Consider the following 56,369-nt stretch of genomic DNA (forward strand, 5'->3'; position numbering starts at 1 on the left):
CCGCCGCATCATCGATGCAGGCGGCAACTGGCTGCGACGACTACCGATCACGGATGCCTTGCCGTTGATTCATCACCAAGCGTTGGCTGCCACTCAAGGAGTAAAAATATGAGGGGAAACCTCAGGGACAGACCACGGTTTCAGTGAAGAGGCGGAAATACGTGCTTGTCCCCTATTTCTTGTTTCTATTGCCCGAGTTCGAATCGCTGCTCATTTACTTCAGCACCCCACTGTTTGCCAGGCTGCTGAAGAGCCAGGCGAAAACCGAATTTCTCATACAGGTGCCTTGCCGCATCAAGACCCTCAAAAGTCCACAGATATGCCCGGTGGTACTTCCGCGTCTGACAGAACGCCATCGCCGAAGTAAGCAGCGTTGTCCCAACGCCTGTTCCTCGCATTTTGTCTGAAGCAACGAACCAGCGAAGATGCGCTCCTTCCTGCTCGGCGTGGGCGCCGTCGATGGCAATTGCCGCCTCAATGTTGCCGTCTAGCAGCGCCAGCCAAAGACCGTCGCGTTCGCCGTCATATTGTTCGCAGAACTCCGAAAGTTCGCGCGCCACCTTGGTTTCAAAGGGGAGGCCAAATCCGACGAGCTTGCTGTAATAGCGCGCGTGAAGTTCAACGATCCTTCCAATGGAACCCGGTATGTAGCCTTTGTGAATTGTCAGAGTCATGATGAAGCGCGAGAAGGGCCTGATTGCCAAGGTTAACGGACTCGGCACAGCGAAGGTCGGCTGCCCCGTGGAGTTGAACGAGGATAAACCAGCGGCGACAGGGAGCAAACCACGGGTTCAGGGGGGCGGAGCGGATGCCGGGTCGCTAGGGCGAAACGCCTGGCCGAACGACTCCCACGGTCAACCGGGAAAAACAGCCAAAATTGAAATCCGCTTCCCGGCAGCCAGCGCCGGGTTTCCATCCGGGCGACTTACTGTGCAGGCGCAGCTTCGGTCTTCTCGATTTCGGTCAGCGTCAGGTAGCCGTCCTTGGTGTTGACGACCTTGTAGATGGCGTCGGGTTTGGTTTGGGCTTTTTTGAGCACGGACTGCCATTCGAGTTCGGCCAGGCGCAGACCGTCGATCTTCTTGTGCAGCGTGGCGACGCTGTCGGCCAGCTCGGTCTTGAGGTCTTCATTGAATTGCTCGACCTTTTTGGCGGTGGGGTTCATGGCGATCAGGACGGTGTTGGCGAGCGTCAGCAAGAGGGCGACGCCGACGAGGATGACCGTCAGTTTTTCAAATGATCGTGCCTTGACGGGTTGCTCCTGGCTGTCTTTGGATTCTTTTTCGCTCATGGTCTCGTTCCCGGGTTGCTTGGTGTATCAGCTACTACGGCCGATGTGGGGGCGAACTTGAGCTTTTCGCGGCGGGGCGGGTTTTGACGGGTGCTACGGTCAACCGGAAAAAACGGCGAAATTTGATATTGTCGGGACGGCGATGGCGTCGAGGTCGACATCCCGCAAGTCCGCCAGCATCCGCCAGGCGCCGCTGAAGTCTTCGCCGGCGGTGTAGTCGTTGGGGGTGACGAGGCAGCGCAGGCCGGCGGCGCGGGCGGCACGCAGACCATTGGCGGAGTCTTCGATGGCCAGGCAATTTTCGGCTGGCAGGGCGAGGTGGTCGAGCACCCAGCGGTAGATGTCGGGGGCCGGCTTCTTGTTGGGCACGATGTCACCGGCGCCGATGACCTCGAACCAGCCCGGCGCATCGGGCCCGAGTGTGGCGTGGAGCAGGGCGGTGACGTTTTCCGGGGTGGTCGTCGTGGCTATGGCGAGGCGCAGGCCGCGCTGGCGGGCGTGCTGGATGAGCGCGGCGACGCCGGGGCGGAGCGGCAGGCTGCCGGAGTCGACGAGGCGCAGGTAGTGGCGCGTCTTGGCGGCGTGGAGGTCGCGGACGAGCACTTCGAATTCGGGCCGGGCGGCGAGGGTGGGCGCCTGGCCGGCGGCGTAGTGGCGGATGCGTTCCTTGCCGCCGGTGATGGCGAGCAGCTCGCCGTACAGGCTTTCATCCCAGTGCCAGTCCAGTCCGAGATCGGCGAAGGCGTGGTTGAAGGCGGGGCGGTGGCCGTCGCGCTCAGTGTCGGCCAGCGTGCCGTCGACGTCGAAGATCAGGGCGTGGAGTGGGTGCATGCGCAGCACGATAGCCGGGGTCGATTTGGGTATCCAGTCAGAATTTCTGAAGGTGGCGGTAAGCACCGCGTTAATAAGCTATAACTTACTCAGGCGATAAGAAAGTCTGACTGTTACTTAATTAAGAAGTCACTTATCTTAATTGCCAATGCGGTAACACAAGAATGATTGGAGACACCATGCAATTCGGCCGTACGACCCTCTCGAAGTTCGTTATTGAAAACACCCGTTCCAGCCACGGCGAACTTGGCGCGTTGCTCATCGACGTCGCCGCCGCCGTCAAGACCATCTCGGCGATGGTCGCCAAAGGCGCGCTGGCCGGGCACCACGGCGCACTGGAGAGTACCAATATCCAGGGCGAGGTGCAGAAGAAGCTTGATGTGCTGACCAACGAAGCCATCCTGCGTCACTGCGAGTGGGGCGGCCAGCTGGCCGGCATGGCTTCCGAGGAAATGGACGATCCCTATCCGATCCCGGCCGAATACCCGCGTGGCCGCTACCTGCTGGTTTTTGATCCGCTCGACGGCTCGTCGAACAGCGACGTCAATGTCTCGGTCGGCACCATTTTCTCCATTTTTGCCCGGTCGACCGCCGGCGATGCCGAACTCGGCGACTACCTGCGCCAAGGCAGCCAACAGGTCGCCGCCGGTTACGCCATCTACGGCCCATCGACGATGATGGTATTGACGCTCGGCAACGGCACCCACGGCTTCACGCTGGATCGCGAGAGTGGCAACTTCCTGCTGACCCACGCCAACATCCGCGTCCCGGAAGATACCCGCGAATTCGCCATCAATACCTCGAACGAGCGTTTCTGGGAGCCGCCGGTGCAGCGCTACGTCAGCGAGTGCAAGGCCGGCAAGACAGGGGTGCGTGGCGAGGATTTCAATACCCGCTGGATCGCTTCGATGGTCGCCGAAGTGCATCGCATCCTGATCCGCGGCGGCATTTTCATGTACCCGAAGGACAGCAAGGACCCGTCCAAGCCGGGCCGCCTGCGCCTGCTCTACGAAGCCAACCCGATGGCCATGCTCATCGAGCAGGCCGGCGGTGCGGCGAGCACCGGCCGCCAGCGCATCCTCGACGTGGCGCCGGACAGCCTGCACCAGCGCGTCCCGGTCATCCTCGGTTCGAAGAATGAGGTCGAGCGGCTGGAGCGCTACCACCAGGAATACGACACGGGGGCTGATCGGCCGTTTGTCTCGCCGCTGTTCTCGGATCGCTCGCTGTTCCGCGATCAGGCCTAGGCAACAGGTCAATTCGTCATCCCCGCGAAAGCGGGGATCCAGAAGGCTCAAGGAACTGGATTCCCGCCTGCGCGGGAATGACGATTCAGTCGCAGGGTAAAGAATTCACATCTGCAGGGAGAAACAAATGTCCGTCAAACACCCCATCATCGCCATCACCGGTTCTTCCGGCGCCGGCACCAGCACGGTGATGCAGAGCTTCCAGCACATCTTCCGCCGCGAATGCCTCAATGCCCAGATCGTCGAGGGCGATTCCTTCCATCGCTACGACCGAATGGCGATGCGCGCTGAAATGAAGGCGCAGGAAGAGGCCGGCAATCGTAACTTCAGCCATTTCGGGCCGGAAGCCAATCTTCTAGAAGAATTGCAGGACCTCTTCATCGCCTACGGCAAGGACGGTACCGGCAAGTTCCGCAAATACCTGCACGATGCTGGCGAGGCCGAGCCTTTCGGCCAGCAGCCGGGCACCTTCACGCCGTGGCAGGAGATCACCGCGGTCACCGACCTGATGTTCTACGAAGGCCTGCACGGCGCCTATGCCGATGACAAGATCGACATCGCCAAGCAGGTCGATCTGTGCGTTGGTGTCGTGCCGACCATCAACCTCGAATGGATCCAGAAGCTGCACCGCGACCAGAAAATGCGCGGCTATTCGCAGGAGGCGGTCACCGATACCATCCTGCGTCGCATGCCGGATTACGTCAGCCACCTTTGCCCGCAGTTCTCGCGCACGCACGTCAATTTTCAGCGCGTGCCTATCGTCGATACCTCCAACCCCTTCATCGCCCGCGACATCCCGACGGCCGACGAGAGCATGGTGGTGATCCGCTTCGCCAACCCGAAGGGCATCGACTTCCAGTACCTCATCAACATCCTGCACGGCGCCATGATGACCCGCCCGAACACGCTGGTCGTCCCCGGCGGCAAGATGGGCCTGGCCATGCAGATGATTTTCACGCCGATGGTTTTGCGGTTGATGGACCACAAGCGGCGGGCCTAGCCCCTGATTGTCGTTCCCGCGGAAGCGGGAACCCAGGAATGCAGGGAGCTGGATTCCCGCTTCCGCGGGAATGACCGATAGACGAATTTGGAGACAAACATGGATCGCAACCAGACCGAAACCACCTTCCGCCGCGAACTGGCCAACGCCGTCCGCTTCCTCGCCATCGACGCCGTCAATCAGGCCAAATCCGGTCACCCCGGCGCGCCGATGGGCATGGCCGACATCGCCGAAGTGCTCTGGCGCGACCATCTCAAGCACAATCCCGCCAACCCGCAGTGGGCCGACCGCGACCGCTTCGTGCTGTCCAACGGCCACGGCTCGATGCTGCTCTACGCGCTGCTCCACCTGACTGGCTACGACCTCAACATCGACGACCTCAAGAGCTTCCGCCAGTTCGGCAGCCGTACCGCCGGCCACCCGGAAGTCGGCCACACGCCCGGCGTCGAGACGACCACCGGCCCGCTCGGCCAGGGCCTGACCAACGCCGTCGGCATGGCGCTGGCCGAAAAGCTGCTGGCCCAACGCTACAACCGGCCGGGCTGCGAGATCGTCGATCACCGGACCTGGGTCTTCGTCGGCGACGGCTGCCTGATGGAAGGCATCAGCCACGAAGCCTGTTCGCTGGCCGGCGTCTGGGGGCTCGACAAACTGACCTGCTTCTACGACGACAACGGGATTTCCATCGACGGCCACGTCAAAGGCTGGTTCCGCGACGATACCCCGGCCCGCTTCCGCGCCTACGGCTGGCATGTCGTCGGGCCGATTGACGGCCATGACTCGGCAGCGCTCAGCGCGGCCATTGCCGAAGCCAAAACGGTCACCGGCCAGCCGACGCTGATCGTCTGCCGCACCCAGATCGGTTGGGGCTCGCCGAACAAGGCCGGTTCGCACGACGTCCATGGCGCGCCGCTCGGCGCCGACGAAACCGCGGCCACCCGCGCCGCCCTCGGCTGGCCGTACGGGCCGTTCGAAGTGCCGGACAGCCTGCGCGCCGCGTGGAATGCCCGGGCTTCCGGCGCCGCGGCCGAAACCAGCTGGCAGACCCGGTTCGCCGCCTACCGCGCCCAGTACCCCGAACTGGCCGCCGAGTTCGAGCGCACCCAATCCCACGGTCTACCGGAAAAATGGCCCGAAATTAAAAGCGAACTGCTCGCTGCGGCCGGCCGCAAGGAAGCGGCCACTGCCACCCGCAAGTCGTCGCAGAACTGCCTCGACCTGCTGGTCGACCGCGTGCCTGAATTGCTTGGCGGCTCGGCCGACCTGACCGGCTCCAACCTGACCGCCGGCAAAGGCAGCGTCGCCCTGCACGAGGCCGGCGAGCGGCAGGCCAACTACGTTTCCTACGGCGTCCGCGAATTCGGCATGACGGCGATCATGAACGGCATCGCCCTGCACGGCGGGCTGATTCCCTACGGCGGAACCTTCGCCGTGTTCTCCGACTACGCCCGCAACGCCATCCGGATGAGCGCGCTCATGAAACAGCGCGTCGTGCATGTCCTGACCCACGATTCGATCGGCCTCGGCGAGGACGGCCCGACCCACCAGCCGGTCGAGCACGCCAGCAGCCTGCGCATCATTCCCGGCCTCGACCTCTGGCGCCCCTGCGACGAGCTGGAAACAGCCATCGCCTGGGCCGAAGCGCTCGAGCGCCAAGACGGACCTTCCGCCCTCTTTTTGTCGCGTCAAAACCTGCCGCAATACGGCGGCGCGGCGAGCCGGGCGGAAGGTGCCAGCCGTGGCGGCTACGTGCTCTCCGAAGCCGACGGCCAGTTGCAGGCGGTGATCATCGCCACCGGCTCGGAAGTCGCCATCGCCATGCAGGCACAGGCCATTCTGAAAGCCGGCGGGGTTGCCGTGCGCGTCGTCTCGATGCCCTGTACGCGGCGCTTTGACCAGCAGACGTCGACGTGGAAAAAACTCGTGCTGCCGCCGGATGTTTGCCGCGTTGCCATCGAAGCCGGCCAGACCGATTTTTGGCACAAATACGTCGGCCTCGACGGTGACGTGCTCGGCATCGACGAATTCGGCGCCTCTGCCCCGGCCCCGGTGCTCTACGACCACTACGGCCTGACGGCGGACAACCTGGCGCAGACGGTCCTGCGCACCATCGTCAGCGCCGGGGGGAGCGATGGCGACTTCTGATGCCTGATCCGACGCCCGCCTAGCCCGGACAACCCCAATTCAAGCCGTCCCGAACGCCCGTTAACGCGGGCGTAACGGGCCGGCTCGCTCAAGAATTCTTAATCATCAGGAGACAACACCATGCCAATACGGGTGGCAATCAACGGCTTCGGCCGGATCGGGCGCATGGCCTTCCGGGCCATCGCCAAGGAAAAAGAGTTTGAAAACATCGAGGTGGTCGCCATCAACGACCTGCTCGAACCGGACTACCTCGCCTACATGCTCAAGTACGACTCGGTGCACGGCAATTTCGACGGCAAGATTTCGGTCGAGGGAAACCACCTCGTCGTCAATGGCAAAAAAATCCGCCTCAGCGCCGTCAAGGACGCCGCCGAGCTGAACTGGGGCGAGGTCAAGGCAGATATCGTGATCGAGGCGACCGGCCATTTTCTGACCCACGAAAGCTGCGAGAAACACCTGACGGCGGGCGCCAAAAAAGTTGTCCAGTCGGCCCCGGCCAAGGACGAGACGCCGATGTTCGTATTCGGCGTCAATCACCAGAAATATGCCGGCGAAACCATCGTCTCGGCAGCTTCCTGCACGACCAACTGCCTGGCCCCGGTGGCCAAGGTGCTGCACGACAACTTTGGCATCAAGCGCGGCCTGATGAGCACGGTGCACGCCGCGACGGCGACGCAAAAGACCGTCGATGGCCCGTCCAGCAAGGATTGGCGCGGCGGGCGCGGCATTCTTGAGAACATCATCCCGTCCACCACGGGTGCCGCCAAGGCCGTCGGCAAGGTCATCCCGGAACTCAAGAAGAAGCTGACCGGCATGGCCTTCCGCGTGCCGACTTCCGACGTCTCGGTGGTCGACCTGACCGTCGAGCTGGAAAAGCCGGCGACTTACGAAGAAATCTGCGCCGCGATGAAGGCCGCGTCGAGCAAGGGGCCGCTCAAGACCGTGCTTGGCTACACCGACGAAAAGGTGGTCTCGACCGATTTTCGCGGTTGCCCGAAGCCGTCGATCTTCGACGCCACAGCTGGCATCGCGCTCGACCCCACCTTCGTCAAGGTCGTTGCCTGGTACGACAACGAGTACGGCTACACCTGCAACATGCTGCGCTTCGTCCAGCACATCGCCCGGGAAGCGCCAACAAAATGATTCTGGCGTCGTTGCGCCGCCTTGCCGTACCAATCGTACTGTCTGCGGCGGCGCGCCTAGCCAGAACCGCTGCGCTTCATTTTGTTAACGCTTCCCAACAGAATTAAGGATCAACCATGGCCCTCATTTCCCTACGCCAACTACTCGACCACGCGGCCGAGCACAGCTACGGTCTACCCGCTTTCAACGTCAATAACATGGAGCAGATCCAGGCCATCATGCAGGCGGCCGAAGCCTGCGACAGCCCGGTCATCCTGCAGGCCTCGGCCGGGGCGCGCAAATACGCCGGCGAGCCCTTCCTGCGCAAGCTGGTCGAAGCCGCCATCGAGCAGTACCCGGACATCCCCGTCTGCCTGCACCAGGATCACGGCACTTCGCCGGCCGTCTGCCTGCAATCGATGCGCAGTGGCTTCTCCAGTGTGATGATGGACGGTTCGCTGGGCCCGGACGGCAAGACGCCGGCCCCCTACGCCTACAACGTCCTGGTGACCAGCAAGGTGGTCGAGATGGCCCACGCCATCGGCGTCTCGGTTGAGGGCGAACTGGGCTGCCTCGGTTCGCTGGAAACCGGCGAGGCGGGTGAGGAAGATGGCATCGGTGCGGCCGGCAAGCTCGACCACTCGCAAATGCTGACCGACCCCGAAGAAGCTGCCGACTTCGTCGCCAAAACCGGCGTCGACGCACTGGCCATCGCCATCGGCACCAGCCATGGCGCCTACAAATTCACCCGGCCGCCGACCGGCGAAATCCTCGCCATCGACCGCATCAAGGCCATCCACGCCCGCATCCCGAACACCCATCTGGTCATGCACGGCTCAAGCAGCGTGCCGCAGGAATGGCTGGCGGTCATCCGCCAGTACGGCGGCGCGATGAAGGAAACCTACGGCGTGCCGGTCGAGGAAATCGTCGAAGGCATCCGCCACGGCGTGCGCAAGGTCAATATCGACACCGATATCCGCCTCGCCATGACCGGCGCCATGCGGAAAGCAATGGCCGACAAGCCGGAAGAATTCGATCCGCGCGCCTTCCTCAAAGCGGCTGTGGTTGCCGCCCGCGACATCTGCAAATTGCGTTTCGACGCTTTTGGCTGCGCCGGTCAGGCCAGCCGTATCAAACCCGTGTCACTGGAGAAAATGGCTGCCGCCTACCGCTGACCAAACCGAGCATCACTCTGCTGTACCTTGCGTTTACGGCCCCGAAGTCTGGGGCCGTCTTTTTTCGGAGGCACCATGAGCCAACCTGATTTCGTCATCGCCCCAAGCATCCTCTCCGCCAATTTCGCCAAGCTCGGCGAAGAGGTCAGCAACGTCATCGCCTCGGGCGCCGACTGGATTCACTTCGACGTGATGGACAACCACTACGTCCCCAACCTGACCATCGGCCCGCTGGTCTGCCAGGCCATCCGGCCATGCACCACGGCGCCTATCGACGTGCACCTCATGGTCAAACCCGTCGACCGCATCATCCCCGACTTCGCCAAGGCCGGCGCCAACATCATCACCTTCCACCCGGAAGCTTCCGACCACGTCGACCGCAGCCTGGCGCTGATCCGCGATAGCGGCTGTCAGGGCGGCCTGGTCTTCAACCCGGCGACGCCGCTCGACTACATGGATTATGTCCTCGACAAGATCGACGTCATCCTGCTCATGAGCGTGAACCCCGGCTTCGGCGGCCAGAAATTCATCGCCGGCACGCTGGCCAAGGCCAGGCTGGCCAGAGCCAAACTGGACGCCTACGAACGCGAAACCGGCCGGCGCATCCGCCTCGAAATCGACGGCGGCGTAAACACCGCCAACATTGCCGAAATCGCCCGCGCCGGCGTTGATGCCTTCGTCGCCGGCTCCGCTGTCTACGGCGCAGGCAAGGATGGCGATCCGCATCGCTACGATTCGATCATCGGCGCTTTGCGCAGCGAGTTGGCCAAGGTCTGACGCTGGGCTTATTTACCGTGCGACAGCCATTTTAGGATCATGGCGAATAGTGCATCGGGATCGACCGGCTTGGCGATGAAGTCGTTCATGCCGGCTTCCATGCAGCGCTGTTTGTCCTCATAGAAGGCGTTGGCGGTCATGGCGGCGATCGGCGTCTGGCCGCCGTTCGCCAGTTGCCTGATCCGGCGGGTTGCTTCGAGGCCGTCCATGCGTGGCATCTGCATGTCCATCAGGATCAGGTCGCACGGTGTTTCCCGGGCGCACTGGACGGCTTCTTCGCCATCGACGGCGACGATGACTTGCAAACCGGTCTCTTCGAGCAGGGTTAGCATGACTTCGCGGTTGATCGGCTCGTCCTCGACGAGCAGGATGCGTCGACCGGTGTAGTGCTCGCGCAGTACGGTTTCGGCATTGCCGGAATCGGTCCTTTCCGGCGAACGGTCGGCGCCGGCCATTTTGTTGAGGCGGGCGGTAAACCAGAACGTGCTTCCGGCGCCCGGGGTACTCACCACGCCGGCGCTGCCACCCATCAATTCGGCCAGTTTTTTGGTAATGGCCAGCCCCAGTCCGGTACCGCCGTACTGACGCGTGGTCGAATTGTCGGCCTGTTCGAAGTCACTGAACAGCCGCGGGATGACATCGGCGGCAATGCCCGGGCCGGTATCTTCGACTTCAAAGCGGAGCAGGACCTTGCTGCCGGTTTCCTCTTCAACCCGAACGCGCAGGGTGATCTGGCCGGCTTCGGTGAATTTGACGGCATTGGCGGCGTAATTGAGCAAGGATTGCTGCAACCGGGTCGGGTCGCCGCGCAGATGGGCCGACGGTGCCTGCACCTCCTGGATGATCTTGAGCTGCTTGGCCTCCGCCCGCTCGTTGAGCATCGAGGCGACGTTGCCAAGCAGGGCGCCGAGATGGACGTCGGTTTCTTCCAGGGTCAGCTTGCCGGCTTCGATTTTCGACAGATCGAGAATGGCGTTGATGATTTCCAGCAGGTGTTTCCCGGCATTCTCGATCTTGTCGAGGTAGCTGCCCTGATGGGGCATCAAGCCGGATTTGCGCAGGATGTGAGTCATGCCGGTGATGGCATTGAGCGGTGTACGGATTTCATGGCTCATGTTGGCCAGGAAGGCACTCTTCGCTACGTTGGCGCTCTCGGCCGCTTCCTTGGCCGTGCTCAGTTGCCCGGTCCGTTCGGCCACCAGTTTTTCCAGATGCCGGCGGTAGTTCTCCAGTTCGGTGACGTCCTTGACGGCGCCGTAGAGGTGGTGATGCCCGCCGGGCTGCGCATCTTCGACCTGGGCGACGTTGCGCAGATAGCGGATCGAGCCATCGCGGTGGGCGATGCGCAGAATGGTGTCGCTTGACTGCCCCGGTTGCAGCCCGGTGACGGAGAGGTCAAACAGCGATAGATCCTCGGGCAGGACGAAGGACCGCCAGCATCCCCGGCGTCGTAACTCGTCCGTCGAGTAGCCGAAGACCTGCTCGGCCTGGCCGCCCACCCATTCGATTCTGAACATCCCGTCGTCGCTGCGCAGACAGGAGTAGATCAGGTCGCTGGTCAGGGACGAAATGTGACGGAAGCGATTTTCGCTTTCCTGGAGTGCTATCTCGGTATGCCGGCGTTCAGTCACGTCGGTACAGAATCCCATTACCCGGTTTTCGGGCAGGGTGATGGTCCGCAAGGTGGCGTCGAACAAGCTGCCATCCTTGCGCCGCAAGGTGATGTCGGTGTCGTACAGCTTGGCCTGCCTGATGATTTGGTACTGCTCATGGTGTTGTGGCTGGGCGCCGGGTGGCGCAATGTCGCCAATCGACATGCCGAGCAACTCTTCCCGGCTGTAACCGACCAGTTGGCACGCGGCCGGATTGACATCGAGGTAGCGGCCCTCGGCGTTGGCTACGAAAATACCCTCGGGTGCCGCCTCAACGTAGTTCCTGAAGCGGGATTCGGAGGCCAGCAAAGTCGCCGTATCCGCCATCTTCTGTCGCCAGGAACGGAGCAGCAACCAGGCGGCGAAAACGCTGAGCACAAAAAAGACCGCCAAAAACAGGATGACGTTGCGCTTCTCTTCATTCCAGACGTCAAAGTAATCCTGAGGGGCCATGCCGACGTTAAGGACAAATGGCAGGCCGCTGATCCTTTGAAAGGCATAGGTTCGTTCAAAACCGTCGGGGGTCTTGAGTGCGTGAAAGTTGCCCTGGTCGACGCCGGATTCAAGCAGGGAAAGAAACTCGGCGGAGACTGTCTGGTCGCCGATAACCCCGCCAGCACCCTCAACGGCAGGGAAGCGCGTGACCAGCGCCTTGTCGACGTGGCGAAGAACTGCCGAGCCGTGCGGGCCGAGCCTGGGTTTGCCAAGCTGTTCAAAAAAGTGGCTGACCGGCACCGCTGCATTGACGACGCCGGCAAACTTGCCATCGGGACTGCGGTAGGAGCGACTGAAGACGATGACCCAGAGCTTTGATACCTTGCCGATTACCGGCTTGGTAACAATCATTCGTTGGCCGGGGGCGGCCTGTTGTTCGCTGAAAAAGGCGCGGTCGGCATAACTTTCCAAGGTCGATTTGTTCACCCCTTTGCCCCACAGTACCCTTCCCTCGTTGTCGCTGGCTCTGAATCCATCGACTTCAGGCAGGCGGTCTTTCTGGGCTGCCAGAATGCGATTGACCGTATCGTCATCGAGGCCGCCGTGCGTCATCTGGTGTTCAAGCGCGTCGACAATGCCGAGCAGGGCCAGATCGATCCGGCGCCCTGAATCGCCGATGTTCTGGGCGAGTAGCGCCGCCAGATTGGACGTTGTGTAGCGCACCTGCTCGACCGTCCGCTCCCGGCTGTAGATCAGGCTCTGGAGGCCAATCAGGATAATGACCAGATTGATCAGAAACACCCCGGCGACCAGCCCGACCATGAATTTTCTGGTGGGTACCGATAGCGAAGTGTGGTCAGTCTGGCTGGCTTTCATCATCGATTCTGGATTGATATATATTCTGATTATGCTGGCCGGATTCGTTTCGACCCGATATTCGCAAGGGCATTGGTTCGTCGTGGTAAGGCGCGTCTCTGGCAAAAAAGCTGTGCCACACCGCTGTATTTAAAAGCTTTGTAGCACTTGAATACAGACTGATATCCTACCCTGATTCGCCGGAGATTTGCGGAAGGCGATAGCCTGCCTTCCCGTCCGTCGGCCCAATGGCAGCTGCCCGAAGGCAGTGCCACGGTCAACCGGGAAAAATGGCCAAAATTGAAATCGGCTTAGGTTCGGCAATCCTGATCAAGACACATTTTTCTTCCGAACTTTGCGGCAAATCGCAGTCTAAACAACGCCGAGAGCATTTCCTCCCCCCGGTCCTGTCAGCGCTGCACTCCTTCAATAATTTACGGAGACCCACCATGCCGAAATGGATCAACCTGCTGTTTCTGTCTTTCTTTGCCGCTGTTGCCGGCGAAGCATTTTTCTTCACCTTCATCGACCCGAAACTGCTCTATCTGTTTGGCGAGCCGGTGTACTGGAGCCCTATGGTCGTCTACTCGCTCGGCTTCTTCATGTTCTGGGCCTTGACCGGCCTGACCGCAGCGCTCGTTGCCTTGATGCTGAAACCCGGCGATGAGGTTAACCGGGAACATCACCCTGTGCCTCATTCTGCTCCCCCCGGTGCTTGCTGAGTCGCCGCGATTCGATCATTGGCGCCCATGCCGTGTGTTGTCTTGGCTATGCGCCCGGTGATTGCTACGGTCAACCGGGGAAAACATTCAAAAATCAAATCGAGCTAAAGGTCGTCAATAACGCGTCGGGCTCCGTTGGTTTCGTGGAAAACCGGTTCTCCCATTTAATTAGGAGCGAGGTGTGAATAGCGCTGACTATTTGAGCTTGATTGATGTTTTGAAGGAGCAGCTTGATCTGGTCGGGGCAAGCGGCCTCGCTGATCCTCGGCACTACGTCAAGCAAGATCCCGAGACTGGCGAGCACTTCTTGCTTGAGCCTCGCCAGCGGTTGCTTGAGATGCTACAGGCCTTCGAACGATTTCTGGCGGTGCGTGATAAAACGACGTTGGAAAATTCGCTGGAGCGCATTAATCGGCCTGAGACCAGCCCGCAGGTGGAGACCGTCGAGGTTCTGTCGACGCCGGGAGAGGGCGCTGCCGAGCCGGCAAATTTTGAGGGCCTGGAATATCTGGGCGATGTCCGGGCATCGTTGCGGGAGTTGATTTATGAACTTCGGAATGACGAGGAGCGGAGATGAATCGGAATTCTGCAGCTCAACGAATCCGGCAAATATTTGCGAATTACATTTCCCTGCGACAGGCTGATTCGAACCTGGTACAGGCGCTCAACGATGGGAAACTCTACGAACTGTTCGTTCTTTCTCATGTGATCGACGATCTCCGCAGGCGAGGCTTTACCTTGATCTTCCAACCCAATGTCCGGCATCCATCGGCATTGCAGTTCAAGGCCTCGCCGGGTCGATTGGCGACAAGCGACTCTCACTTCACGGTAACAGGGCCGGACGGAACAGGGTATTGGCTATTTGTCGACATCGAGTTCGACTCCTTGGGTCATTTCCAGAGTGGCGCCAACGACAATAGCCGACGGCACGAGATCGACATCGTGGTATGCACGACCGATTTAGGCTATCCCCGGCATGATGAAATTGCCTTGGGAGTTGAATGCAAGGCGTGGGCCAATTTCACCAAGGGCCTGGTCAAGGAGGCGCTAGGGGTTAGGCGCGAGTTGAGCCTGCTCGATTCACCTCAGTCTTCGATACTCTCCTCTGCGCAGTTAGTTACGGCGAAGGTGTCCGTTCCGGCATCGCCGGCGTCCGAATTCTGGCTGGCCTTCATCGATCCCAAAGGATTAAATTACGCTCAGAGTCCAGCCGTGTATGGCGTGGAACTGAAACATCTACAGCCTTAAATTGCTTTCACCGCTTTTCACTAGCAATACCACGAAAGGAGCGTGACAGATGGCCCAGCAAGCCGGTAGCGAAGTTTCTGCAGACAACTTCAAAAGCGAGTTCCTGAAGCATTACCTGTCTTTTGGGATCGGTGCGCTGAGCAAGAAGGATCTCGATGTATTGGTCATGCATCTGCTCGACAAGTATGGACTCGGTGGCGGCCCCTTGCGCACCTTCCCCAATCAGGAGGTCAGTGCCATTCTCAAGGCGCCGGCAAGCAAGATAAAGCTGCTTCGCTACGAGGCCGGCCTCAAGTACGGTGGGCGCGTCGAAGACCAGGCCAAGACAAAATTGCTGCTTGCACTCTCCCGGGCTGTGCTCGAGGTTGAGTCAAGGAAGGTCTGCCTGATTGTCGAGGATGCATTGGCCAAGAATTGGCTGCAGGGTGAACTTAAGAACAATGGATTGATTTTTGACCATTCGTTCAATACGGAGATTGTGAAGGTCGATTCGAAAGGTCTGTTTTCTCTGCTCGAGCAGTTTTTTGATGCCGGGGAAACGGAAAAATTCAAGACTGGCTTCCAGCGTCTCGAAAAGGAGAAAAAGGATGAGCAGCTACGCCAGGGATTTTCAAAACTAGCCAAGGATTTTGCCATTGGGTCTGCTAAAAAGGCAGGCGGGGCGATTCTCGCAGGCTTTGGCGTACCGATAGCTTGATGCCCTTGTAAGGCAGTGACCTTCCAGAAAAAATGGCCGCATAGAGCGGCCATTTGTTTGCTTGTACGAAAGCCTGTCTTAGCGAACGATCTGGTTCAACTCGCCCTTGGCGTAACGCTCGGCCATCTTTTCCAGCGGCATGGCCTTGATCTGGCTGGCACGGCCGGCGCAGCCGAAGGCTTCGAAGCGAGCCAGGCAGATTTTCTTGGCGGCTTCACGGGCCGGCTTGAGGTAGTCGCGCGGGTCGAACTTTGTGGGGTTTTCGAACAGGTAGCGGCGGATGGCGCCGGTCATGGCGAGGCGGATATCGGTGTCGATGTTGACCTTGCGTACGCCGTGGGCGATACCCTTGACGATTTCCTCGACCGGCACGCCGTAGGTTTCCTTCATGTCGCCGCCGAATTCGCGGATTTCAGCGAGCAGTTCCTGCGGCACGCTGGACGAGCCGTGCATGACGAGGTGGGTGTTCGGGATGCGGGCGTGGATTTCCTTGATGCGGTCGATGGCGAGGATGTCGCCGGTCGGCTTCTTGGTGAATTTGTAGGCGCCGTGGCTGGTGCCGATGGCGATGGCCAGCGCGTCGCAGTTGGTTTGCTTGACGAAGTCGGCTGCCTGGTCGACGTCGGTGAGCAGTTGTTCGCGCGTCATGTGGCCGTCGGCGCCGTGGCCGTCTTCTTTGTCGCCCTTCATCGTTTCGAGCGAGCCGAGGACGCCGAGTTCGGCTTCAACGGAAACGCCGATGGCGTGCGACAGCTTGACCACTTCCTTGGAGACGGCAACGTTGTAGTCGTAGGACGCGACGGTCTTGCCGTCGGCTTCGAGCGAGCCGTCCATCATGACCGAGGTAAAGCCGGAGCGGATGGCGCCCATGCAGACGGCCGGGCTCTGGCCGTGGTCCTGGTGCATGACGATGGGCAGATGCGGGTAGGCTTCGAGGGCGGCCAGGATCTGGTGGCGAAGGAAGGGCTCGCCGGCATATTTGCGGGCGCCGGCCGAGGCCTGCATGATGACCGGGGCGTCGATCTGGCTGGCGGCTTCGCAGATGGCCCAGACCTGTTCCATGTTATTGACGTTGAAGGCGGGCAGACCGTAGCCGTTTTCGGCGGCGTGGTCGAGCAATTGGCGCATGGAGACGAGCGGCATGGGAACTCCTGTTCGATTTCGTGTTTAGTTGATCTGAGTATTTTAAAGGATTTGATGTTCGCCAACGCGGACGATCTTGAGTGTGTTGGTCCCGCCGGTGGTGCCGATGGGCTCGCCGATGGTCAGGGCGATGAGGTCGCCTTTTTCTACGACACCACGATCGATCAGGAGTTGCTCGGCTTCTGCCAGCAACAGGTCGCGGTCGGTATGCTGCTGCTTCATCGGTAAGGGGCTGACGCCGCGGTAGAGGACCATGCGGCCGACCGATTCGGCGTCCGGGGTCAGCGCGTAAATCGGCACACCGCAGTTCAGGCGGCTCATCCACAGCGCGGTCGAGCCGGACTGGGTGAGGGCGGCTATGGCCTTGACCTTGAGGTGATGCGCCGTCCAGATGGCGGCCATGGCAATCGACTGGTCGATGCGCGTAAACACGCGGTCTAGGAATTCGCGATCGAGGGTCACTTCGGCCGAACGCTCTGCTTCGACGCAGATGCGCGCCATCGATTCGACGACTTCGACGGGGTAATTGCCGGCCGCCGTTTCGGCCGACAGCATCACGGCATCGGTGCCGTCGAGCACGGCGTTGGCGACGTCGGAAACTTCGGCCCGGGTCGGCACCGGCGAGGTGATCATCGACTCCATCATCTGCGTCGCGGTGATGGTCAGCTTGTTCTTGTCGCGCGCCATGCGGATCATCTTCTTCTGCAGGGCCGGGACCGTGGCGTCACCGACTTCGACGGCGAGATCGCCGCGGGCAACCATGATGCCGTCGGAGGCGTCGAGGATTTCGGCCAGGTTGGTGATCGCTTCGACGCGCTCGATCTTGGCGATGAGCACGGCACTGCTGCCGGCGGCGCGCAACAACTGGCGCGCCATGTACATGTCGGCGGCGCTTTTCGGAAAGGAGACGGCGACGAAATCGACACCGATCTGGGCCGCGGTCTTGATGTCGTCCATGTCCTTGGCGGTCAGTGCCGGCGCGGTCAGGCCGCCCCCTTGGCGGTTGATACCCTTGTTGTTCGACAGTTCGCCGCCGACCAGTACGCGGGTGTGGATTTCATGGCCACGGACGCCTTCGACGATCAGTTTGAGCCGGCCATCGTCGAGGAGCAGGATGTCGCCATTGACGACGTCTTTCGGCAGATCCTTGTAATCGAGGCCGACGCGTTCCTGGTTGCCGAGCTTGCATTGTGCGTCGAGGATGAAGGCTGCGCCGACGACGAGCATGATCTTGTTGTTCTCGAACTTGCCGACGCGAATCTTCGGTCCCTGCAGGTCGCCGAGGATGCCGATGGTCCGGCCAAACTTGGCGGCGGCAGCACGAATGCCGTCGGCGCGCGCCTTGTGGTCTTCGGCCGTGCCGTGCGAAAAATTCATCCGGACAACGTCGATGCCGGCCTGGACCATGCGCTCCAGCACCTCGGTCGAGGAGGAGGCGGGGCCCAGCGTGGCAACGATCTTGGTGTGGCGTGACATGTCTTCTCTATCCTTTTTTGTTATTTGATTTTTCGCTGTTTTTTCCGGTTGACCGTAGCAATGCTACGGTCAACACCTTGCAGCATTATTTCGCGGCGCGTTCTTCGAGAACCTGAATCGCCGGCAGGGTCTTGCCTTCGAGGAATTCGAGGAAGGCGCCGCCGCCGGTCGAGATGTAGCCGACGTCGTCATGGATGTGGAACTTGGCGATGGCGGCCAGCGTGTCGCCGCCGCCGGCGATCGAGAAGGCCTCGGAGTGGGCGATGGCGGAGGCCATCATCTTGGTGCCGCCGGCGAACTGCGGCAGTTCGAAGACGCCGACCGGGCCGTTCCAGACGATGGTGCCGGCATTGGCGATAATTTGCGACAGCTTGGCAGCGGTCTTCGGGCCGACGTCGAGAATGCGGTCGTGGGCGGCAACGTCATCGACGGAAATCTTGTTGGCGCGGGCCAGGGCAGAGACTTCGTCGGCGACGACGACGTCGGTCGGCAAGGGCACTTCGGCGCCGCGTTCCTTCATGATGTCCATAATGGCGTGGGCTTCCTTGACCAGATCGGCTTCGGCCAGCGAGTCGCCGATGCGCTTGCCGGAGGCGAGCAGGAAGGTGTTGGCGATGCCGCCGCCGACGATCAGCTGGTCGACCTTGCTGGCCAGCGACTTGAGGATGGTCAGCTTGGAAGAAACCTTGGAGCCGCCGACGATGGCGACGAGCGGACGTTTCGGGTTGGTCAGGGCCTTGGTCAGGGCGTCGATTTCGGCGCCCATCAGCATCCCGGCGCAAGCCACCGGGGCGTACTTGGCGATGCCGTGGGTGGTCGCTTCGGCGCGGTGGGCGGTGCCGAAAGCGTCGTTCACATAAACGTCGCAGAGCTTGGCCATCTTCTGGGCCAGTTCGTCGTTGTTCTTCTTTTCGCCCTTGTTGACGCGGCAATTTTCGAGCAGGACGACTTCGCCCGGCTTGACTTCAAAACCGCCATCGACCCAGTCCTGAATCAGGCGAACGGAGGTGTGCAGCATCTGGCCGAGACGGACGGCGACCGGCAACAGGCTGTCATCCGGGGTCAGCTCGCCTTCGGTCGGGCGACCGAGGTGGGAAGTGACCATGACGGCGGCGCCCTTGTCGAGGCAGTACTTGATCGACGGCAGCGAGGCGCGGATGCGGGTGTCCTCGGTGATGTTGCCGGCTTCGTCCTGCGGCACGTTGAGGTCGGCGCGGATGAAAACGCGCTTGCCGGATACGTCGAGGTCGGTGAGTTTGATAACGTTCATTGTCTGCTCCAGTATTAGCGGTTAATTATATTGATCGTGATTGTGCCACAGGCGCGACCAGTGGTCAGCGACCTCGAGCATGCGGTTGGCGAAGCCCCATTCGTTGTCGAACCAGACGAAGATATTCACCAGATGGGTGCCGGCGGTGCGCGTCTGGCTGCCGTCGACAATGGCCGAATGCGGGTCGTGATTGAAATCGATCGAGGCGTGCGCCGCCTCGGAATAGGCGATCAGTTTTTTCAGCGGACCGCGCGCTGCGTCGGCGAGCAGGGCATTGATGCTGTGCGCCGAAACCGGGCGCTGGGTGCTGATAGTCAGGTCGATGGCCGAGACGTTGAGGGTCGGGACGCGGATCGCCTTGGCCTGGACCTTGCCGGTCAGCTGTGGCAACAGGCGCTCAATGCCGCGGGCCAGGCCGGTCGATACGGGGATGATCGACTGCATGGCCGAGCGCGTGCGGCGCAGGTCGTCGTGGTGGTAGCCATCGATCAGCGGCTGGTCGTTCATGACCGAATGCAGCGTCGTGAGCAGCGCCTGGTCGACGCCAACTTCGCGGTCGAGCAGATCGAGGATGGGGACGATGGCGTTGGTCGTGCAGGAGGCGGCCGAGACCAGACGTTCAGCCCCGGTCAGCGTGTGCTGGTTGATGCCGGCGACGATGGTTGCGTCGACGTCCTCGCCGCTGGCACCGGGGTGCGAGAGCAACAGGCGCGGGCAGCCGGCGCTTATGAATTCGGCCAATTTTTCCCGTTGACCGTAGAAACCGGAACATTCGACCACGAGGTCGATGTCGCGCCAGTCGACGGCCTCCGGCGTGCGGGCATGGCTGATGCGGATGGGCCGGCCGTCGATGATTAATTGCCCGTCGGCAACGTCGACGCTGCCGGGAAAGCGGCCGTGCGTCGAGTCGAAACGCGTCAGGTAGGCCATGCTCTCCAGATTGGCCGGCTCATTGATGGCGACCACCCGGAGATCGTGGGCGACGCTGGATTCCTGTAGCGCGCGCAGAAAGCAGCGACCGATACGGCCATAACCGTTGATGGCAAGACGCAGTGGCATGAAGTGTCGGTCGCGTTCCGTAGAAAATTATTTTGGCAGTTCGCCGGTGGTCTCAGGGTTGTACTCGATATAAACCAGATCGAGCGGGGCGTTGCCCTTGCAGATGCGGAAGGGGTACATCGAGACGGTGGCATTGAAATCAAGCTTGCCCAAGCCCTTGAAGTGGGCTTCGGCGCGGCCGCGATCGTCGCCAAAGTAGAAAGGGATGTTCTGTTTGCCGGTGCACCAGCTCGACTCGCTGGTCGGCTTGCCGAGGATAGCGATGACTTCCTCGTATTTCATGCCGATCTTCAGCTTGCCGAACGGTGAATCGGCCGGCGGATTGCCGACGATCACCGCTTCAGCGGCCTCTTCTTTCTTTACTGGCTCTTCGGCCGCGCCAACGGTGGCAGCAAAAAACAGGGCGGCGATGGCGGCCAGGAAGGTAATACGGTGCGTATGGTGCATCTTGATTCCTCCAGAGGTCTTACGGTCGGGGGTGAAACAAAAGGGGCCTTGCGGCCCCTTTTCATGAAACAAACAGCTTACTTGGCGGCCATCCAGGCGCGGGCGGCGTCGAGCATGCGGCAGGAGTAACCCCACTCGTTGTCGTACCAGGCTAGAACCTTGACCAGCGTGCTGCCGTCTTCGCCCTGAATGACGCGGGTCTGCGTCGCATCGAAGGTCGAGGAAACGGTGGTGTGGTTGAAGTCGGAGGAGACCAGCGGCTCGTTATTGACGTCCATCACGCCTTTCAGCGGGCCGTTGGCGGCGGCGGTCATCAAGGCGTTGATTTCTTCCTTGGTGGTGTTGCGGCCGGCCGTGAAGGTCAGGTCGACCAGCGAGACGTTGATGGTCGGCACGCGCAGCGCGAAGCCGTCGACCTTGCCCTTGAGTTCCGGCAGCACCAGGCCGACGGCCTTGGCGGCGCCGGTCTTGGTCGGGATGATATTGGCGGCAGCGGCACGGGCGCGACGCAGATCCTTGTGGCGGACGTCGACAGTGACCTGGTCATTGGTGTAGGCGTGGATGGTGGTCATCAGGCCCTGCTTGATGCCGATGCTGTCGGACAGGATCTTGGCGACCGGAGCCAGACAGTTGGTCGTGCACGAAGCGTTGGAAACGACGGTCATGTCCGACTTGAACAGGCCTTCATTGACGCCATAGACGATGGTGGCATCGACGTCATCACCGCCCGGGGCTGAGATAAGCACGCGCTTGGCGCCCTGTTCGAGCAGCGGCTGGGCCTTGGCCTTGGAGGTGTAGGCGCCGGTGCACTCGAGGACGATATCGACGCCGTGGTCGGCCCAGTTGATGTCCTTTGGGTTCTTGGTCGAGTAGAAGGCGATCTTCTTGCCGTCGATGATGATGCAGTTTTCACCTTCGGTTTCAACGCTGGTGCGGAAACGGCCGTGTGTGGTGTCGTACTTGAGCAGGTGCGAGTTGGTCGCCAGGTCACCGGCAGCGTTGATGGCGACGACGTCGAATTCATTCTGCAGACCCTGCTCGTAAATGGCGCGCAGTGTGCAGCGACCGATACGACCAAAACCGTTGATTGCAACCTTGATAGCCATGAAACAAACTCCTCTTTTAAAAAATCAGGACAACAGCGCCTTGGCCGTCTTGACGACGTTGGCCACCGTGAAACCGAACATGTCGAACAGCTGGCCGGCCGGGGCCGACTCGCCAAAGCGGTCGATACCGATCACGGCGCCATGCAGGCCGACGTACTTGCGCCAGAAGTCCGGGTGAGCGGCTTCGATGGCGATGCGTTTCTTGCAGCCGCCGAGGACGGAGGCCTTGTATTCGGCGCTCTGGCGGTCGAAAACGTTGGTGCAGGGCATGGAGACGACGCGCGTCTTGATGCCTTCGCCGGCCAGAGCTGCCTGGGCGTCGAGCGCCAGCTTGATTTCAGAGCCGGTGGCGATCAGTGTGAGCTGCGCTTCGCCATCGGCTTCGGACAGGACGTAGCCGCCCTTGGCGATGTCGGCATCGGCGATTTTCTGGGTCACGGTCGGCAGGTTCTGGCGCGACAGGGCGAGCAAACTCGGGCCGTTTTTCCGGTCGACCGCAGAAGTCCAGGCGATGGCTGTTTCGGTCGCATCGGCCGGGCGCCAGACGTCGAGATTGGGAATGATGCGCAGGCTGGGGATGTGCTCGACCGGCTGGTGCGTCGGGCCGTCTTCGCCGAGGCCGATGGAGTCATGGGTATAAACCATGATCTGGCGCTGCTTCATGAGCGCCGCCATGCGGATGCCGTTGCGGGCGTAGTCGGAGAAAACCAGGAAGGTCGCGGTGTAGGGAATCAGGCCGCCATGCAGCGCCAGGCCGTTGGCAATGGCCGTCATGCCGAATTCGCGGACGCCGTAGTGGCAGTAGTTGCCGCCCTCGGTGCGGGTAACGCCCTTGCTGCCCTTGACGAAAGTCAGGTTGGAACCGGCCAGGTCAGCCGAGCCGCCGAAGATTTCCGGCACGGCCGGGACCAGCGCGGCGATGGCGTTCTGCGAAGCCTTGCGGGTAGCGATATTCTCGGCCTTGTCGCGGCAAGTCGCGAGGTAGGTTGTCTTGGTCGCTTCCCAGTTGGCCGGCAGTTCGCCCTTGATGACGCGGCGCTCGAATTCGCCGGCTTCGGCCGGGAAGGCGGCCTGATAGGCCTTGAAGCGGGTGCTCCAGTTTTCTTCGAAGATGGCGCCACGCGGCTTGCCGTTCCAGGCAGCGTAGATCTCATCGGGGATTTCGAAAGCCGGGTGATTCCAGCCGATGTAAGCCCGGGCCGCGGCAATTTCGTCCTTGCCGAGCGGGGCACCATGGCAGTCATGCGATCCCTGCTTGTTCGGCGCACCAGCGCCAATCGTTGTCTTGCAGCAGATCAGGCTCGGCTTGTCGGTGACAGCCTTGGCGGCGAGCAGGGCACGCTCGATGGCGTCCGAGTTGTGGCCGTCGACGTTGGCAATAACGTGCCAGCCGTAGGCTTCGAAGCGCTTCGGGGTGTCATCGGTAAACCAGCCATCGACGTGGCCGTCGATGGAAATGCCGTTGTCGTCCCAGAAGGCAATCAGCTTGCCGAGGCCGAGCGTGCCGGCCAGCGAACAGGCTTCGTGCGAAATGCCTTCCATGAGGCAGCCGTCGCCGAGGAAGGTGTAGGTATGGTGATTGACGATCTCGTGGCCGGGCTTGTTGAACTCGGCAGCCAGCACCTTTTCGGCAAGCGCGAAGCCGACAGCGTTGGTGATGCCCTGGCCGAGCGGCCCGGTGGTCGTTTCAACGCCGGGGGTGTAGCCAAATTCCGGATGGCCCGGCGTTTTCGAGTGCAACTGGCGGAAGTTCTTGAGGTCGTCGATCGACAGATCGTAGCCGGTCAGGTGGAGCAGGGCATAAACCAGCATCGAGCCATGGCCGTTCGACATGATGAAGCGGTCGCGGTCGGGCCAGTGCGGGTTGGCCGGGTTGTGACGCAGGTGGCGACGCCAAAGAACTTCGGCGATTTCCGCCATGCCCATCGGGGCGCCCGGATGGCCGGAATTGGCCTGCTGGACTGCGTCCATGGCCAGTGCGCGGATGGCGCCAGTCAGGGGAGAAAACTTGGGGAGATTGCTGACGCTCATGATCCGGAAATCCAGCCTGCTTAAAAGCTGAAATTATCCGGGAAAACCCTCTTTTTGGGTAGGGCAGAAGGCCAATAAGGCAGGCTTTTTAGGCCTGCCTTCGATCAGTTTTACTGAATCTTGGGGTCAAAATTAATCATCATCAGGATGCCCTGGCCGCCACCAAAGCTGCCGCCGGTGTAGGCAACGCTACCCTGGCCGGCATAGACCGCTTCGTAGCGATGGCTGTCACCGCCAAAATAGAAGGGAATCCAGGCCTTGGCCGTGACGTAGGCGCGAATGTTCGCCGTCACGCCCAGGATGCGCTCGACTTCGGACTGATGCATGCCAATCTGCAACTTTGCCCACTTGCTGCCAGGGGGAATGCTGCCGTAGACCTCCCCGTCGAAAGTGCCGTCCTTCGATTTCATGACGCAAGGGTTGCAGGCCTTGCCGGTGGTGCTGCCGGTGACCGGCGTGGCGGCCGGCTCCGGCTTTGTCGGTTCGACTGCCTTGGGGCTTGCCGTGGTCTTCGGCTTGGCCGGTTCGCAATCGGCCGGTGCTGTTGCAGCTTCTTTGGCAGTTTTCTTTGCCGTCTTCTTGGTGGTCTTTTTCTTGGTGGCGGGCTCCGGCGCACATTCCGGTTTGGTAGCGACCGGGGCGGGGGCCGGTGCAGCTGCGGCCTGAGGCGGTGGCGCGGACTCTTCCGGCTTGGACTCGTTGCTCTTGCAGCCGGCAAGGATGGTGCCAGCCACCAAGAGTAGTGCAATGCTCATTTGTTTCATTACTTTGTCCTATGGCGGTGTCGAATGGGCGAATGTAGCAGGTCAGTCGCCGTGATAGCCAGTGACGCGGTCGACTTCGTTTTTCGAACCGAGGATGACCGGCACGCGTTGATGCAGTTTCTCCGGCTGAATGTCGAGAATGCGCTGGCGGCCGGTCGTCGCGGCGCCACCGGCCTGCTCGATGAGCATGGCCATCGGGTTGGCTTCGTACATCAGGCGCAGCTTGCCGCCCTGGCCCTTGAGTTTGCTGTCCACTGGGTACATGAAGATGCCGCCACGCGTCATGATGCGATGCACGTCAGCGACCATCGAGGCGACCCAGCGCATGTTGTAATCCTTGCCGAGCGGTCCTTCCTTGCCGGCCTGCATTTCGCTGACGTAGCGCTGGACCGGGGCTTCCCAGAAGCGCTGATTGGCCATGTTGATGGCGAATTCCTTGGTGTCGGCGGGAATCTGCACATTTTCCTGGGTCAGGATGAACTGCCCCAACTCACGGTCGAGGGTGAAAACGACGACGCCGTCGCCGACGGTCAGGACGAGCAGCGTGGTCGGGCCGTACAGCGCGTAGCCGGCCGCTACCTGCGCTGTTCCGGCTTGCAGGAAGGCGGCTTCGGCTGCCTCAGGCGTCGACAGGTCGGCGCCTTCGGGGCATTTGAGGACCGAGAAGATGGTGCCGATCGAGACATTGACGTCGATATTCGACGAGCCGTCGAGCGGGTCGAAGGTCAGCAGGTATTCGCCTTGCGGATAGCGGTTGGGAACCAGGTGCGGCAGGTCCATTTCTTCGGAAGCCATGGCTGCGAGGTGGCCACCCCATTCATTGGCATCGAGCAGGATGTCGTTCGACAGGACGTCGAGCTTTTTCTGGGCTTCGCCTTGCACGTTGTCGCTGCCTGCTTCGCCGAGTACGCCGCCGAGGCCGCCCTTGCCGATGGCAACGGAAATGACGTGACAGGCCCGTGAGACGATTTCGATCAGGAACTTGAGGTCGCCGGTGATGACGCCCTTGTTGCGTTGCTCTTCGGTGAGATAACGTGCCAGCGTGCGCTGTGCCATGAGAACCCCTGCTTCAATGACAAAAGCGCAATTTTACTCTGCCGGACACCTTGCGTGCAGGAAGGAAAAGGCGGCGGCGCTATACAAGGGCTTGCTCATCAGGAAACCCTGGACCTCGTCACAGCCGTTGGTGCGCAGCAGTTCAAGCTGGTCTTCGGTTTCGACGCCTTCCGCAATGACCCTCAGGCCGAGCGAATGGGCCAGGGCGATGGTGCCGAAAGCGATGGCGCGGTCGTTGAGGTCGGTTTCGATGTCGGCGACGAAGGAACGGTCGATTTTCAGGTGGTCGATCGGGAAAAGCTTGAGGTAGGCCAGCGAGGAGTAGCCGGTGCCGAAGTCGTCGATGGCCAGCGTGACGCCCATGCGGCCGAGGCGTTCGAGAATCAGGATGGCTTCCTGCGGGTTTTCCATCACCGAACTCTCGGTGATCTCAAGTTCGAGCAATTCGGCCGGCAGACCGGACAGGGTTAGCGCATTGGCCACGGTTTCGCAGAAATCGCGACGGCGTAGCTGGCGGGCCGAGACGTTGACAGCGATGCGCAGGGGCTTCAATCCAGCGTCGATCCAGCGTTTCATTTCGCGGCAGGCCGTGGCCAGTACCCATTCGCCGATCTCGACGATGATGCCGGTTTCTTCGGCGACCGGGATGAAGCGGGCCGGCGAAATCATGCCTTCGGTCGGATGGTGCCAGCGGAGTAGCGCTTCGACGCCGGTCGGTATGGTGTCAGCGGCGTGGAACTGAGGCTGGAAGCAAAGCGCCAGTTCGTTGCGGGCGATGGCGTGACGCAATTTGTGTTCGATGCTCAGGCGTTCCGAGGTGATCAGGTTCATCTCGGTGGCAAAGAACTGGAAGTTGTTTCGTCCCGCCGCCTTGGCGTGATACATCGCCGTGTCGGCATTCTTCAGGATGGTGTCGCCATCCGGACCGTCGTCTGGGAAGACGCTGATGCCGATCGACGGGCTGGTGTGCAGTTCGTGACCGTTGGCCTCAATGGCCGTCGACAGGGCACCGATGGCCTTGCCGGCAACCACGGCGGCATCGGCTGCCGACGAGATGCCAGGCAGGATTATGACGAATTCGTCACCGCCCAGGCGGGCGACGAAATCGGTTTCACGGACGACGCTGGACAGGCGACAGGCCACCTCGCGCAACAGTTCGTCGCCAATCTGGTGGCCGAGGGTGTCGTTGATGATCTTGAAACGATCGAGATCGAGAAACATCATGGCGATCTTCCAGCCATGGCGTCGGGCTTCCGGGAGCAGTTGGGCGAGCCGCATGAGCAGGGCCATGCGGTTGGGCAGGCCGGTCAGCGCATCGTGCTGGGCAATGTGCCGCATGCGTTCCTCGGACTGCTTGCGTTCCGTAATGTCGGCCAGAATCCAGACGTAGTGTGCCGGCAAGCCGCTTTGCGGATCGTCGACGCGGTTGACCCGGGTTCCGGCCGGAAAACATTCACCATTTTTCTGGGTGACTTCGAGTTCCCCCTGCCAGGATGAACGCAGGGCCAAATCTCCCTCGAATGCTTCCTTTGATTGCTTTTCATCCAGATTGATCAGCCCGAAGACGGTCTGCCCGACCAGTTCGAAGGCTTCGTAGCCGGTCATTTGGGTAGTGGCCGGGTTGATTGACAGGATGCGGTGCTCTTCGTCCGTAAAAATGATGCCGGCCGGCGTGTGGGTGTATACCTTTTGCGCCAGTTGTTCGCGTTCTGCGCTGGCCCGTCGCTCGGAAATGTCGGTGTAGGTGGTGATGAATCCTGCCGCCTGTTGGTTGATGAAGAGCGGCTCGTTCTGGATCAGATAGGAGCGTCCGTTAGGGCGGGTTTCTTCGAGACGGTGGGGTTCGAATTTGCCGATCCGTGCCGTGATGCGTTCGACCAGTTCTTCGATATCACCTTGCCCATAGTCACCACGGACAACCGGGACGCGGATCACTTCGGAAAAGTGAATGCCTGCATGGATGGCGTCGGGTGGCAAGTCGAGCGCTTCGATAAACCCCTGATTCCAGACTCGCAGGCACAGGTTTTCGTCGAACACGCTGATGCCTTGCGGCATGCTCGTTACAACGGATTGCAGATAAGCCAGCTGACGTCGTAGATCGACAGGGTTTGACGAGGAAGTATCCAGTAAATTCAACGAGGATGGCCGGCAGGAGAACGATGCAGAATCATAGCCCAGCCCTCAGGGTCTTGCCATGGGCGCAAATGATTTTTTTGATTTCTGATAATTGCTTGCTATATCTGCCATTTTATCGAGCAGCCGATCGAGGCAATCTGCTCCCGCGGACCCTCGCCCTTGTTGGCTATTTCGCCCATCGCTTCGTACAGTTCGCGCCGAGCATCTGTTGCTCCCGGATTGCGTCCGGAGGCGTCGAGACGGCCGCGGTATTGCAGTTCGAGCTTGGCGTTGTAACCGAAGAAGTCCGGGGTACACACGGCGCCATAGGCTCGGGCGACAGCCTGGGTTTCGTCGTAGAGGTAGGGAAACGGAAAGGCCAGTTCGGTCGCCCAGCGCGCCATCGATTTTGGCGAATCTTCCGGGTAGACCGTGACATCGTTGCTCATGATGGCGACGCAGCCGATGTCCTGCTTGGCCAGGTCGCGACAGTCCCGGATCAGGCGGTCAATTATCGCTTTGACATAGGGGCAGTGGTTGCAGATGAACATGACGAGCAGCCCGTTCGGGCCGCGGCAACTGGCCAGGGTATGGTGTTTGCCATCGATGCCCGGCAGATCGAAATCGATGGCCGGTCGGCCAAAATCACAGACTGGCGGGTTCAAAGCGACCATGTTTTTCCACTCCAAAACGCATTTCGACCATAATAGCACCGATGAATTCACCCCGTTTTTACTGTCGAGAAGCCCTTTCGCCGGGGGCTCACGTTGAATTGCCGGAGCCCGTGGCGCGTCACGCGGTGCGCGTGTTGCGCCTGCCGCCCGGGGCGCCGATGATCCTCTTCGACGGTCGTGGCGGCGAGTATCCGGCGCATATCGAACGCATCGAGCGCGACCGGGTGATGGCCGTGCTGGGTGCCTGGAAAGCGGTCGAGCGCGAGTCGCCGCTGGCTATTACGCTTGTTCAGGCCTTGCAGGCCGGCGACAAGATGGATTTCACCATTCAGAAGGCGGTCGAGCTGGGCGTTCGGCACATCGTGCCGGTCGAGAGCCGGCGCAGCGTGTTGCGGCTGGCCGGAGAACGCGCTGGCAAGCGTGTTGCACATTGGCAAGGGGTGGTGGCTTCGGCCTGTGAGCAATGTGGCCGTAACCAGGTGCCTGTTGTGGCACCGCTCGAAAAGCTGGAAAACTGGCTGGCCAGGCCGGCGCATGGCGCCATGCGCCTGATGCTGGCGCCGGATGCCGAACAGACGCTGGCCTCGATCCGGCCAGCCGGTGAGGTTCAACTGCTGATCGGGGCCGAAGGGGGGCTCGATCCGCAGGAGATGATCGCCGCGCAGTCGGCTGGCTTTCAGGCGGTAAGCATGGGGCCGCGCATCCTGCGCACGGAAACGGCGGGTCTGGCTGCGCTGGCAGCGATGCAAGTGCTTTGGGGTGACTTCAGGGGGGAGTAGGCAATGTTTGAATCAGCGGAACTCGGCCACAAGATAGACAAGGAAACCTTCAAAAAGGAAGTGCCGAAGCTGCGTGCTGCCTTGCTTGATGCGCAGTACGACATGCTGGAGAAAAAGGAATTTCCGGTCGTTATCCTGATCAGCGGGGTTGACGGCAGTGGCAAGGGTGAGACGATCAACCTGCTTTATTCGTGGATGGACCCGCGCCATATTTCGACGCTGGCCTTTTCGGCGCCTTCCGACGAAGAGCGAGCTCGTCCCTACATGTGGCGCTACTGGCGTGCTCTGCCGCCGAAGGGCAAGGTTGGCATCTTTGCGGGCTCCTGGTATTCGCAGCCGATCACCGACCGGATCACCGGCCAGATGCGCCGTTCGGAGATGGATGAGCGTCTCGACGACATCAACCGCTTCGAGGCCATGCTGGTCAATGAAGGCGCGTTAGTACTGAAGTTCTGGTTCCACCTTTCGAAGGATGGCCAGAAGACGCGGCTCAAGGCTTTGGAAAAGAACCCGAACACGGCCTGGCGTGTCACCAAGGAAAGTTATGAGCGCCTGAAGACTTACAACAAGCTGCAGGAAGTGGCTGGCCATGTGCTGCGCGTCAGCAATACGGCGCACGCTCCGTGGATCATCGTTGAAGGCACCGATGACGAATATCGTTCGCTGACCGTCGGTCGCATCGTGCTCGATGCCATGAAGCGTCGACTGCTGCAGGAAGGCCGTCAGCAGGTGCCGGTGGCGCCGCCGATTGTCCATTCGATTGACCAGAAAAACGTGCTCAGCGAACTTGATCTCAAGCAGAAGCTGATCAAGAAGGATTACGAGAGTCAGTTGGCCAAGTATCAGTCCCGGCTTTCCGAGTTGGTGCGCGACCCGCGTTTTGTCGGCAAGCGCTCGCTGGTGCTGGTTTTCGAAGGTTCCGATGCGGCCGGCAAGGGCGGCACCATCCGTCGCATCGGTGCGGCGATGGATGCCCGGCAGTACCAGATCGTGCCGATTGCCGCACCGACCGAGGAAGAGCGGGCCCAGCCGTATCTCTGGCGTTTCTGGCGGCATTTGCCGCGTACCGGGCGGGCGGCGATTTTCGACCGCTCGTGGTACGGCCGTGTTCTGGTCGAGCGCGTCGAGGGGTTTTGCACCGAGGCCGATTGGCTGCGCGCTTACGCCGAGATCAACGATTTCGAGCACCAGATGGTCGATTCCGGCGCCATCGTCGTCAAGTTCTGGCTGCAGATCAGTGCCGACGAGCAGTTGCGCCGTTTCAAGGAACGCCAGGACACCGAGTTCAAGCGCTTCAAGATCACCGACGAGGACTGGCGCAACCGCGAGAAATGGAACGACTACGTGTCCGCCGTTTGCGACATGGTCGACCGCACGTCAACCGGGCTGGCGCCCTGGACGTTGGTTGAGGCCAACGACAAGAACTTCGCCCGGGTTAAAGTGTTGAAAACCTTGTGCGAGCGCCTTGAAACGGCACTGAAAGACGACGACGGAAAATATTCGGAAAAATGAGCGATACCCCTTACGACGAGCACTTCGTCTCCTGGTTCCGGGCCGTCACGCCCTACATCAATGCCTTTCGCGGCAAGACTTTCGTCATCGCCTTCGGTGGCAAGGCGGTGGCCAGCGAGTTCGCCAAGACCTTGGCCTACGACGTCAATTTGCTGGTCAGCCTGGGTATCCGCCTTGTCCTGGTGCATGGGGCGCGACCGCAGATCGAGGAGGAGTTGCGCGAGAAAAATCTGGAGTCGGTCTATCACCGCGGCTACCGGGTGACCGACGCCGAGGCGCTCGACTGCGTGCTTGATGCGGTGGGTAGCGTCTATCTCGAAATCGAGGCCATGCTGTCGCAGGGTTTGCCCAATACACCGATGGCTAATAGCCGCATCCGGGTGATCGGCGGTAATTTCATCACTGGCCAGCCGATCGGCGTGCTCGACGGCATCGATATGCAGTACGCCGGCAAGGTGCGCAAGGTCGATAGTGAAGGCATCAACGCGCAGTTGGGTCTGGGCAACATCGTGCTGCTCAACTGCGAGGGGCCGTCGCCGACCGGCGAGATTTTCAACCTGCAGATGGAAGAAGCGGCCGAAGCGGTGGCCATCGCCATCCGGGCCGACAAGCTGGTGTACCTGACTGACAGCCGCGGTGTCACCGACAAGGAAGGCGAACTTCTCGACGCCATGACGGCCGACGAAGCGTCGCAAATGCTGCGTGACGCCGAATGGCTGTCGGCCGACATCAAACGCTACCTGCCGTGCGCCGTACGGGCCAGCCGGACCGGCGTCGGCCGGGTGCATCTGATCAGTTTCGAGCAGGATGGCGCGCTGTTGCGCGAGTTGTTTACGCACGATGGCGTCGGTACCGTGGTCACCCGCGAATCGCTGGAAAATATTCGCGAAGCCAAACCGGACGACATCGCGGCGCTGATCGCGCTGATCGAACCGATGGAGCAGGAAGGCATCCTCGTCCATCGGCCGCGCGAACTGCTCGAGCGCGAAATCGACCGTTTTTCCATCATGCTGCACGACGGCATCATCGTCGGCTGCGCCGCGCTCTATACCCATTCCGAGGATGAGGCCGAACTGGCCTGCCTGGCGGTCAGCCACGAACATCGCGAATGGGGCTATGGCGAGCAGTTGATGCTGCGCATCGAACAGCGTGCCCGCAAATCCGGCATCAAGCGTCTGTTCGTGCTGACCACGCGCACCGAGCACTGGTTCGTCGAGCGTGGCTTCAAGGTCGGGACGGTCGATGACCTGCCGGCCAACAAGCGCGACATGTACAACTATCAGCGGCGTTCCAAGGTGCTGTTCAAGACTTTATAATTCCCCGCATCAACCCCCACGGAGTTTCACATGGCACGTACCGTTAATTGCATCAAGCTTGGCCGCGAGGCCGAAGGCCTCGATCAGCCGCCCTATCCGGGCGCGCTTGGCCAGCGAGTTTTTGAAAACGTTTCGAAGGAAGCCTGGCAGCAATGGATCAAGATGCAGACCATGCTCATCAACGAGAATCGTCTCAATCTGGTCGATGCCAAGCATCGCAAGTACTTGGCGGAGCAGCTGGAAAAGCACTTCTTCGGCGACGGCGCCGACAAGATTCAGGGTTACGTTCCGCCGGCTGCCTGAGCGACCGGAGGTTCATGAAAAATCCCGCTGCGGCGGGATTTTTGTTTTTCAGGCGATCTTGCTCAGCGCGTAGAAAATGAGCATGCCGCCGCCCATGGCGGTGATGGCCAGGATGGCGCTGGTCCGCTTGAGGCCGCTGGCCTGTTCTTCAATGAATTGCTCCAGCCCGTCGAACAGCTCGGGAAAGGCGGCGATGTCGCTATGGTTCTGCTTGTTCATGGGTTCTCCTTGATCAGCCGGTCTTTGGCTTGGCCAACCCCGCAACTATCGCCAGCCAATATTGCAGGGGCATGACGGATTTTTTGTATCTCGGTTGCGGTCAGATGAATGCCACGGTCAACCGGGAAAAACGGCCAAAAATGAAATGAGGCTAGAACTTCCGAACCAGCAAATGTCGTCCTTCGATGGCGCTGTTGCGCACTTCGGTGAAGCCGAGGTCACGAAAGCGTCTGGTCTTGGCGGCTGAAACGAGGATGCGCCCGGATTTGAAATTTTCCTCCAGCCAGTCGATGCGCGCCTTGATCAGGGCGCGGCCGATGCCCTTGCCGCGGCGTTCCGGGGTGACCGCCGAGAGGTAGAGGATATGGGTGCTGGACGCCCAGTCGGCGGCCTTGACGCCGCCGACGGCAATGATTTCGCCGGCATCCATGGCGACGAAGAAACGCCGGTAGAAAGCGCTGTCGTCGCCGCGCAATTCCTTGCTGACGCGCTCGGCGCTGTAGCGCTCGGGGTCGGCGAAGGCGTTGAAGATCAGCGTCACGCTCGCGTCGAGGAGGGCCGGACTGCTGGTGTCCAGCGTGTCGATGCGAATTTTTCCCATCGTTCGGTTCAGGGGGCGAAGGGCTGAACCTGGCGCAAAAGCAGGCCGAACTCGGCGGCGCGGCGGGCGGTTTCGCGATTGATTTCGGATTGTTTCTGGCCGAAGGCATCGCGTTCCCGGCGACTGCTCGCGGCTGCCTCGATGCTGCGCAGGCAGCGCCAGCGATAGCCCTGGCGGGTCGGGAAAAGGCGCATCTGGCTCTTGTCGTGATGGACGCGGCAGCAGTAGCAAAAAACGGTTTCAGTCATGACAGCCTCCGTGTGTTGCAGATGTGGGGCAGCATGGATCGCCCATGTTTCGGGAAGATGACGGAATTTCGTTGGCGCCATATTTGCTGTGTCACAGCTTTGCAACACAGCCTTCCTACACTGGCCGCCGGGTTTACATGGAAAAAAATAATGATCGTCCTGATCGATGATGAAGCTGCGGAGTTGCGGCGGATCATGGCCGAGGGACTTCTTTACCCGGTCTTTCAGCCGATCCTTGATTTTCGGGTACGGGCCATTCTCGGTTACGAATCGCTGATTCGCGGGCCGGAGAACAGCTGCCTGCATTTCCCCGATCAATTGTTCGCGGCGGCGGCGCGCAACGAGCTGACGCTTGATCTCGAGCACGCCTGCCGTGAGGCCAGCTTGCGCGCCTTTGCCGCGCAGCGCCTGCCCGGGCGGCTGTTTCTCAACGTCACGCCGGGCTGCCTGCTCGATGACCGGCTGATGAACGGTCATACCCGCGAGCTGCTCAACGAACTGGGCATCACGCCGAACCGTATCGTCATCGAGCTCACCGAAAACCAGAAGATCACCGATATGCCGGGCATCCTCGAGGCCTTGCAACACTACCGCGGGCGTGGCTTCCAGTTCGCTATCGACGATCTGGGTGAGGGCTTTGCCAATCTGCGCATGTGGTCGGACTTGCGCCCCGAGTTCGTCAAGATCGACAAGCATTTCATCAACGGCATCGCTAACGACCGGATCAAGTTTCATTTCGTGCGCGCCATGCAGGATCTGGCGGAAATCTGCAACGCCTTGCTGGTCGCCGAAGGCATAGAGCGCAGCGAGGATTTCATCTGCCTGCGCGACATGGGGATCGCCTGTGGGCAGGGCTATCTGATCGCCCGGCCGGAGAGTCATCCGATGCGCTTGCTCACCGATCAGATCCTGATGGCCCTCGACAAGCAATCGCTGTCACTGACGCCGATGACCGGCGGTCCGGGCAAGCTGCCGACAGCGCGCAATCTGGCCCGGCTGATCGAACCGGTGCCGATGAACGCCAGCAACGTAAACGTCATCGCCCGTTTTGAAGCCGATCCGGATCTCGATGTCCTGCCCGTCGTCCAGGGCACCCAGCCGGTCGGCATGATCAACCGGCACAGCATGATCGACCGTTTTGCCCGACCCTTCCGTAAGGAGCTGTTCGGGCGCAAGAGTTGTGATTTGTTCATGGATCATGCGCCGCTCGTCGTCGACCAGTTTGCCACCATCCAGGAGCTGGCGATGATGCTCTCGCTGGCCCCCAAGCACTATCTGTTCGACGGCTTCATCGTCACCGCCCAGGGCCAGTACATCGGCGTCGGCAGTAGCCACGACCTGATGGCGATGATCACCGAAATGCAGATCAGCGCGGCGCGCTACGCCAATCCGCTGACCCAGTTGCCGGGTAATGTGCCGATCAACGAGCACGTCGATCGCATGCTGGAAGCCGGCAAACCGTTCATCGCTGCCTACATCGACATCGACAACTTCAAGCCCTACAACGATGCCTTCGGCTACCGGCGCGGCGACGATGTCATTCAGACCCTGGCCCGGGTGATCTGCGAAGCCTGCGACCAGCAGACGGATTTCGTCGGTCACATCGGCGGGGACGACTTTTTCGTCATTTTCCGTAGTGAAGACTGGGAAATACGCTGCTGGCAGATCATCAGCACCTTTAGTCAGGCCATGGGCAACATGCTCGGCATTGAGGAACGTCTGCGCGGCGGCTACATGGCCGAAAACCGACGGGGCGAACTGACCCTGCAGACCTTGCCGACGCTGTCCATCGGCGCCGTCAAAGTCGGGCCGGGCGACTGCGAATCACACCGCGAAGTCGCCGCCGCCGCCTCGGCGGCAAAAAAACAGGCAAAGAAAAAAGCCAAGGATCCGGCCAACGAACCGATGGGCGGCAGCCTGTTTGTCGAACGGCGGCGGATCGGCAGTGCCGACATGCAGCCGATGGCCACTCGCTACATGAACTGATTGTTCGTTTGGCGATGTCCGGGACCAAGGCGGGTTCCACGGTCAACCGGGAAAAAAGCTCAAAAATGAAAGGTGCCCGGCCGGACCGGGCCGACCTTAGCTGACTCGCGAGGCGGCGAGCAATTGGGCGATCAGGCCATACAACTCATCGGCCCTGATCGGTTTCGAGATGTAGTCGTCCATGCCGGCGGCGACACAGATTTCGCGATCACCCTGCATGGCGTTGGCGGTCATGGCGATGATCGGCAGGCGCTTTTTGCCGTGCTCCTGCTCAAATTCCCTGATCTGCCGCGTCGCTTCCAGGCCATCCATGACCGGCATCTGCATGTCCATCAGGATGAGGTCGAAGGCGCTCGCTTCCTTCGTCGCGAGATCAAGCCCGGAGGCCCCGTTTTCGGCCAGCGTGACGTGGTAGCCGCAACGCTCGAGCAAGGCGGTTGCGAGCTTCTGATTGACCCGGTTGTCTTCAACCAGAAGGATTTTGGCATTGCCCCCGACACTGGGCGACGCTTTGCCCGGACCGCTGCGGCCCGGGCTGGCTGCCGGCTGGTCGGCGATCGCCAGTTCCAGCGCGAAATGGAAGGTGCTGCCATGTCCTGGCGTGCTTTCCAGCCACATTCCGCCGCCCATCAGCGTGACAAGATGGCGCGAAATGGAGAGCCCGAGCCCGGTGCCGCCAAAGCGCCGGCTGGTCGAGCTGTCTTCCTGGGCAAACGCATCGAATATGTGCGCCTGCTTGTCGAGCGGTATACCAATGCCGGTATCGCGCACGGCAAAGTGCAGGCGCGTCATGCCATGCGGCAGGTTCTGTGAACTGACGGTCAGCGCGACCTCGCCCCGGTCGGTGAACTTGATGGCGTTGCCGAGCAGATTGAGAAGCACCTGCCGAATTCGCAAGGGATCGCCGCGCAGACGCTGCGGAACGCCTGCCTGGATGGTGCAGCTGACCTGCAATTGCGTATTTTTCGAATTGAGCGCCAGCGGCTGGATGACTTCATTGACCATTTCCGGAAGATCGAAATCGATGCTTTCGATGCCGAGCTTCCCCGCCTCGATCTTCGAAAAGTCGAGGATGTCGTTGATGATGCCGAGCAAGGCATTGGCCGACGATTTGACGGTCGCTAGGTAGTCGCGCTGTTCGGCGGTCAGCTCGCTGTCAAGAACCAGATCGGTCATGCCGATGATGCCGTTCATCGGGGTCCGGATTTCATGGCTCATGTTGGCGAGAAACTCGCTTTTCGCACGATTCGCCGATTCGGCCGCGTCGCGCGCCTGCATCATGGCCAGGCGAACAGTTTCACGTTCATTGACCAGGCGGGAGATCGTCGTCGTCAGGGCGGCGATATCGTCATCGCTGACCGGCATCTCGGCATCGTGCAGGTGGCCCAGGCCGGAGAGCAGTTCGCGCAGCGCTATCAGGGCTTTTTCGCGCGATGCCAGCTCGTTGCGCAGGCTGCCGGCGGTACGGCTCAACAACTCGAAAGTCGGGCGAAACTCGAGCGGCACATCGGCCGGGCTAATCGCCTCCACGTCGCCTTTTTCGGCCGAATGCTGCTCGAACAGCCGGATGCGGTCGAGGGCGCTGAGCCAGCGCTTGAGCGGAAACCAGATCAGCAATAGGCCGCCGGCAAAACCGGCAACAGCCAGCTCGGCAGCGGTGAGCACCAGTTCCCAGATGGCGCCGGCAATGCTGTCGACTGCGAAGGTCAGCCGCAAGACCCCGTAATCAATGCCGCCGGCTGAAATGTTGCGATTCACGTCGTAAAGCTGGTTGGCGATCTGTTCGTGCAGCCAGGCAGGCGGCGTGCTCTCAGGCTTGACAGGATTGGTGCTGCGCACGACGCCACCTTGAAGGTCGATGAAGGCCGCAGACTCGAACTGCGAGCGGGCAATGGCACGTTCCAGGGTGCGATTGATCGTGTCGTAGTCGCCGATCACGGCGCTCTCGGCGATCACCTGGGCGACCACCTCGACCAGCATGGTCGACGAATCCTGCGCATCCTGAACGCTGACCCGAATCTGCGCCTGATAGAACAAGGCGAGCCCGATGCCGATAAACAGCAACAGGGTTGCCGAATACAGCAAATAGACGCGGGCGACCAGGGTCTCGGGCAGCAGGCGGGAAAGCAGCGATTTCACCTCGGCGGTCTGGATTTCTAGCGCAGGGCGGCCGGTGCCGACTGGTAGAACTTGCGGTAACTGGCGTAGTCGGCATTGCTCGACGGGATGAAGTAGACATCGTCGCTGAGGCCGGCGCTGAGCGACGCCTGGTGAAGAATTTCCCGGCCCCTGGCGTCCTGAACCATGCCATGGAAAGCGGCAGCCACAGCTTTCAAATCCTTTTCGGGCACCTTGCCCGAGGCCATCAGGGCGAGGTCGTGATAGCCGTCGGACGACCACAGGACGCGGAAGGCTTTTTTCTCACGCGCGGCATAGCCTTCGATCAACTGCGAATTGCTGCCGACGGCCTTGACCTTGCCGGCGAACATCTGCGCGAAGGCTGCGTTCTGGTTGCCCCCGAAGACAACCTTGACGTCGATCCCCTTACCCAGCAAATGGGCGTAGGGCACCTTGTAGCCGATGAATGCCTCGGGGCCGGCAAAGGCCATTTCCTCGCCCTTCAGCTGTTCCAGCCTGGTGATCGGCGAATCGGCCGGGACGGCAATCTGGCCGTGCAGGGCCGACGTCTGGCGACGACCAAAGACCTTCCAGCCGAGCTTGTCGCGTTCCGGGCTGAATAAATGGTTGGTGAAGACGAACTCGACTTCCTGAGCCAGAACGTAACTTGTCGTATCCGCCGAGGTACGGCCGATTTTCAACTGCAGTTTGACGCCGCTTTTTTCCGAAACGTAGTTGATGATCGGATTCCAGTACGTCGCCGTCTTGTTGATATCCCACTGGTTGACCGGGGAAAAGCGATAGGTCGGCGACTCCTCGGCGAAACCGTTGGCAGCGAAGAAAATGGCAGCGATGCAGCCGATTAGAAAGCGAAGCATGGGAATCCTTGGCGGAGTAGCCGCAAATTATTGTATTTATAGATTTTAGCGATTTATGGGGTTGGTTCAATGCGTTTCGTTTGGGCAGCTCAGCGTTTGATCAGCGCCTGATCAATCTGAAGGGCCTTTTGCTCGATATCGGCTTCGCTGTCGGCGTAACGCTGGCTGATGGCAAGAAACTCCTCCTGCAGGCCGATAAAGGCGTCGACGATGTCCGGATCAAAGTGCGTACCGCGTCCGTCCATGATCAATTGGACGGCCTTGTCATGCGGCATTGGCTCCTTGTAGGGGCGGCGGCTGATCAACGCATCATAGACGTCGGCCACGGCCATCAGGCGGGCCGAAATCGGGATGGCGTCGCCGGCCAGGTTTTCCGGATAACCGCTGCCATCCCATTTTTCCTGATGGCTGTAGGCGATCTCCTTGGCGTAGGTCAGGAATTCGACATTGACGCCGAGCCGGGACTCGGCGGTCGCAATGGCATCACGGCCCAGCGTCGTATGCGTCTTCATGATCGCGAACTCGTCCGGTGTGAAGCGTCCGGGCTTGAGAAGAATATGGTCGGGAATGCCGACTTTGCCGATGTCGTGCAGCGGCGCCGACTTGAACAGCAGCTTGATCGTATGCTCGGTCAGAAATGCCGAGAAACGCGGATGGGGCCGCAGTTTTTCGGCCAGCGCCTGAACGTAATACTGGGTACGGCGAATGTGGTTGCCTGTTTCGTTATCGCGGGTTTCAGCCAGGGATGCCATGGCCAGGATGGTCACGTCCTGAATTGCCTCGATTTCCTCGGCGCGGCGGGCAACTTCTTTTTCAAGATAGACCGCCTTGTCTTCCAGGAAATCGGCCGAAGCCTTGATCTGGAGGTGGGTCTTGATGCGGGCGAGGACGACCTTCTGCCGGATCGGTTTGGTGATGTAATCGACGGCGCCCAGCTCGAAACCCTTTTCCTCGTCGTCGCTGGAGACGTTGGCGGTCAGGAAAATGACCGGAATGCCGGCGGTCAGCGGGTCGGCCTTGAGCCGGGAGCAGGCTTCATAGCCATCCATCGCCGGCATCATGATGTCGAGCAGGATAAGGTCGGGCAGCGCCTCGTTTTTCAGCATGGCCAGCGCCTGCGGGCCGGAGGCCGCTTCCCTGACCAAGTAGTGCTTCTTGAGGACAGCCGACATCAAAGCCAGGTTGAAGGGGGTGTCATCAACCACCAGAATCGTTTTGTTCGGCGCTTGATGGGGAGGCGCGGTCATTTCGCAGTCCTTGGCAATCGTATGTGGCTGGCAGCTGGGCAGCCTTTATACGGCTATTCTAGAGCTTTCTCGGCGGCAAGCTGCAGCTTGTTGCCATGGACTGGTGGTGACGGTCTGATCTCTGGTTCAGTAAAAAAGCTGCTCCAGGTCCAGTGTCGCGCGTTGCCCGACGCTGCTTCGATGCGTCTCCAGCCAGGCTTGCGCGTGCTCCCGTCCGCTGTCGCGCAGGCTTTCGAAAAAGGGTAGGTTGACGGCCAGTTTGCTGCCGGCCGGCAATTCGCCGAGCAGGGCATCGGCGGTGATGGCGTGAAAGCGCAACTGTTCGATCCGGCGCTCCAGCCGGCCGACCGGTAGCCGGTTGAGCAACCAAGTGGGCAGGACCGAGGTGCTGACCTCCTCGCGCAGGTGGGCGAACATCCGCATTTCGCGCAGGAAGGTGGCGTTGAACGATAGTTCAAGCAGGCGCTGCCGGATATCCTCGGCCGAAGCGGGTGTTTCGCTGTAACGCAGCGGCGTGAGCAGGATGAGCAGGATGTCCGGCGAGGTGCATTGGTAAGCCAGCGGAAAGACCGCCGGGTTGGCGCTGTAGCCACCGTCCCAGTAGGGCTCGCCATCGATCACGATGGTCCGGTGAATGGTTGGCAGGCAGGCCGAGGCGAGCAGGGTGTCGACCGACAGTTCATGGTTGCGGAACAGGCGCAGCTTGCCCGAGTTGGCGTGGGTGGCAGCGATGAACAGCTTGACCGGGGCGTCGCGGCGCAGGCGGGCGAAGTCAAACTGTTCGCCGAGAATGTCGCGCAAGGGGTTGAGGTCGAAGGGGTTGAGCTGCTCGGGGCTCAGGTGGTTGGTCCATTGCAGCATGAGCTTGAGCGCCGGACTTATCTCGCCGCCGCCATCGCCGGACTTGGCAAAGGGTGAGCTGGCCGCGACGCTCGTCCAGAAACGGGTTAGCGCTTCGCGGGCGCCGTAGCGGCCGCCGGTCATCAGGCCGTGCGCCAGACACAGCGCGTTCATCGCGCCGGCGCTGGTGCCGCTGACACCGTCGAAGTCGATGGCCGAATCTTCGAGCAAGGCGTCGAGTACGCCCCAGGTGAAGGCCCCGTGCGCACCGCCGCCTTGCAGGGCGAGGTTGATTGCGTGTGTCTTTGCGGGTTTCAGGTGCATGCCACGGTCAACCCGAAAAAATGCCCAAAATTGAAATCGTCTGCCGAGCTCATGGCCGGTCAGCGACAGCCTCGACGATCGGCGCTGGTGTCACCGAGGTCGGTTGCTGGAAGGGGTTGCCCTGGATCAGGACGATGGCTGCCGTCGGCGCCGCGGCGAGGGCGAACAGGATGACGGCGACCATCGCGGCGCGAGGTTTGTCGACATGGACGACGGAAACCGAAAGCAGTGTCAGGAAGCCGAGAAAGGCCATGCCCAGCCACTTGAGCGGATTGACGTGGGTCTGGCTGAGGCCGATGCGCAGGTCGCGCTCGTCGCGAATTTCGATGGCCTTGCGCAGCATCAACGCCTGGACGTTCTCGCCCGCGCCGGTGGCGATTTTCGGGCTGGCCAGCAGCGTCAGCAGGGCGTCGGCCAGAGCCGTGACTTCGTGGCTTGACTGGCGTGCTGCCAGCATCGGCCATTCGCCGGCGCTGGCCTGGCCGTAATGCGACACGGCGCCGCGCACCTCGCCGCGCAGCGGTTCGGCCAGTTGTTCGGAGAGCACGGCAATGCTGCGCAGCGAGTCGGCCTCCTTGAATACGGGATTCATCGCCCGGTCGTGGGCGCTCCACGTGTCGTTGGCGAGAAAGGCCAGGGTCAGTCCGAAAAGCACGCCGATGATGTTGATGAAGGGCGGCGCCACGCCCTGCAGCGAAGCGATCCAGCCCGCCCAGCGCGGCCGGTGCAGCGCCCACTGCACGGCAGCGACAGCGGCAAAGGTGCCGGCGACGGCGAGGAAGGCATAGCCATAATGGTCGTAAATGTGCCAGTTGCTCGTGGGCATGCGGGGAGTGTCCGTTTCCTGAAACCAGCTACGGAGTCTGGGCGATGGCGACGTCCGGCGTCAATCGTTCCGCCAGAAACCGGAGAAAAAAAGCCCGGCAGCGCCGGGCAGAATGGAGAGATTGCCTTTTTGTTATGAGGTCAGGCGGGAGCCTTCTTGGTCGACGCGGCACGGCGGCGCGGAGCCGGTGTGCTGGCGGCAATCACTTCAGTCGTTTGATGGAGTTCGTTTTCAGCCAGCGTCACCGTTTCAATGGCTGCCTCACTGATGTCGTGCATTGTCTGTTCGGCATTTTGCAATGAGGCCTTCATCGCGTGCAGGACGAATTCGGCTTCCCACGGGCTGGTTTTGGTGGCGCGATTGATTGTTGCGAAAACCATTTCATCAAGCATGCGCACGTGGGATTCGGTGTTGCGAATCATCGCCTTGTGCGCCTCGCCGACGATTTCCAGCGTGCCGTCCAGCATGCGGCTGGCGCGGGCGGCGCTTTCCAGCCAGATGGTGGTGGGGAACTGGGTCATCGTATCCAGTTGGCCGTGGCCCACTTGCGCCAAGTGCCGGCTACCGTGATGGACGGCTTCGCGACTGTTGGTGGAAATCAGTTCGGAGAAACGCTGGCTGGCATCGATGCAGGCCGCCGACAGGTCGAGCAGATTGTTCAGCGCGTGCTCGCGGCTCCGGGCAATTTCATGAGAAGACAAAAACATGGGTGCTCCCGACGGTGTTTGGCCGTCGGAGATTAGCGCCCGAAGATGACAAAAAAATGAATCAGCGAATCGTTTTGACACCTGCCGCCGTGCCGAGCAGCAGCAGGTTGGCCGGGCGCACGGCGAACAGGCCGTTGGTGACGACGCCGGTGATCTGGTTGATTTGCGTTTCGAGGCCCTTCGGGTCGGTGATGACCAGGCCTTTGACGTCGAGGATCAGGTTGCCGTTGTCGGTAACGAAGCCCTCGCGAAGCACCGGCGTGCCGCCCAGTTTGGCCAGTTCGCGGGCGACATGGGCGCGCGACATGGGGATCACTTCGACGGGTAGCGGAAATTTGCCCATCGCGTCGACCAGCTTCGAGCCGTCACAGATGCAGACGAATTCACGGGCCACGGCGGCAACGATCTTCTCGCGCGTCAGCGCGCCGCCACCCCCCTTGATCATGTTGAGGCCGGCGTCGATTTCGTCGGCACCATCCACGTAAACCGGGATGTCGTTGACGTCGTTGAGGTCGAACACCATGATGCCATGGCCTTCCAGACGCTGGCGGGTGGCTTCCGAACTGGCTACGGCGCCTTTGTATTTGTCCTTGAGCGGGGCCAGTGCGTCGATGAAAAAGTTGGCTGTCGAACCGGTGCCGACGCCGATGATGCTGCCGGCCGGTGCCGTCTGCGCGACGTAGTCGGCGGCAGCTTGGGCGACGGCCTGTTTGAGTTCATCCTGGGTCATGCTGTGCTCCTGAAGTGGCTTGGGCGCATTTTACCCCGTCGATCTGGTCCGAAACTGTCATAAAACCTTAACCTTGGCGTGCTTTCATATTGGCTAAACTAGCCATACTGTTTTTTAGGGAGAGCATGATGAGCGATAAAACCAAGAAGGCCCCGGCCGCCAAGCCCGTTTCAACGCCAAAGCCGCCGAAGAAGCTGGTGCCGCGTACGGCGCCAAAGGTCGAGGTGAAACCGGCTGAGGCGGTTGCCGAGGCTATTGTGGCGCCCGCCGCCAAGATTGCCGTGCCAAAGCCGGCTCCCGTTGCCGCCGAGAAGCCGGCGCCGGTTGTGGCTAAACCCGCTCCGGCTGCCAGCAAGGCCAAGGTGGTACGCAAGCCGACCCGGGTTGAGGAAACCGTCGCCAAGCATCAGAAGGTGCTGGCTGATGCCCTGGTCAAGGCCCAAGCGATCAAATACGATCAGCCCAAAGTCATGAAGCAGGAAGTGGCGAAAGCCGCCAAGCCGGCCAAGGCCAAAAAAGTGAAGCTGGTGCGCGACAGCTATGCCATGCCGGACACCGAGTACGCCCTGATCGGCGTGCTCAAGAAGCGCTTGAGCGGGCTCGGCAACGACGTCAAGAAAAGCGAACTGCTGCGTGGCGGCATCGCGGTGTTGGCGGCATTGAACGATGCCGAGCTGAAAGCGGTGATGGGGCGCGTCGAGCGCATCAAGACCGGGCGTCCGGCCAAGTAGGCAAAAAGTAATAGTTTTTCGATTGTTACAGCCTGTCATTTGGCTGTAACAATCGGCGGGTAATCTCCTCAGTGTTGTCCAATCAACCCTGTGCAGGAGTTATCCAATGCTGAATTCAAAACTCGTTTCTGCCCTCGCGGTCGCTGGTGTCGCCTTGATTGGCGCCCAATCCGCCCAGGCTCAAGTTATTAAAGTTGACGGTTCTTCTACCGTCTATCCGATCACCGAAGCGGTGGCCGAAGAATTCCAGAAAGCCAAGAAGAACGCCATCAAGGTCACCGTCGGTATTTCCGGAACGGGTGGCGGCTTCAAGAAATTCTGCCGCGACGAAATTGACATTTCGGACGCTTCCCGCCCGATCACCAAGGCGGAAATGGAGTTGTGCAAGGCCGCTGGCGTCGAGTACATCGAAATGCCGGTCGCCTTTGACGCGCTGACCGTCGTCATCAACCCGAAGAATGCCTTCCTCAAGCAGGCCACCGTCGCCGAAATGAAGATGCTGTGGGAACCGGCCGCCCAGGGCAAGATCATGAAGTGGAATCAGATCAACCCGGCCTGGCCTGATGCACCGGTCAAGCTGTTCGGTGCCGGTGCGGACTCTGGTACCTTCGAGTATTTCACCGAAGCCATGGTTGGCAAGGCCAAGTCCTCGCGCGGCGACTACACCGCTTCTGAAGACGACAATGTGCTGGTCCAGGGCGTCTCGCGTGACGTCAATGCCATCGGTTACTTTGGCTACGCCTACTATGCCGAGAACACCGGCAAGCTGAAGGCCCTGCCGATCGTCAATCCGAAGACCGGCAAGGCGGTCGAGCCGTCGGCGGCCAATGTTGAAAATGGCACCTACGCACCGCTGTCGCGTCCGATCTTCATCTACGTCAAGGCCAAGTCGCTGCAGAAGCCTGAGGTCAAGGAATTCATCGAGTTCTACATGAAGAACGGCGCTGCGCTGACCAAGGAAGTCAAGTACGTACCGCTGCCGGCCTCCGCCTACACCGGTAATATCGAGCATGTGAAGAAGAACAAGATCGGCACCGTGTTTGGTGGCCAAAATGAAATTGGCATTACCATCGAAGACCTGATGAAGCGCGAAGCAAAGATGTAAGCTCCGATCTGGCGGACTTCGGTCCGCCAGGCGCAGAAGCCCGGCTACGACCGGGCTTCACTCCGAAAGGAATCTTCAAGTGAATCACGCTATGACAGCCAACAACCCCTCCGACCTGCCAATGGTCAGCGACCGCCTGTCGCATAAAGCCATGCGCCACGTCAGCGAGCGCATCATCGAAGCTCTGCTCTTCGCCGCCGCTGCCGTTTCCGTGCTGACCACCATCGGCATCGTCTATGTTCTCGTTTCCGAGTCAGTCCAGTTCTTTCAGCAGGTCAGCATCGTCGACTTCCTGACCGATACCCAATGGACCCCGCTTTTCGATGATGCCCACTTCGGCATCATGGTGCTCATTTCCGGCACCCTTGTTTCCTCGTTCGTTGCGCTGGTCGTCGCTATCCCGATGGGGACGATCATCGCCATCTACCTGTCCGAATTTGCCCACGGCAAGGTGCGTGAAGTCGCCAAGCCGATTCTGGAGCTGCTCGGCGGCATCCCGACCATCGTTTTCGGCTACTTCGCGCTGCTCATGGTCACCCCGCTGCTGCAGAAGCTGATTCCGTCGCTGCCCGGCTTCTCGCTGCTTTCCGCCGGTCTGGTCATGGGTATCATGATTGTTCCGTATATTGCCTCGTTGTCCGAGGATGCCATGCGCGCCGTGCCGATGAGCCTGCGCGAAGGCTCCTATGCGCTGGGTTCGACCCGTCTGCATACGGCTTTGCACGTTGTTGTGCCGGCCGCCTTCTCCGGTCTCGCCGCTTCCTACATCCTGGCCATTTCGCGCGCCGTTGGTGAAACGATGATTCTCGCCGTCGCCGCCGGCATGCAGCCGAACCTGACCTGGAACCCAATGGAACCGGCCGCGACTATCACCTCCTTCATCGTCCAGGTCGCCCTCGGCGACTTGCCGCACGGCTCGATCGGCTACCAGACCATCTTCGCCGCCGGCCTGACGCTGATCCTGATCACCCTGATGTTCAATATCCTCGGCCAATGGCTGCGCCGCCGATATCGGGAGAATTACTGATGTCATCGACTGTTCTGACAACCGAACAAATCCGCGCCCTGATCGCCAAGGGCAAGCTCAAGGACACCATCTTCAAGGTGCTTGGCATCTTCTGTCTGGCCGTCGCGCTGCTCGTCATCGTGCTGCTGGTGTCCGACATGGTGGCCAAGGGCTCGGAGCGTTTCACCGTTGATTTCTTCCTCAACTTCGCCTCGCGGCGCGCCACACAGGCCGGCATCCTGTCCGCCTGGGTTGGCTCGCTGCTGGTCATGTTCGTCACTGCCCTGGCCGCTGTGCCAATCGGCGTCGCGGCTGGCGTCTATCTTGAGGAGTACGCCAAGCGCAACTGGATTACCGAGATCATCGAGATCAACATCACCAACCTGGCGGCGGTGCCGTCGATTGTGTACGGTCTCCTGGCGCTCGGCATCTTCGTCTATACCTTCGGCTTCGGGCAAAGCATCCTGTCGGCCGGCCTGACGCTGGCTCTATTGATCCTGCCGATCATCATCGTGTCGACCCGTGAAGCGATCCGCGCCATCCCGGCGATGATCCGCGAAGGCTCGATGGCGGTCGGTGCGACGCGCTGGCAGACCTGCCGTTACCACATCATTCCCTACGCCATGCCCGGCATCCTGACCGGCGTGATCATCGGCCTGGCCCGCGCCATCGGGGAAACGGCGCCGATCATCACCATTGGCGCGCTGACCTTCATCGCCTTCCTGCCGCCGGTGCCTTTCACCGAAGTCAGCCCTGGCGTAACGGCCGGCCTGTTCGACTGGGTAATGTCGCCCTTTACCGTGATGCCGATCCAGATTTTCAACTGGACTTCGCGTCCCGACCCGGCTTTCGAAGTGAATGCCGCAGCCGCCGGCTTCGTGCTGATGGCCATGGTGCTGACCATGAACGGGGTTGCAATCTGGCTCCGTTACAAAATGCGCAAGAACATCAAGTGGTAATTGCTACGGTCAACCCGAAAAAATAGCCAAAAATGAAATCCGAAATGGAGTCTCCGATGCAGATTCACGACACCCCGACCCTCAAGGCCGAAGCCCGCAACCTGAACTTTTACTACGGTGAAGCGAAGGCGCTCAAGGGCATCAACATGCCGATCTACGACAAGAAGGTCACCGCCCTGATCGGCCCTTCCGGCTGCGGCAAATCGACCTACCTGCGCAGCTTCAACCGCATGCACGACCTCTACCCGGGCAACCGCTACGAAGGCGAGATCCGTTTCTTCCCGGACAACACCAACCTGCTTTCGTCGGAAGTTGATCCGATCGAAGTCCGCATGCGCGTCGGCATGGTTTTCCAGAAGCCGAATCCGTTTCCGAAAACCATCTACGAAAACGTTGCCTACGGCCTGCGCGTGCGTGGCGAGAACAATCGTCGTGTGCTCGACGACAAGGTCGAACACGCCCTGCGCGGCGCGGCGATCTGGGACGAAGTGAAGGATCGCCTGCAGGACATGGCGCCGAATCTGTCCGGCGGTCAGCAGCAACGTCTGTGCATCGCCCGCGCCCTGGCTACCGATCCCGAACTGCTGCTCTTCGACGAGCCGACCTCGGCGCTCGACCCGATCGCCACCGGCGCCATCGAGGAGCTGGTGCACGAGCTCAAGAAGCGCGTCACCATCCTCATCGTCACCCACAACATGCAGCAGGCTGCTCGTGTTTCGGACTACACCGCCTACATGTATCTGGGCGAGCTCATCGAGTTCGGCAAGACCGACGAAATCTTCATCAAGCCGCAAGACAAGCGCACTGAAGATTACATCACCGGCCGCATGGGTTAATCAGGGGAAATGAAATGAACGAAAGCCAACACCTTTCCAGCCAGTTCGACGACGAACTCAGCCGCCTGCGCACCCATGTGCTGCAGATGGGTGGTCTGGTCGAAACCCAGGTTTCCGCTGCCATTGAGGCATACGCCACGGGTGAAGTCGCCAGCGTCAAGACCATCGTCGAGACCGACCGAAAGGTTAACGAACTCGAAAAGGCCATCGACGACGACTGCGCCCACATCATCGCCAAGCGCCAGCCGACCGCCTCCGACCTGCGTCTGATCCTCGGCATCAGCAAGATCGTCACCGACCTCGAACGGGCCGGCGACGAGGCCAAGAAGATCGCCAAGGGCGTTCGCCGCATCTACGAAAATGGCCATCTGCCCGGGCAATACGGCGTTGGCGTCCGCCATCTGGCCGAAGCGGCACTGACCATGGTGCGCCAGGCGCTCGACGCCTTTGCCCGCCTCGACACGCCACAGGCAGCCAATGTCATCCGCGCTGATAGCGATGTCGATGCCGAATTCAAGTCGATCATTCGCCAGCTCATCACGCACATGATGGAAGACCCGCGCACCATCACCACCTCCATCGACATCATCTGGATCGCCCGCGCCATCGAGCGTATCGGCGACCACGCCAAGAACGTTTCGGAGCAGGTGGTGTACATTGTCGAAGGCCGTGACATCCGCCACACCAAGGAGAAGGCGCAGTGACACCAACGATCCTGGTCGTTGAGGACGAGCCGGCCATCCAGGAGCTCGTCACCATCAATCTCAAGCATGCCGGCTTTCTCGTCGTTCGTGCCGGCAGCGCCGAGGAAGCCGAATCGGCTATCCGCGCCGCGCTGCCCGACCTGGTGATTCTCGACTGGATGCTGCCCGGTCAATCCGGCGTGGCGCTGGCCAAGAAAATCCGCGCCGACGAGCGCACGCGCGAACTGCCGGTCATCATGCTCACCGCCCGCGTCCACGAAGAAGACAAGGTGCAGGGTCTCGAAGCCGGGGCCGACGACTACATCACCAAGCCTTTCTCACCCAAGGAAATGGTCGCCCGCGTCCGCGCCGTGCTGCGTCGCCGGGCTCCGCATCTGGCTGGCGAAGCGGTCGAAATCGGCAGCCTCGCCCTCAATCCGGCGACCCATCGTGTGCTGGCCAGCGGCCAGCCGATCGAACTCGGGCCGACCGAGTTCCGCCTGCTCTTCTTCTTCATGACCCACGCCGAGCGCGTCTATACCCGCGCCCAGTTGCTTGACGAAGTCTGGGGCGACCACGTCTTCATCGAAGAGCGCACGGTCGACGTCCATATTCGCCGTCTGCGCGCTGCGCTGGAAGGTTCCGGCAACCACGAGCGCGTTGAAACCGTGCGCGGTACGGGCTACCGCTTCCGGGGAGCCTGAGCGGCGTGCCGTCGCAAATCGTCAACGCCCTTGCATTGATCCTTTTGGCCGCAGGCATTGCCATCCCGGTTGGCTACTTTGTCGCGCCATGGGCCGGCTGGGCGATTTTCTGCGCCGGGCTCGGCCTGCAGATGCTCTTCAACTTTCGCAACTTCGCCCGGCTGGATCGCTGGTCACAGCATCCCGTCGTTGATGCCAGCCTGGAAGGCGAGGGGGCCTGGGATGGCATCTTTGGCCGTCTTTATCGGCACGAAAAGGACCTGCGCACCCAGATTTCCGATCGCGACGACCAGATCGAGCGTCTTTTTGCCGCGCTGCAAGCGCTGACCGATGGTGTCGTCTCGCTCGACCTGAACCAGCAGATTATTTACTGCAACACCACGGCCGAAGATCAACTTGGCCTTGTTTTTGAAACCGATCGCGGGCAGCCCATCGTCAATCTGGTACGCCAGCCGGAGTTCGTCGCCTACCTTGAGGACGGCGATTTCGAGCGGCCGCTGACCCTGCGTTCGGATCGTGGCGTCGATCGTGTGCTGTCGATCCACGTCGTTCCCTATGCCGGCAATCGTCGCCTCATGCAGATCAAGGACGTCACCCAGAGCGACCGTCTCGACCGCATGCGCCGCGATTTCGTGGCCAATGTCTCGCACGAACTGCGTACGCCGCTCACCGTTCTGGCCGGCTTCCTCGAAACGCTGCAGGAGATCGAACTCGACCGGGATGACCAGCATCGCTATCTCGACATGATGGCCGAGCAGTCGAAACGCATGGAGTCCATCGTCCAGGATTTGCTGACCCTGTCTTCCATCGAGTCGGCGCCGCCACCCAACAATGATCTGGTCGATATGAGCAACCTCATCGACAAGCTGCGCCGTGATGGCGAGGCGCTGTCAGGTGGTCGGCACACTATCGTGGCCGAAACCGACGGACAGTGCGACCTGCGTGGTTCGGAACCGGAACTGGTCAGCGCCTTCGGCAATCTGGTCGCCAACGCCGTGCGTTATACGCCGGCCGGCGGCACGGTGCGCATCGAATGGAAAGTGACCCCGCAAGGGGCTGAGTTCGCCGTCGAAGACACCGGGATCGGTATCGAGGCCAAACACATTCCGCGTCTGACCGAGCGTTTCTACCGCGTCGACCGCGGCCGCTCGCGCGACGCCGGTGGTACCGGGCTTGGGCTGGCCATCGTCAAGCACTCGCTCAATCGCCATCAGGCACAGCTTGATATCAAAAGCGCGCCAGGCGTTGGCAGTCGCTTTGCCGCGAAGTTTCCGGCAACTCGCCTTGCACGGGTCTAGTCACTGCGAGCGTGGGGCTCGCCAGGGCCATCGGGCGCAATGGTCCCGGGGGGGGGCTGCAAGCATCCCCCCGTAGTCGCTCGAAACAGACGCGTTAGCGGAAAAAGCGGCCGAGCAGTCCGCTCAGGAAACCAGGACTCGGTTGTTTTTCGATGGTCGCAACAGCTGCTGCCGCGTGATCGACACCGGTCATCTGCTTGACTGCATCGGCGTAGTCGCGGTCTTCGTTGGAGATATGGTTGATCAGCCATTTCGACAGCATCATGTGCAGTTCATCGACGATATCCTCGCCCTTGGCGGCGCGCATGGTGATATCGGTCACGCGGCGAATGAACAGCTCATGGACTTTCTTGTGCGGCTTGAGGAACTTGTAGCCGGCCTCTTCGAGCATTTCTTCCTCGAAGCCGAAATGCGACTGCGTGTAGTCGATCAGCTGCTCGATGATCTCGTTCACCATCTTCTTGTCGAGCTTCATCTTCGCAATTTCGAGATCGTTGATGTACTCGACGATGCGCTGGTGCTGGGCATCGATGACTTCAATCCCGGTTTCGAGTTTTTTGTCCCAGATAATCGGCATGACTGTTCTCCTGACATTTTTGCAATGTCAGGAGTAAATAGCAGTTTTGGGGTGTTTCAGTTGACGTGTGTCAACAGTGCGACAGTGGGGCCGTGACTTACTTCACGCTTTCGTTTTGATTTTGGCCAAAATTTCCGGTTGACCGTGCAAGTGTGTCGCAACTCCTTGTTTCAACTTCTGATCGGTCGTACCTTGCTGGCCGCCAGCTTGGCGCTGACCCGGGCCTGATCGGTGGTTTCGCCATTGGCTACGGCGACGCCCATGCGGCGTTTTTTGAAGGCTTCCGGCTTGCCGAACAGGCGCAGGTCGGTGCGCGGCACGGCCAGCGCCTCTTCGAGTCCGGTGAAGGCAATGCCCGATTCGTCCATGCCGCCGTAAATGACCGCCGAGGCGCCCGCTTCGCGCAGCGCCGTGTCGACCGGCAGGCCGAGGATGGCGCGGGCGTGCAGTTCGAATTCCGAGAACCGCTGCGAACACAGCGTGACCAGCCCGGTATCGTGCGGCCGCGGGCTGACTTCCGAGAACCACACCATGTCGCCCTTGACGAACAGTTCGACGCCGAACAGGCCACGGCCGCCGAGGTTGCCGGTGACGGCGGCAGCGATTTCCTGCGAACGCCGCAGCGCCGCCGGCGTCATTGCCTGCGGTTGCCAGGATTCGACGTAATCGCCGGCGACCTGGATGTGGCCGATCGGCTCGCAGAAGTGAGTCACCACTTCGCCGGCCGCATTGCAGGCGCGGACGGTGAGCAGGGTAATTTCGTAATCGAAGTCGATGAAGCCTTCAACGATGACGCGCCCCTGATTGACCCGGCCGCCGCTCGCCGCGTAGTCCCAGGCCTTCTGCACGTCGTCCGGGCCGCGCAGCAGCGACTGGCCCTTGCCGGACGACGACATGGTCGGCTTGACGATACACGGGTAGCCAATGCCTTGTTCACCGTTCGCGCCATCAATGGCGGCCTGCAGTTCGGCCAGCGAATCGGCGAATTTGTACGGCGAGGTCGGCAGGCCAAGTTCTTCGGCGGCCAGTCGACGGATGCCTTCCCGGTTCATGGTCAGCTTGGCGGCGCGGGCGGTCGGAATCACTTCGGACAGCCCGGCGGCTTCAATCTCGACCAGCATGTCGGTGGCGATGGCCTCGATTTCCGGCACGATCAGGTGCGGCTTTTCCAGTTCGACCAGCTGGCGCAGCGCGGCGCCATCGGTCATCGAAATGACGTGGGCGCGATGGGCGACCTGATGGCCGGGGGCGTTCTCGTAGCGATCGACGGCGATCACTTCAACGCCCAAGCGCTGCAGCGCGATGATCACTTCCTTGCCGAGTTCGCCGGCGCCGAGCAGCATGACGCGGGTAGCGGAAGGGGAGAGCGGGGTGCCGATTTGCATGGGGTTTCCTCGGAGCGGTGGAAGCGAAGCGCGAATTTGAAATTTGGCCGAATTTAGGCGTCGACCGTGGAAGCGTCAAGCCGGATGTCTTCCCGCGGCTGGTTGGCGCCTGTCGCTGCCTTATAATGCCGCGATGCAATTCCGATCCCTGCCCCTGTCCGTAGAGCGTTTTCTGCTATCGCCGTTCAGCCTGTTGCTGGCGCTCATACTGGCCTTTTTCCTGAATGCCTGGAGCCTGCCGCTGACCGATGTCGACGAGGGCGCCTTCTCGGAAGCAACGCGCGAAATGATGGCGCGTGGCAACCTGGTCTCGCCGACCCTCAACGACGCGCCGCGCCACGACAAACCGATCCTCATCTACTGGGCGCAGGCCGCCTCGGTCGCCGTGCTCGGCGTCAGCGAAATCGGCTTCCGTTTGCCGTCGATCATTTTTTCAGTGCTCTGGGTGTTCGCCCTGTTCCGTTTCTGCCTGCGCCACGGCAACCAGATGACTGCGCAGATCGCCTCGCTGGTCATGGCCTTGACGTTGGTCGTCGGCTTCATCGCCAAGGCGGCGATTGCCGATGCGCTGCTCAACCTGCTCATCGCGCTGGCCATGTTCGGCATCTACGACTATTTCGTCGCCAGCCGGGATGGCAAGCCAGCCAAAAAAACGCGCCGCCTGCTGTACGGCGTCTATGCCGCGCTCGGGCTCGGTTTCCTCGCCAAGGGGCCGGTCGCCGTTTTCTTTCCGCTGCTCATCAGCGGCCTGTTTTTTGTCTCGGCCGGCGCCTGGCGCGACTGGCTCAAAGCCATCTTCTTCTGGCCCGGCTGGCTGCTCTTCCTGGCCATCGTCGTGCCCTGGCACGTCGCGGTCTATCTCGATCAGGGCGACGCTTTCTTCCGCGGCTTCTACCTCAAGCACAACATCAACCGTTACGCCGACACCTTCGAAGGCCACGGCGGGCGCTGGTGGTACTACTTCGCGGTCCTGCCCTTCGTCCTGCTGCCGTTCACCGGCTGGCTGTTCGCCATCGCCGGCAAGCTGGCCAATGCGCTGCGCCAGACCGACAGCGGTGCGCTGTTCGAACGCTTCCTCGTTATCTGGTTCGTCGTCGTCTTCGCCTTTTTCTCGTTCTCCGGCACGCAACTGCCGCATTACCTGCTCTACGGCTGCACGCCGGTCTTCATCCTGCTCGCCCGCAACCGGCTTGATTTCGAGCGACGCTGGCTGGCCTTCATGCCGATGATCCTCTTTGCGCTGCTGCTGGCTGCGCTGCCGGAAGTGCTCGCCTTTGCCGCCGGCAAGGCCAGCCGGCCGTTCGAGAAATTCCTGCTCGACGGCCTGACCGTCGCCTTCGCCGATGAAGCGCGCTGGTTGTTGCCGCTGCTCGCTGTCGCCGTCATCGGCCTGGCCTGCTGGCGCCGTCTGCCTGTCTGGCAGGGGCTGGTTCTCGCCGGCCTGCTGCAGGCCGCCACGGTCGCCCTCGTCATCGCCCCACGCGCCATCGAAGTGACGCAAGGCCCCGTGCGCGAAGCGGCCATGTTCGTCCGCCAGAGCGGCGAAACCAATGTCGTCGCCTGGCGCATCATCATGCCGAGCTTCAGCGTCTATCGGCAGGCAGCGACGCCGACCCGCGTGCCCGAACTCGGCCAGCTCGTGTTCACGCGCACCGACCGCAAGCACGAAGTGCAGGCCCTGCTCGCCCCCAGCCTCGTGCTGCGCGACGTCTATCAACGTAGCTTCGTCACGCTGGCTCGTGTCGAGCGTGAGGACAAGCAGTGAACGATCAGGGCTTGCACGCCCGGAACCCGATTTTCGACGCTTCGATCGCCGGACTGTGCCTGATCTTCGCGCTCGGCCTGGTCGCCATCGGTCAGACCGGTAACTGGTACGCCGGCTTCATTCCCGCCCAGGCGGCCAGCCAGGTCTTGCCGCCATGGCTCTGGGAAAGCCTGACGACGCTTGGCGACGGCCGTGTCCAGCTAGCCTTGATGCTGCCCTTCTGCCTGCGCTACCCGCGCGTTTTCTGGGCGCTCGTCGTCGGCGCGCTGCTCGCCGGGGCGCTGAGCCGCGGCCTCAAGATCTGGTTCGACCTGCCGCGCCCGGCGGCTGTGCTCGACGCCAGCCAGATCACCATCATCGGCGCCCGATTGACGGCGCACAGCTTCCCCTCCGGCCATACCGTTTCGGCTTTTTCCTTCGTTGTCGCGTGGCTGGCCCTCCTTGGCTGGCGGCGTGCCCTGCCCATTGTCGTCATTGCCGTGCTGGCTGGCTTTTCCCGGATCGCCGTTGGCGCCCATTGGCCGGTCGATGTGCTCGCCGGAGGGCTGGTCGGCCTGATCGGCGGCTGGCTCGGCCTGCGCCTGACCCGCAGTTTCCGCTGGGGGCTGGGTATTCGCGCCCACTGGATATTGATCGTCATCGCCGTCATTGGTGTGGCGACGCTACCATTCGATGGCCAGGGCTACCCGGATACCCGCCCGTGGCGCATCGTCGCCTGCCTGTGGGGGCTGGGCGGCTTCGTCCTGTTCTATCTGCGGCCCCTGCTACGCGGCGGCTGGCAGGCGGCCAACGAGCCGTTGGCAGGCTTGGCCGCAGAAAACCGCGCGAACTGATTCAGCGCTGGTCATTTGACCACGGCCAGCGAGCGCCTGGTATTCCCCAACATGGCAATCAATCGTCCGCTTTTGAACATCCCGAAGCGGTAACGCCCGAAATGCCAATTGCAATTTCGGCCGGGAATTCGTAAGGTGACGGTTGTCGCACGAAGTCCCTCAATAGCATGCAATTTCATGGTCAAGATATTGGTCATGGTTCCGGGTTCGGCGGCGCTTCTTTTCTTCCATTGCTCGCCATCGCATGGCGCTGGCTGGGCCTGCAGGCGAGTGCTTTCATGCTGAAATCAGCGGCAACCGAGGGGCTGAACTGAACATCATGCTTTCGTCCATCCTCAAATATTTCGATATTGCGCGACTTGTCGGGGCTGGTATCAAGTGTCCGATGTGCAGTAGCACGCGCTGCCAGCAATCAAAATGGCACTCGAAGCATGAAAAACTGTCCTCGGCGAGCCATCGCCCTTATCGTTGCCTTGACTGCACGTATCGTTTTCTTGCTATCAGGGGCGCAGCTCTGGAACGTCCGATAATCAACGGTGCTGCGGCGGTATTGCTGACTCTCGGTGCATTGACGGCTGCTGAGCTTTGGCAGGAGGCGGAGAGCGGGCAATTGGGGATTGCCTCGACAGTACAACCCGGTGACGGCACGGCGAGCGGCGAGGTACAGCGCCTTGCGGCCAATGCGGCTACCGATGCCGGGAAAGCGCCGGAAGCCCAGGGCAATAAACTGCAGACAGCCGCCGAAAACGGCGATGTAGGTGCGATGCTTCAACTCGGCCGCGACCTGGCGACCGGGAACAATCGACCGAAGGATGTCGGGCAGGCGGCAAAATGGGTGCAGTTGGCCGCGGCAACGGGAAATCCCGATGCCATGCTTGAACTGGGGCGGTTTTATCGCGATGGCCTGGGGCTGGCGCAGGATTCGGCGCGCGCCTACGTCTGGCTCAGTCGGGCCGCCGCTGCCAAGCAAACGGATGCCGTGCTGGAGCGCGAAGCTCTGGTCCGGACGATGGGCGAAGAGCCGCTCAAGGTGGCGCTGGAATTGTCCATGCCGACACAACCGGCGGCGGCCCTCGCCCGCCCGAAATAGCCAGTTCTTGGGAAGTGTTGCGGCAGGTTGCCAAGCAATGACCGGTGATTGGGCGTTGCCGGCGATTCCCACGGTCAACCGGAAAAAATGTCCAAAAACGAAATGCCGGGGAAGGTCAGTGATTTCCTGCCGGTCGCACGGCACCTCTCCGGAAGGCGTTGCCGTTGCAACAAAAGCTTAACGGAACAGTAACTTTGAGGTCACGGGCTGGCCGTATCGTGCGGTCATGCCCAAGGTCAGAAGCGTTTTTCTCTCCGACATCCACCTTGGCACGCGGGCGTGCCAGGCGGACAGACTCCTCGATTTTCTGCGCGAACATCCGGCCGAACAGACTTTCCTGATCGGCGACATCGTCGATTTCTGGGCGATGAGCCGCAGCATCAACTGGTCGCAAGCGCAGAACACCGTCGTCCAGAAGCTGCTGC

At 61.0% G+C, this 56,369-nt stretch carries 55 protein-coding genes (1 of these 55 running past the window's edge); 28 read left to right on the forward strand and 27 right to left on the reverse strand.

All coding sequences use genetic code 11. The features are described 5' to 3' along the window. Window positions 1-185 precede the first annotated feature (185 nt). From WBK19_RS15605 to WBK19_RS15615, 3 genes are all read right to left on the reverse strand, one after another. On the reverse strand, window positions 186-674 hold the full coding sequence (locus tag WBK19_RS15605) for a GNAT family N-acetyltransferase (RefSeq protein WP_511291319.1): 489 nt from the start codon (window positions 672-674) through the stop codon (window positions 186-188). A gap of 251 nt (window positions 675-925) precedes the next feature. Next, complete coding sequence (locus WBK19_RS15610) at window positions 926-1,291, reverse strand: hypothetical protein (RefSeq protein WP_511291321.1); 366 nt, start codon at window positions 1,289-1,291, stop codon at window positions 926-928. 99 nt (window positions 1,292-1,390) lie between these two features. After that, window positions 1,391-2,122, reverse strand: coding sequence for an HAD family hydrolase (locus tag WBK19_RS15615; RefSeq protein ID WP_511291323.1), 732 nt, complete (start codon window positions 2,120-2,122; stop codon window positions 1,391-1,393). Window positions 2,123-2,301: 179 nt separating this feature from the next. Between WBK19_RS15615 and WBK19_RS15620 the strand changes: the two genes are divergently transcribed. The 6 genes from WBK19_RS15620 (at window position 2,302) to rpe (ending at window position 9,588) form a co-directional block, all read left to right on the forward strand. Continuing rightward, window positions 2,302-3,369 carry a class 1 fructose-bisphosphatase gene (locus WBK19_RS15620; RefSeq protein WP_511291325.1) on the forward strand — a complete coding sequence of 356 codons (1,068 nt, stop codon included), beginning with the start codon at window positions 2,302-2,304 and terminating at the stop codon, window positions 3,367-3,369. Between the two features lie 127 nt (window positions 3,370-3,496). Beyond that, a complete protein-coding gene (locus WBK19_RS15625) occupies window positions 3,497-4,369 on the forward strand; it encodes a phosphoribulokinase (RefSeq protein WP_511291327.1) in 873 nt (290 codons plus the stop codon). Window positions 4,370-4,468: 99 nt separating this feature from the next. Then, window positions 4,469-6,514, forward strand: a complete 2,046-nt coding sequence (gene tkt / locus WBK19_RS15630; RefSeq protein WP_511291329.1) for a transketolase — start codon at window positions 4,469-4,471, stop codon at window positions 6,512-6,514. A gap of 120 nt (window positions 6,515-6,634) precedes the next feature. Next, window positions 6,635-7,657 carry a type I glyceraldehyde-3-phosphate dehydrogenase gene (gap, locus tag WBK19_RS15635; RefSeq protein ID WP_511291331.1) on the forward strand — a complete coding sequence of 341 codons (1,023 nt, stop codon included), beginning with the start codon at window positions 6,635-6,637 and terminating at the stop codon, window positions 7,655-7,657. Between the two features lie 116 nt (window positions 7,658-7,773). Next, on the forward strand, window positions 7,774-8,811 hold the full coding sequence (gene fba, locus WBK19_RS15640) for a class II fructose-bisphosphate aldolase (protein ID WP_511291333.1): 1,038 nt from the start codon (window positions 7,774-7,776) through the stop codon (window positions 8,809-8,811). 75 nt (window positions 8,812-8,886) lie between these two features. Continuing rightward, window positions 8,887-9,588 carry a ribulose-phosphate 3-epimerase gene (gene rpe / locus WBK19_RS15645; protein ID WP_511291335.1) on the forward strand — a complete coding sequence of 234 codons (702 nt, stop codon included), beginning with the start codon at window positions 8,887-8,889 and terminating at the stop codon, window positions 9,586-9,588. 8 nt (window positions 9,589-9,596) lie between these two features. Here the strand turns inward: rpe and WBK19_RS15650 are convergent, their stop codons facing one another. Beyond that, complete coding sequence (locus WBK19_RS15650) at window positions 9,597-12,554, reverse strand: PAS domain S-box protein (protein WP_511291337.1); 2,958 nt, start codon at window positions 12,552-12,554, stop codon at window positions 9,597-9,599. A 266-nt stretch (window positions 12,555-12,820) separates the two neighbouring features. Here WBK19_RS15650 and WBK19_RS15655 point away from each other — a divergent pair, with 266 nt between their 5' ends. From WBK19_RS15655 to WBK19_RS15670, 4 genes are all read left to right on the forward strand, one after another. Then, window positions 12,821-13,252 (forward strand): hypothetical protein, encoded by a 432-nt coding sequence (locus WBK19_RS15655; RefSeq protein ID WP_511291339.1) that lies wholly within the window; start codon window positions 12,821-12,823, stop codon window positions 13,250-13,252. Between the two features lie 181 nt (window positions 13,253-13,433). Beyond that, window positions 13,434-13,829 carry a hypothetical protein gene (locus WBK19_RS15660; RefSeq protein WP_511291341.1) on the forward strand — a complete coding sequence of 132 codons (396 nt, stop codon included), beginning with the start codon at window positions 13,434-13,436 and terminating at the stop codon, window positions 13,827-13,829. Continuing rightward, complete coding sequence (locus WBK19_RS15665; RefSeq protein ID WP_511291343.1) at window positions 13,826-14,500, forward strand: hypothetical protein; 675 nt, start codon at window positions 13,826-13,828, stop codon at window positions 14,498-14,500. The genes WBK19_RS15660 and WBK19_RS15665 overlap by 4 nt, the downstream gene beginning before the upstream one ends. Before the next feature lie 49 nt (window positions 14,501-14,549). Next, window positions 14,550-15,197 carry a hypothetical protein gene (locus tag WBK19_RS15670; RefSeq protein WP_511291345.1) on the forward strand — a complete coding sequence of 216 codons (648 nt, stop codon included), beginning with the start codon at window positions 14,550-14,552 and terminating at the stop codon, window positions 15,195-15,197. Window positions 15,198-15,275: 78 nt separating this feature from the next. On the opposite strand, the gene fba (WBK19_RS15675) is transcribed toward WBK19_RS15670, so the two are convergent. The 11 genes from fba (WBK19_RS15675) to WBK19_RS15725 form a co-directional block, all read right to left on the reverse strand. Beyond that, window positions 15,276-16,340 (reverse strand): class II fructose-bisphosphate aldolase, encoded by a 1,065-nt coding sequence (fba, locus tag WBK19_RS15675; RefSeq protein WP_511291347.1) that lies wholly within the window; start codon window positions 16,338-16,340, stop codon window positions 15,276-15,278. Between the two features lie 42 nt (window positions 16,341-16,382). Beyond that, window positions 16,383-17,816, reverse strand: a complete 1,434-nt coding sequence (gene pyk, locus WBK19_RS15680) for a pyruvate kinase (protein ID WP_511291349.1) — start codon at window positions 17,814-17,816, stop codon at window positions 16,383-16,385. Window positions 17,817-17,901: 85 nt separating this feature from the next. Then, a complete protein-coding gene (locus tag WBK19_RS15685; RefSeq protein ID WP_511291351.1) occupies window positions 17,902-19,086 on the reverse strand; it encodes a phosphoglycerate kinase in 1,185 nt (394 codons plus the stop codon). A 21-nt stretch (window positions 19,087-19,107) separates the two neighbouring features. Next, a complete protein-coding gene (locus tag WBK19_RS15690; RefSeq protein ID WP_511291353.1) occupies window positions 19,108-20,145 on the reverse strand; it encodes a type I glyceraldehyde-3-phosphate dehydrogenase in 1,038 nt (345 codons plus the stop codon). A 27-nt stretch (window positions 20,146-20,172) separates the two neighbouring features. Continuing rightward, complete coding sequence (locus WBK19_RS15695) at window positions 20,173-20,592, reverse strand: hypothetical protein (protein ID WP_511291355.1); 420 nt, start codon at window positions 20,590-20,592, stop codon at window positions 20,173-20,175. A gap of 77 nt (window positions 20,593-20,669) precedes the next feature. Next, on the reverse strand, window positions 20,670-21,698 hold the full coding sequence (gene gap, locus WBK19_RS15700) for a type I glyceraldehyde-3-phosphate dehydrogenase (RefSeq protein ID WP_226402014.1): 1,029 nt from the start codon (window positions 21,696-21,698) through the stop codon (window positions 20,670-20,672). Between the two features lie 24 nt (window positions 21,699-21,722). After that, entirely contained in the window at window positions 21,723-23,729 is a 2,007-nt protein-coding gene (tkt, locus tag WBK19_RS15705) for a transketolase (protein WP_511291357.1), read from the reverse strand. 110 nt (window positions 23,730-23,839) lie between these two features. Beyond that, window positions 23,840-24,493 (reverse strand): hypothetical protein, encoded by a 654-nt coding sequence (locus WBK19_RS15710; protein WP_511291359.1) that lies wholly within the window; start codon window positions 24,491-24,493, stop codon window positions 23,840-23,842. 42 nt (window positions 24,494-24,535) lie between these two features. Continuing rightward, window positions 24,536-25,549, reverse strand: coding sequence for a class 1 fructose-bisphosphatase (locus tag WBK19_RS15715; protein ID WP_511291361.1), 1,014 nt, complete (start codon window positions 25,547-25,549; stop codon window positions 24,536-24,538). A gap of 33 nt (window positions 25,550-25,582) precedes the next feature. Further along, window positions 25,583-27,604 carry a putative bifunctional diguanylate cyclase/phosphodiesterase gene (locus WBK19_RS15720; protein ID WP_511291363.1) on the reverse strand — a complete coding sequence of 674 codons (2,022 nt, stop codon included), beginning with the start codon at window positions 27,602-27,604 and terminating at the stop codon, window positions 25,583-25,585. Window positions 27,605-27,783: 179 nt separating this feature from the next. Beyond that, window positions 27,784-28,338: a thioredoxin family protein gene (locus WBK19_RS15725; RefSeq protein ID WP_511291365.1), complete on the reverse strand. Its 555-nt coding sequence runs from the start codon at window positions 28,336-28,338 to the stop codon at window positions 27,784-27,786. A gap of 41 nt (window positions 28,339-28,379) precedes the next feature. On the opposite strand from WBK19_RS15725, the gene WBK19_RS15730 reads away from it, so the two are divergent. The 4 genes from WBK19_RS15730 to WBK19_RS15745 are packed head-to-tail and all read left to right on the forward strand — an operon-like array spanning window position 28,380 to window position 32,248. Next, window positions 28,380-29,117 carry a 16S rRNA (uracil(1498)-N(3))-methyltransferase gene (locus WBK19_RS15730; protein WP_511291367.1) on the forward strand — a complete coding sequence of 246 codons (738 nt, stop codon included), beginning with the start codon at window positions 28,380-28,382 and terminating at the stop codon, window positions 29,115-29,117. Between the two features lie 3 nt (window positions 29,118-29,120). Beyond that, window positions 29,121-30,629, forward strand: coding sequence for a polyphosphate:AMP phosphotransferase (gene pap, locus WBK19_RS15735; RefSeq protein WP_511291369.1), 1,509 nt, complete (start codon window positions 29,121-29,123; stop codon window positions 30,627-30,629). Continuing rightward, entirely contained in the window at window positions 30,626-31,945 is a 1,320-nt protein-coding gene (argA, locus tag WBK19_RS15740; RefSeq protein WP_511291371.1) for an amino-acid N-acetyltransferase, read from the forward strand. The genes pap and argA overlap by 4 nt, the downstream gene beginning before the upstream one ends. A gap of 30 nt (window positions 31,946-31,975) precedes the next feature. Beyond that, window positions 31,976-32,248 (forward strand): oxidative damage protection protein, encoded by a 273-nt coding sequence (locus WBK19_RS15745; RefSeq protein ID WP_511291373.1) that lies wholly within the window; start codon window positions 31,976-31,978, stop codon window positions 32,246-32,248. A gap of 48 nt (window positions 32,249-32,296) precedes the next feature. On the opposite strand, the gene WBK19_RS15750 is transcribed toward WBK19_RS15745, so the two are convergent. The 3 genes from WBK19_RS15750 to WBK19_RS15760 form a co-directional block, all read right to left on the reverse strand. Next, entirely contained in the window at window positions 32,297-32,467 is a 171-nt protein-coding gene (locus tag WBK19_RS15750) for a hypothetical protein (protein WP_511291375.1), read from the reverse strand. A 151-nt stretch (window positions 32,468-32,618) separates the two neighbouring features. Continuing rightward, window positions 32,619-33,068, reverse strand: a complete 450-nt coding sequence (locus tag WBK19_RS15755) for a GNAT family N-acetyltransferase (RefSeq protein ID WP_511291377.1) — start codon at window positions 33,066-33,068, stop codon at window positions 32,619-32,621. An 8-nt stretch (window positions 33,069-33,076) separates the two neighbouring features. Beyond that, the gene (locus WBK19_RS15760) at window positions 33,077-33,316 is read right to left on the reverse strand and encodes a hypothetical protein (protein WP_511291379.1); all 240 of its coding nucleotides are present in this window, start codon (window positions 33,314-33,316) and stop codon (window positions 33,077-33,079) included. Between the two features lie 150 nt (window positions 33,317-33,466). Between WBK19_RS15760 and WBK19_RS15765 the strand changes: the two genes are divergently transcribed. After that, complete coding sequence (locus WBK19_RS15765) at window positions 33,467-35,302, forward strand: GGDEF domain-containing protein (protein WP_511291381.1); 1,836 nt, start codon at window positions 33,467-33,469, stop codon at window positions 35,300-35,302. Between the two features lie 96 nt (window positions 35,303-35,398). Here the strand turns inward: WBK19_RS15765 and WBK19_RS15770 are convergent, their stop codons facing one another. The 7 genes from WBK19_RS15770 to rpiA form a co-directional block, all read right to left on the reverse strand. Continuing rightward, complete coding sequence (locus WBK19_RS15770; protein ID WP_511291383.1) at window positions 35,399-37,441, reverse strand: hybrid sensor histidine kinase/response regulator; 2,043 nt, start codon at window positions 37,439-37,441, stop codon at window positions 35,399-35,401. A 17-nt stretch (window positions 37,442-37,458) separates the two neighbouring features. Continuing rightward, the gene (locus tag WBK19_RS15775) at window positions 37,459-38,298 is read right to left on the reverse strand and encodes a phosphate/phosphite/phosphonate ABC transporter substrate-binding protein (RefSeq protein ID WP_511291385.1); all 840 of its coding nucleotides are present in this window, start codon (window positions 38,296-38,298) and stop codon (window positions 37,459-37,461) included. 89 nt (window positions 38,299-38,387) lie between these two features. Next, on the reverse strand, window positions 38,388-39,545 hold the full coding sequence (locus tag WBK19_RS15780; protein ID WP_511291387.1) for an HD-GYP domain-containing protein: 1,158 nt from the start codon (window positions 39,543-39,545) through the stop codon (window positions 38,388-38,390). Between the two features lie 126 nt (window positions 39,546-39,671). Beyond that, window positions 39,672-40,709, reverse strand: coding sequence for a patatin-like phospholipase family protein (locus WBK19_RS15785; protein ID WP_511291389.1), 1,038 nt, complete (start codon window positions 40,707-40,709; stop codon window positions 39,672-39,674). Between the two features lie 49 nt (window positions 40,710-40,758). Beyond that, on the reverse strand, window positions 40,759-41,535 hold the full coding sequence (locus tag WBK19_RS15790; RefSeq protein ID WP_511291391.1) for a bestrophin-like domain: 777 nt from the start codon (window positions 41,533-41,535) through the stop codon (window positions 40,759-40,761). Window positions 41,536-41,675: 140 nt separating this feature from the next. Then, complete coding sequence (locus WBK19_RS15795; protein WP_511291393.1) at window positions 41,676-42,242, reverse strand: hypothetical protein; 567 nt, start codon at window positions 42,240-42,242, stop codon at window positions 41,676-41,678. 61 nt (window positions 42,243-42,303) lie between these two features. Next, complete coding sequence (gene rpiA, locus WBK19_RS15800) at window positions 42,304-42,972, reverse strand: ribose-5-phosphate isomerase RpiA (protein ID WP_511291394.1); 669 nt, start codon at window positions 42,970-42,972, stop codon at window positions 42,304-42,306. 128 nt (window positions 42,973-43,100) lie between these two features. On the opposite strand from rpiA, the gene WBK19_RS15805 reads away from it, so the two are divergent. From WBK19_RS15805 to phoR, 8 genes are all read left to right on the forward strand, one after another. Beyond that, the gene (locus tag WBK19_RS15805; protein ID WP_511291396.1) at window positions 43,101-43,703 is read left to right on the forward strand and encodes a hypothetical protein; all 603 of its coding nucleotides are present in this window, start codon (window positions 43,101-43,103) and stop codon (window positions 43,701-43,703) included. 106 nt (window positions 43,704-43,809) lie between these two features. Further along, window positions 43,810-44,808 (forward strand): PstS family phosphate ABC transporter substrate-binding protein, encoded by a 999-nt coding sequence (locus tag WBK19_RS15810; protein ID WP_511291398.1) that lies wholly within the window; start codon window positions 43,810-43,812, stop codon window positions 44,806-44,808. A gap of 79 nt (window positions 44,809-44,887) precedes the next feature. After that, window positions 44,888-45,835, forward strand: coding sequence for a phosphate ABC transporter permease subunit PstC (gene pstC, locus WBK19_RS15815; RefSeq protein WP_511291400.1), 948 nt, complete (start codon window positions 44,888-44,890; stop codon window positions 45,833-45,835). Beyond that, window positions 45,835-46,773 carry a phosphate ABC transporter permease PstA gene (pstA, locus tag WBK19_RS15820; protein ID WP_511291402.1) on the forward strand — a complete coding sequence of 313 codons (939 nt, stop codon included), beginning with the start codon at window positions 45,835-45,837 and terminating at the stop codon, window positions 46,771-46,773. The genes pstC and pstA overlap by 1 nt, the downstream gene beginning before the upstream one ends. A 56-nt stretch (window positions 46,774-46,829) precedes the next feature. After that, window positions 46,830-47,609, forward strand: coding sequence for a phosphate ABC transporter ATP-binding protein PstB (pstB, locus tag WBK19_RS15825; protein ID WP_511291404.1), 780 nt, complete (start codon window positions 46,830-46,832; stop codon window positions 47,607-47,609). 14 nt (window positions 47,610-47,623) lie between these two features. Next, window positions 47,624-48,313 (forward strand): phosphate signaling complex protein PhoU, encoded by a 690-nt coding sequence (gene phoU, locus WBK19_RS15830; RefSeq protein WP_511291406.1) that lies wholly within the window; start codon window positions 47,624-47,626, stop codon window positions 48,311-48,313. Beyond that, entirely contained in the window at window positions 48,310-48,996 is a 687-nt protein-coding gene (phoB, locus tag WBK19_RS15835) for a phosphate regulon transcriptional regulator PhoB (protein ID WP_494647029.1), read from the forward strand. Before phoU ends, phoB begins: the two co-directional genes overlap by 4 nt. 5 nt (window positions 48,997-49,001) lie before the next feature. Next, the gene (gene phoR, locus WBK19_RS15840; protein WP_511291408.1) at window positions 49,002-50,294 is read left to right on the forward strand and encodes a phosphate regulon sensor histidine kinase PhoR; all 1,293 of its coding nucleotides are present in this window, start codon (window positions 49,002-49,004) and stop codon (window positions 50,292-50,294) included. A 94-nt stretch (window positions 50,295-50,388) separates the two neighbouring features. Here phoR and WBK19_RS15845 read toward each other — a convergent pair whose 3' ends face one another. After that, window positions 50,389-50,871, reverse strand: coding sequence for a bacteriohemerythrin (locus tag WBK19_RS15845; RefSeq protein ID WP_511291410.1), 483 nt, complete (start codon window positions 50,869-50,871; stop codon window positions 50,389-50,391). Window positions 50,872-51,041: 170 nt separating this feature from the next. Next, entirely contained in the window at window positions 51,042-52,256 is a 1,215-nt protein-coding gene (gene purT, locus WBK19_RS15850; RefSeq protein WP_511291412.1) for a formate-dependent phosphoribosylglycinamide formyltransferase, read from the reverse strand. 133 nt (window positions 52,257-52,389) lie between these two features. Between purT and WBK19_RS15855 the strand changes: the two genes are divergently transcribed. The 5 genes from WBK19_RS15855 to WBK19_RS15875 form a co-directional block, all read left to right on the forward strand. Then, a complete protein-coding gene (locus WBK19_RS15855; RefSeq protein ID WP_511291414.1) occupies window positions 52,390-54,021 on the forward strand; it encodes an ArnT family glycosyltransferase in 1,632 nt (543 codons plus the stop codon). Next, on the forward strand, window positions 54,018-54,854 hold the full coding sequence (locus WBK19_RS15860) for a phosphatase PAP2 family protein (RefSeq protein WP_511291416.1): 837 nt from the start codon (window positions 54,018-54,020) through the stop codon (window positions 54,852-54,854). The genes WBK19_RS15855 and WBK19_RS15860 overlap by 4 nt, the downstream gene beginning before the upstream one ends. Window positions 54,855-55,021: 167 nt before the next feature. After that, entirely contained in the window at window positions 55,022-55,168 is a 147-nt protein-coding gene (locus tag WBK19_RS15865) for a hypothetical protein (protein ID WP_511291418.1), read from the forward strand. Window positions 55,169-55,404: 236 nt separating this feature from the next. After that, a complete protein-coding gene (locus WBK19_RS15870; protein WP_511291420.1) occupies window positions 55,405-55,944 on the forward strand; it encodes a tetratricopeptide repeat protein in 540 nt (179 codons plus the stop codon). A gap of 226 nt (window positions 55,945-56,170) precedes the next feature. After that, window positions 56,171-56,369, forward strand: the beginning of a protein-coding gene (locus WBK19_RS15875; RefSeq protein ID WP_511291422.1) for a UDP-2,3-diacylglucosamine diphosphatase. It continues 599 nt past the right edge of the window; the window shows 199 of its 798 coding nt (coding positions 1-199); its start codon is at window positions 56,171-56,173; its stop codon lies off the right edge, out of view.

Source organism: Azonexus sp., assembly GCF_049652925.1.
Lineage (GTDB): Bacteria > Pseudomonadota > Gammaproteobacteria > Burkholderiales > Rhodocyclaceae > Azonexus.

Coding starts and splice junctions, on each gene's coding strand:
- argA (WP_511291371.1), top strand. CDS start 30,626: ATGAGCGATACCCCTTACGACGAGCACTTCGTCTCCTGGTTCCGGGCC.
- WBK19_RS15805 (WP_511291396.1), top strand. CDS start 43,101: ATGAGCGATAAAACCAAGAAGGCCCCGGCCGCCAAGCCCGTTTCAACG.
- tkt (WP_511291357.1), bottom strand. CDS start 23,729: ATGAGCGTCAGCAATCTCCCCAAGTTTTCTCCCCTGACTGGCGCCATC.
- WBK19_RS15695 (WP_511291355.1), bottom strand. CDS start 20,592: ATGCACCATACGCACCGTATTACCTTCCTGGCCGCCATCGCCGCCCTG.
- fba (WP_511291333.1), top strand. CDS start 7,774: ATGGCCCTCATTTCCCTACGCCAACTACTCGACCACGCGGCCGAGCAC.
- pstA (WP_511291402.1), top strand. CDS start 45,835: ATGTCATCGACTGTTCTGACAACCGAACAAATCCGCGCCCTGATCGCC.
- WBK19_RS15620 (WP_511291325.1), top strand. CDS start 2,302: ATGCAATTCGGCCGTACGACCCTCTCGAAGTTCGTTATTGAAAACACC.
- WBK19_RS15810 (WP_511291398.1), top strand. CDS start 43,810: ATGCTGAATTCAAAACTCGTTTCTGCCCTCGCGGTCGCTGGTGTCGCC.
- WBK19_RS15710 (WP_511291359.1), bottom strand. CDS start 24,493: ATGAAACAAATGAGCATTGCACTACTCTTGGTGGCTGGCACCATCCTT.
- pstB (WP_511291404.1), top strand. CDS start 46,830: ATGCAGATTCACGACACCCCGACCCTCAAGGCCGAAGCCCGCAACCTG.
- WBK19_RS15755 (WP_511291377.1), bottom strand. CDS start 33,068: ATGGGAAAAATTCGCATCGACACGCTGGACACCAGCAGTCCGGCCCTC.
- WBK19_RS15865 (WP_511291418.1), top strand. CDS start 55,022: ATGCAATTTCATGGTCAAGATATTGGTCATGGTTCCGGGTTCGGCGGC.
- WBK19_RS15745 (WP_511291373.1), top strand. CDS start 31,976: ATGGCACGTACCGTTAATTGCATCAAGCTTGGCCGCGAGGCCGAAGGC.
- WBK19_RS15715 (WP_511291361.1), bottom strand. CDS start 25,549: ATGGCACAGCGCACGCTGGCACGTTATCTCACCGAAGAGCAACGCAAC.
- tkt (WP_511291329.1), top strand. CDS start 4,469: ATGGATCGCAACCAGACCGAAACCACCTTCCGCCGCGAACTGGCCAAC.
- WBK19_RS15655 (WP_511291339.1), top strand. CDS start 12,821: ATGGCCAAAATTGAAATCGGCTTAGGTTCGGCAATCCTGATCAAGACA.
- fba (WP_511291347.1), bottom strand. CDS start 16,340: ATGCCGCTCGTCTCCATGCGCCAATTGCTCGACCACGCCGCCGAAAAC.
- WBK19_RS15625 (WP_511291327.1), top strand. CDS start 3,497: ATGTCCGTCAAACACCCCATCATCGCCATCACCGGTTCTTCCGGCGCC.
- WBK19_RS15775 (WP_511291385.1), bottom strand. CDS start 38,298: ATGCTTCGCTTTCTAATCGGCTGCATCGCTGCCATTTTCTTCGCTGCC.
- WBK19_RS15785 (WP_511291389.1), bottom strand. CDS start 40,709: ATGCACCTGAAACCCGCAAAGACACACGCAATCAACCTCGCCCTGCAA.
- phoU (WP_511291406.1), top strand. CDS start 47,624: ATGAACGAAAGCCAACACCTTTCCAGCCAGTTCGACGACGAACTCAGC.
- WBK19_RS15765 (WP_511291381.1), top strand. CDS start 33,467: ATGATCGTCCTGATCGATGATGAAGCTGCGGAGTTGCGGCGGATCATG.
- WBK19_RS15720 (WP_511291363.1), bottom strand. CDS start 27,604: ATGCCGCAAGGCATCAGCGTGTTCGACGAAAACCTGTGCCTGCGAGTC.
- gap (WP_511291331.1), top strand. CDS start 6,635: ATGCCAATACGGGTGGCAATCAACGGCTTCGGCCGGATCGGGCGCATG.
- WBK19_RS15685 (WP_511291351.1), bottom strand. CDS start 19,086: ATGAACGTTATCAAACTCACCGACCTCGACGTATCCGGCAAGCGCGTT.
- gap (WP_226402014.1), bottom strand. CDS start 21,698: ATGGCTATCAAGGTTGCAATCAACGGTTTTGGTCGTATCGGTCGCTGC.
- rpe (WP_511291335.1), top strand. CDS start 8,887: ATGAGCCAACCTGATTTCGTCATCGCCCCAAGCATCCTCTCCGCCAAT.
- WBK19_RS15795 (WP_511291393.1), bottom strand. CDS start 42,242: ATGTTTTTGTCTTCTCATGAAATTGCCCGGAGCCGCGAGCACGCGCTG.
- WBK19_RS15670 (WP_511291345.1), top strand. CDS start 14,550: ATGGCCCAGCAAGCCGGTAGCGAAGTTTCTGCAGACAACTTCAAAAGC.
- WBK19_RS15790 (WP_511291391.1), bottom strand. CDS start 41,535: ATGCCCACGAGCAACTGGCACATTTACGACCATTATGGCTATGCCTTC.
- WBK19_RS15665 (WP_511291343.1), top strand. CDS start 13,826: ATGAATCGGAATTCTGCAGCTCAACGAATCCGGCAAATATTTGCGAAT.
- WBK19_RS15615 (WP_511291323.1), bottom strand. CDS start 2,122: ATGCACCCACTCCACGCCCTGATCTTCGACGTCGACGGCACGCTGGCC.
- WBK19_RS15610 (WP_511291321.1), bottom strand. CDS start 1,291: ATGAGCGAAAAAGAATCCAAAGACAGCCAGGAGCAACCCGTCAAGGCA.
- WBK19_RS15760 (WP_511291379.1), bottom strand. CDS start 33,316: ATGACTGAAACCGTTTTTTGCTACTGCTGCCGCGTCCATCACGACAAG.
- pap (WP_511291369.1), top strand. CDS start 29,121: ATGTTTGAATCAGCGGAACTCGGCCACAAGATAGACAAGGAAACCTTC.
- WBK19_RS15780 (WP_511291387.1), bottom strand. CDS start 39,545: ATGACCGCGCCTCCCCATCAAGCGCCGAACAAAACGATTCTGGTGGTT.
- WBK19_RS15730 (WP_511291367.1), top strand. CDS start 28,380: ATGAATTCACCCCGTTTTTACTGTCGAGAAGCCCTTTCGCCGGGGGCT.
- pyk (WP_511291349.1), bottom strand. CDS start 17,816: ATGTCACGCCACACCAAGATCGTTGCCACGCTGGGCCCCGCCTCCTCC.
- WBK19_RS15750 (WP_511291375.1), bottom strand. CDS start 32,467: ATGAACAAGCAGAACCATAGCGACATCGCCGCCTTTCCCGAGCTGTTC.
- WBK19_RS15725 (WP_511291365.1), bottom strand. CDS start 28,338: ATGGTCGCTTTGAACCCGCCAGTCTGTGATTTTGGCCGACCGGCCATC.
- WBK19_RS15690 (WP_511291353.1), bottom strand. CDS start 20,145: ATGCCACTGCGTCTTGCCATCAACGGTTATGGCCGTATCGGTCGCTGC.
- WBK19_RS15855 (WP_511291414.1), top strand. CDS start 52,390: ATGCAATTCCGATCCCTGCCCCTGTCCGTAGAGCGTTTTCTGCTATCG.
- WBK19_RS15650 (WP_511291337.1), bottom strand. CDS start 12,554: ATGATGAAAGCCAGCCAGACTGACCACACTTCGCTATCGGTACCCACC.
- WBK19_RS15605 (WP_511291319.1), bottom strand. CDS start 674: ATGACTCTGACAATTCACAAAGGCTACATACCGGGTTCCATTGGAAGG.
- rpiA (WP_511291394.1), bottom strand. CDS start 42,972: ATGACCCAGGATGAACTCAAACAGGCCGTCGCCCAAGCTGCCGCCGAC.
- WBK19_RS15845 (WP_511291410.1), bottom strand. CDS start 50,871: ATGCCGATTATCTGGGACAAAAAACTCGAAACCGGGATTGAAGTCATC.
- purT (WP_511291412.1), bottom strand. CDS start 52,256: ATGCAAATCGGCACCCCGCTCTCCCCTTCCGCTACCCGCGTCATGCTG.